Source organism: Phenylobacterium sp. (genome assembly GCF_004799515.1).
Classification (GTDB): Bacteria; Pseudomonadota; Alphaproteobacteria; order Caulobacterales; family Caulobacteraceae; genus Phenylobacterium.
This window is the reverse complement of sequence record NZ_SSMX01000002.1, coordinates 55,443-110,802: the sequence shown is the minus strand read 5'-3', so window position 1 is coordinate 110,802 and position 55,360 is coordinate 55,443. Positions and strand designations below refer to the sequence as shown.

Annotated in this window: 51 protein-coding genes (1 of these 51 running past the window's edge); 28 read left to right on the top strand and 23 right to left on the bottom strand. The window is 70.5% G+C overall.

The window, feature by feature from the left end; translation table 11 throughout:
- Nucleotides 1-15 precede the first annotated feature (15 nt).
- Nucleotides 16-951 (top strand): hypothetical protein, encoded by a 936-nt coding sequence (locus E8A49_RS00635; protein ID WP_293375270.1) that lies wholly within the window; start codon nt 16-18, stop codon nt 949-951.
- 113 nt (nt 952-1,064) lie between these two features.
- Here the strand turns inward: E8A49_RS00635 and E8A49_RS00630 are convergent, their stop codons facing one another.
- Nucleotides 1,065-1,622 (bottom strand): hypothetical protein, encoded by a 558-nt coding sequence (locus tag E8A49_RS00630; RefSeq protein ID WP_293375267.1) that lies wholly within the window; start codon nt 1,620-1,622, stop codon nt 1,065-1,067.
- A 102-nt stretch (nt 1,623-1,724) separates the two neighbouring features.
- Between E8A49_RS00630 and E8A49_RS00625 the strand changes: the two genes are divergently transcribed.
- Nucleotides 1,725-2,582 carry an MBL fold metallo-hydrolase gene (locus E8A49_RS00625; protein WP_293375264.1) on the top strand — a complete coding sequence of 286 codons (858 nt, stop codon included), beginning with the start codon at nt 1,725-1,727 and terminating at the stop codon, nt 2,580-2,582.
- Between the two features lie 291 nt (nt 2,583-2,873).
- Here the strand turns inward: E8A49_RS00625 and E8A49_RS00620 are convergent, their stop codons facing one another.
- Together E8A49_RS00620 and parC are read right to left on the bottom strand one after the other, a co-directional pair.
- On the bottom strand, nt 2,874-3,671 hold the full coding sequence (locus tag E8A49_RS00620) for a PEPxxWA-CTERM sorting domain-containing protein (protein WP_293375261.1): 798 nt from the start codon (nt 3,669-3,671) through the stop codon (nt 2,874-2,876).
- A gap of 427 nt (nt 3,672-4,098) precedes the next feature.
- The gene (parC, locus tag E8A49_RS00615; RefSeq protein ID WP_293375258.1) at nt 4,099-6,342 is read right to left on the bottom strand and encodes a DNA topoisomerase IV subunit A; all 2,244 of its coding nucleotides are present in this window, start codon (nt 6,340-6,342) and stop codon (nt 4,099-4,101) included.
- Nucleotides 6,343-6,598: 256 nt separating this feature from the next.
- Between parC and E8A49_RS00610 the strand changes: the two genes are divergently transcribed.
- From E8A49_RS00610 to E8A49_RS00595, 4 genes are read left to right on the top strand one after another with little or no spacing between them, the layout of a single operon-like run.
- Nucleotides 6,599-6,961 carry a BlaI/MecI/CopY family transcriptional regulator gene (locus E8A49_RS00610; RefSeq protein ID WP_293375255.1) on the top strand — a complete coding sequence of 121 codons (363 nt, stop codon included), beginning with the start codon at nt 6,599-6,601 and terminating at the stop codon, nt 6,959-6,961.
- Nucleotides 6,958-8,829 carry a TonB family protein gene (locus E8A49_RS00605; RefSeq protein WP_293375252.1) on the top strand — a complete coding sequence of 624 codons (1,872 nt, stop codon included), beginning with the start codon at nt 6,958-6,960 and terminating at the stop codon, nt 8,827-8,829. Before E8A49_RS00610 ends, E8A49_RS00605 begins: the two co-directional genes overlap by 4 nt.
- Nucleotides 8,830-8,836: 7 nt before the next feature.
- Nucleotides 8,837-9,370, top strand: coding sequence for a hypothetical protein (locus E8A49_RS00600; protein ID WP_293375249.1), 534 nt, complete (start codon nt 8,837-8,839; stop codon nt 9,368-9,370).
- Nucleotides 9,367-11,571: a TonB-dependent receptor gene (locus E8A49_RS00595; protein ID WP_293375246.1), complete on the top strand. Its 2,205-nt coding sequence runs from the start codon at nt 9,367-9,369 to the stop codon at nt 11,569-11,571. Before E8A49_RS00600 ends, E8A49_RS00595 begins: the two co-directional genes overlap by 4 nt.
- 9 nt (nt 11,572-11,580) lie before the next feature.
- Here E8A49_RS00595 and recO read toward each other — a convergent pair whose 3' ends face one another.
- Complete coding sequence (recO, locus tag E8A49_RS00590) at nt 11,581-12,312, bottom strand: DNA repair protein RecO (protein ID WP_293375243.1); 732 nt, start codon at nt 12,310-12,312, stop codon at nt 11,581-11,583.
- Nucleotides 12,313-12,513: 201 nt separating this feature from the next.
- Here recO and E8A49_RS00585 point away from each other — a divergent pair, with 201 nt between their 5' ends.
- Complete coding sequence (locus E8A49_RS00585; protein WP_293375240.1) at nt 12,514-14,133, top strand: M20/M25/M40 family metallo-hydrolase; 1,620 nt, start codon at nt 12,514-12,516, stop codon at nt 14,131-14,133.
- A 127-nt stretch (nt 14,134-14,260) separates the two neighbouring features.
- On the opposite strand, the gene era is transcribed toward E8A49_RS00585, so the two are convergent.
- From era to lepB, 3 genes are read right to left on the bottom strand one after another with little or no spacing between them, the layout of a single operon-like run.
- Complete coding sequence (gene era, locus E8A49_RS00580) at nt 14,261-15,193, bottom strand: GTPase Era (protein ID WP_293375237.1); 933 nt, start codon at nt 15,191-15,193, stop codon at nt 14,261-14,263.
- Nucleotides 15,190-15,936 (bottom strand): ribonuclease III, encoded by a 747-nt coding sequence (gene rnc / locus E8A49_RS00575; RefSeq protein ID WP_293375235.1) that lies wholly within the window; start codon nt 15,934-15,936, stop codon nt 15,190-15,192. Before rnc ends, era begins: the two co-directional genes overlap by 4 nt.
- Nucleotides 15,936-16,718, bottom strand: coding sequence for a signal peptidase I (gene lepB, locus E8A49_RS00570; protein WP_293375232.1), 783 nt, complete (start codon nt 16,716-16,718; stop codon nt 15,936-15,938). Before lepB ends, rnc begins: the two co-directional genes overlap by 1 nt.
- A 150-nt stretch (nt 16,719-16,868) precedes the next feature.
- Between lepB and E8A49_RS00565 the strand changes: the two genes are divergently transcribed.
- On the top strand, nt 16,869-18,401 hold the full coding sequence (locus tag E8A49_RS00565) for a tetratricopeptide repeat protein (protein ID WP_293375230.1): 1,533 nt from the start codon (nt 16,869-16,871) through the stop codon (nt 18,399-18,401).
- A gap of 258 nt (nt 18,402-18,659) precedes the next feature.
- A complete protein-coding gene (locus tag E8A49_RS00560; RefSeq protein WP_293375227.1) occupies nt 18,660-18,974 on the top strand; it encodes a hypothetical protein in 315 nt (104 codons plus the stop codon).
- Nucleotides 18,975-18,998: 24 nt separating this feature from the next.
- Here E8A49_RS00560 and acpS read toward each other — a convergent pair whose 3' ends face one another.
- The 3 genes from acpS to pyrE all read right to left on the bottom strand — a co-directional run bounded on the left by acpS (nt 18,999) and on the right by pyrE (nt 20,894).
- Nucleotides 18,999-19,397 (bottom strand): holo-ACP synthase, encoded by a 399-nt coding sequence (acpS, locus tag E8A49_RS00555; RefSeq protein ID WP_293375224.1) that lies wholly within the window; start codon nt 19,395-19,397, stop codon nt 18,999-19,001.
- Nucleotides 19,394-20,152 (bottom strand): pyridoxine 5'-phosphate synthase, encoded by a 759-nt coding sequence (locus E8A49_RS00550; RefSeq protein ID WP_293375221.1) that lies wholly within the window; start codon nt 20,150-20,152, stop codon nt 19,394-19,396. Before E8A49_RS00550 ends, acpS begins: the two co-directional genes overlap by 4 nt.
- Nucleotides 20,153-20,309: 157 nt before the next feature.
- The gene (gene pyrE, locus E8A49_RS00545) at nt 20,310-20,894 is read right to left on the bottom strand and encodes an orotate phosphoribosyltransferase (RefSeq protein WP_293375218.1); all 585 of its coding nucleotides are present in this window, start codon (nt 20,892-20,894) and stop codon (nt 20,310-20,312) included.
- Between the two features lie 102 nt (nt 20,895-20,996).
- On the opposite strand from pyrE, the gene E8A49_RS00540 reads away from it, so the two are divergent.
- From E8A49_RS00540 to E8A49_RS00520, 5 genes are all read left to right on the top strand, one after another.
- A complete protein-coding gene (locus E8A49_RS00540; RefSeq protein ID WP_293375215.1) occupies nt 20,997-21,965 on the top strand; it encodes an alpha/beta hydrolase in 969 nt (322 codons plus the stop codon).
- 129 nt (nt 21,966-22,094) lie between these two features.
- On the top strand, nt 22,095-23,792 hold the full coding sequence (locus tag E8A49_RS00535; protein WP_293375212.1) for a hypothetical protein: 1,698 nt from the start codon (nt 22,095-22,097) through the stop codon (nt 23,790-23,792).
- A 58-nt stretch (nt 23,793-23,850) separates the two neighbouring features.
- The gene (locus tag E8A49_RS00530) at nt 23,851-25,254 is read left to right on the top strand and encodes a peptide MFS transporter (RefSeq protein WP_293375209.1); all 1,404 of its coding nucleotides are present in this window, start codon (nt 23,851-23,853) and stop codon (nt 25,252-25,254) included.
- A gap of 215 nt (nt 25,255-25,469) precedes the next feature.
- Entirely contained in the window at nt 25,470-26,390 is a 921-nt protein-coding gene (locus tag E8A49_RS00525) for a hypothetical protein (RefSeq protein WP_293375206.1), read from the top strand.
- Nucleotides 26,391-26,593: 203 nt separating this feature from the next.
- Nucleotides 26,594-27,295, top strand: coding sequence for a glutathione S-transferase family protein (locus E8A49_RS00520; protein ID WP_293375203.1), 702 nt, complete (start codon nt 26,594-26,596; stop codon nt 27,293-27,295).
- A gap of 24 nt (nt 27,296-27,319) precedes the next feature.
- Here E8A49_RS00520 and E8A49_RS00515 read toward each other — a convergent pair whose 3' ends face one another.
- From E8A49_RS00515 to rpoZ, 3 genes are all read right to left on the bottom strand, one after another.
- Entirely contained in the window at nt 27,320-27,745 is a 426-nt protein-coding gene (locus E8A49_RS00515) for a YciI family protein (RefSeq protein ID WP_293375200.1), read from the bottom strand.
- A gap of 108 nt (nt 27,746-27,853) precedes the next feature.
- Nucleotides 27,854-30,022, bottom strand: a complete 2,169-nt coding sequence (locus tag E8A49_RS00510) for a bifunctional (p)ppGpp synthetase/guanosine-3',5'-bis(diphosphate) 3'-pyrophosphohydrolase (RefSeq protein ID WP_293375313.1) — start codon at nt 30,020-30,022, stop codon at nt 27,854-27,856.
- A gap of 152 nt (nt 30,023-30,174) precedes the next feature.
- On the bottom strand, nt 30,175-30,534 hold the full coding sequence (gene rpoZ / locus E8A49_RS00505) for a DNA-directed RNA polymerase subunit omega (protein WP_293375197.1): 360 nt from the start codon (nt 30,532-30,534) through the stop codon (nt 30,175-30,177).
- A 164-nt stretch (nt 30,535-30,698) separates the two neighbouring features.
- Here rpoZ and E8A49_RS00500 point away from each other — a divergent pair, with 164 nt between their 5' ends.
- Nucleotides 30,699-31,508, top strand: coding sequence for a hypothetical protein (locus tag E8A49_RS00500; RefSeq protein ID WP_293375194.1), 810 nt, complete (start codon nt 30,699-30,701; stop codon nt 31,506-31,508).
- Between the two features lie 32 nt (nt 31,509-31,540).
- Nucleotides 31,541-31,843: a hypothetical protein gene (locus E8A49_RS00495; RefSeq protein ID WP_293375191.1), complete on the top strand. Its 303-nt coding sequence runs from the start codon at nt 31,541-31,543 to the stop codon at nt 31,841-31,843.
- A gap of 78 nt (nt 31,844-31,921) precedes the next feature.
- On the opposite strand, the gene folK is transcribed toward E8A49_RS00495, so the two are convergent.
- On the bottom strand, nt 31,922-32,509 hold the full coding sequence (gene folK, locus E8A49_RS00490; RefSeq protein WP_293375188.1) for a 2-amino-4-hydroxy-6-hydroxymethyldihydropteridine diphosphokinase: 588 nt from the start codon (nt 32,507-32,509) through the stop codon (nt 31,922-31,924).
- A 16-nt stretch (nt 32,510-32,525) separates the two neighbouring features.
- Between folK and E8A49_RS00485 the strand changes: the two genes are divergently transcribed.
- Entirely contained in the window at nt 32,526-33,131 is a 606-nt protein-coding gene (locus E8A49_RS00485) for an NYN domain-containing protein (protein ID WP_293375185.1), read from the top strand.
- A 37-nt stretch (nt 33,132-33,168) separates the two neighbouring features.
- Complete coding sequence (locus E8A49_RS00480) at nt 33,169-33,807, top strand: uracil-DNA glycosylase (protein WP_293375311.1); 639 nt, start codon at nt 33,169-33,171, stop codon at nt 33,805-33,807.
- Here E8A49_RS00480 and E8A49_RS00475 read toward each other — a convergent pair.
- Nucleotides 33,804-34,511, bottom strand: coding sequence for a PEPxxWA-CTERM sorting domain-containing protein (locus E8A49_RS00475; protein WP_293375182.1), 708 nt, complete (start codon nt 34,509-34,511; stop codon nt 33,804-33,806). The genes E8A49_RS00480 and E8A49_RS00475 overlap by 4 nt on opposite strands.
- A gap of 183 nt (nt 34,512-34,694) precedes the next feature.
- Between E8A49_RS00475 and E8A49_RS00470 the strand changes: the two genes are divergently transcribed.
- Nucleotides 34,695-35,723: an MBL fold metallo-hydrolase gene (locus tag E8A49_RS00470; protein WP_293375179.1), complete on the top strand. Its 1,029-nt coding sequence runs from the start codon at nt 34,695-34,697 to the stop codon at nt 35,721-35,723.
- Here E8A49_RS00470 and E8A49_RS00465 read toward each other — a convergent pair.
- Nucleotides 35,720-35,974 (bottom strand): GlsB/YeaQ/YmgE family stress response membrane protein, encoded by a 255-nt coding sequence (locus E8A49_RS00465; RefSeq protein WP_293375176.1) that lies wholly within the window; start codon nt 35,972-35,974, stop codon nt 35,720-35,722. The genes E8A49_RS00470 and E8A49_RS00465 overlap by 4 nt on opposite strands.
- A 171-nt stretch (nt 35,975-36,145) precedes the next feature.
- Between E8A49_RS00465 and E8A49_RS00460 the strand changes: the two genes are divergently transcribed.
- A complete protein-coding gene (locus tag E8A49_RS00460; protein WP_293375173.1) occupies nt 36,146-37,543 on the top strand; it encodes a M20/M25/M40 family metallo-hydrolase in 1,398 nt (465 codons plus the stop codon).
- Here the strand turns inward: E8A49_RS00460 and E8A49_RS00455 are convergent, their stop codons facing one another.
- Genes E8A49_RS00455 through dapA form a run of 3 tightly spaced genes read right to left on the bottom strand, consistent with a single transcriptional unit; the run spans nt 37,544 to nt 39,630 of the window.
- Complete coding sequence (locus E8A49_RS00455) at nt 37,544-38,269, bottom strand: GNAT family N-acetyltransferase (protein ID WP_293375170.1); 726 nt, start codon at nt 38,267-38,269, stop codon at nt 37,544-37,546.
- Between the two features lies 1 nt (nt 38,270).
- Nucleotides 38,271-38,744 carry an SsrA-binding protein SmpB gene (smpB, locus tag E8A49_RS00450; RefSeq protein WP_293375167.1) on the bottom strand — a complete coding sequence of 158 codons (474 nt, stop codon included), beginning with the start codon at nt 38,742-38,744 and terminating at the stop codon, nt 38,271-38,273.
- A gap of 1 nt (nt 38,745) precedes the next feature.
- A complete protein-coding gene (gene dapA, locus E8A49_RS00445) occupies nt 38,746-39,630 on the bottom strand; it encodes a 4-hydroxy-tetrahydrodipicolinate synthase (RefSeq protein WP_293375164.1) in 885 nt (294 codons plus the stop codon).
- 128 nt (nt 39,631-39,758) lie between these two features.
- On the opposite strand from dapA, the gene E8A49_RS00440 reads away from it, so the two are divergent.
- On the top strand, nt 39,759-41,876 hold the full coding sequence (locus E8A49_RS00440; protein WP_293375161.1) for a lytic transglycosylase domain-containing protein: 2,118 nt from the start codon (nt 39,759-39,761) through the stop codon (nt 41,874-41,876).
- A gap of 3 nt (nt 41,877-41,879) precedes the next feature.
- On the opposite strand, the gene E8A49_RS00435 is transcribed toward E8A49_RS00440, so the two are convergent.
- A complete protein-coding gene (locus E8A49_RS00435) occupies nt 41,880-42,509 on the bottom strand; it encodes a TetR/AcrR family transcriptional regulator (RefSeq protein ID WP_293375158.1) in 630 nt (209 codons plus the stop codon).
- Between the two features lie 143 nt (nt 42,510-42,652).
- Between E8A49_RS00435 and E8A49_RS00430 the strand changes: the two genes are divergently transcribed.
- From E8A49_RS00430 to E8A49_RS00420, 3 genes are read left to right on the top strand one after another with little or no spacing between them, the layout of a single operon-like run.
- Complete coding sequence (locus E8A49_RS00430; protein WP_293375155.1) at nt 42,653-43,582, top strand: class I SAM-dependent methyltransferase; 930 nt, start codon at nt 42,653-42,655, stop codon at nt 43,580-43,582.
- Nucleotides 43,579-44,367 carry an RNA methyltransferase gene (locus E8A49_RS00425; RefSeq protein ID WP_293375152.1) on the top strand — a complete coding sequence of 263 codons (789 nt, stop codon included), beginning with the start codon at nt 43,579-43,581 and terminating at the stop codon, nt 44,365-44,367. The genes E8A49_RS00430 and E8A49_RS00425 overlap by 4 nt, the downstream gene beginning before the upstream one ends.
- Before the next feature lie 57 nt (nt 44,368-44,424).
- Nucleotides 44,425-45,309 carry an undecaprenyl-diphosphate phosphatase gene (locus E8A49_RS00420; protein ID WP_293375149.1) on the top strand — a complete coding sequence of 295 codons (885 nt, stop codon included), beginning with the start codon at nt 44,425-44,427 and terminating at the stop codon, nt 45,307-45,309.
- Here E8A49_RS00420 and E8A49_RS00415 read toward each other — a convergent pair.
- The 3 genes from E8A49_RS00415 to hrpB form a co-directional block, all read right to left on the bottom strand.
- On the bottom strand, nt 45,306-47,780 hold the full coding sequence (locus tag E8A49_RS00415) for an ATP-binding protein (protein ID WP_293375146.1): 2,475 nt from the start codon (nt 47,778-47,780) through the stop codon (nt 45,306-45,308). The genes E8A49_RS00420 and E8A49_RS00415 overlap by 4 nt on opposite strands.
- A 111-nt stretch (nt 47,781-47,891) precedes the next feature.
- Nucleotides 47,892-48,965: a TauD/TfdA family dioxygenase gene (locus E8A49_RS00410; RefSeq protein WP_293375143.1), complete on the bottom strand. Its 1,074-nt coding sequence runs from the start codon at nt 48,963-48,965 to the stop codon at nt 47,892-47,894.
- Nucleotides 48,965-51,412, bottom strand: coding sequence for an ATP-dependent helicase HrpB (gene hrpB / locus E8A49_RS00405; protein WP_293375139.1), 2,448 nt, complete (start codon nt 51,410-51,412; stop codon nt 48,965-48,967). The genes E8A49_RS00410 and hrpB overlap by 1 nt, the downstream gene beginning before the upstream one ends.
- 127 nt (nt 51,413-51,539) lie before the next feature.
- Here hrpB and E8A49_RS00400 point away from each other — a divergent pair, with 127 nt between their 5' ends.
- From E8A49_RS00400 to E8A49_RS00385, 4 genes are all read left to right on the top strand, one after another.
- On the top strand, nt 51,540-53,108 hold the full coding sequence (locus E8A49_RS00400; RefSeq protein ID WP_293375136.1) for an amino acid permease: 1,569 nt from the start codon (nt 51,540-51,542) through the stop codon (nt 53,106-53,108).
- Nucleotides 53,109-53,194: 86 nt separating this feature from the next.
- Nucleotides 53,195-53,899 (top strand): MBL fold metallo-hydrolase, encoded by a 705-nt coding sequence (locus E8A49_RS00395; RefSeq protein WP_293375132.1) that lies wholly within the window; start codon nt 53,195-53,197, stop codon nt 53,897-53,899.
- Nucleotides 53,900-53,969: 70 nt separating this feature from the next.
- The gene (locus E8A49_RS00390) at nt 53,970-54,707 is read left to right on the top strand and encodes a response regulator (protein WP_293375129.1); all 738 of its coding nucleotides are present in this window, start codon (nt 53,970-53,972) and stop codon (nt 54,705-54,707) included.
- Nucleotides 54,704-55,360: the start of an ATP-binding protein gene (locus E8A49_RS00385; RefSeq protein WP_293375126.1), read on the top strand. It continues 687 nt past the right edge of the window; the window shows 657 of its 1,344 coding nt (coding positions 1-657); it begins with the start codon at nt 54,704-54,706; its stop codon lies off the right edge, out of view. The genes E8A49_RS00390 and E8A49_RS00385 overlap by 4 nt, the downstream gene beginning before the upstream one ends.

The following is a 55,360-nucleotide window of genomic DNA, read 5'->3' as shown; positions in this document are numbered from 1 at the left end:
GCTTAGGTTTACGGCGTGAATCTTCCCTGCCCGACCCTGCCGATCGCCGCCGCTCTCTTCGGGATGGCGCTCGCGAGCCCCGTCCTCGCCGACGACGCGCGCGACCTGACCGGCGTCTGGACCACGGCCTCCTGGACCCAGCTCCAGCGGTCGAAGGACGCGCCGGGCCTGGTGATCACCGAGGCGCAAGGCGCCGCCCTGCACGCCGCGGGCCTGGCCCGGGCCAAGCAGGGCGACGCGCTGGGCCAGATGACCAGCGAGTTCGATGAAGGGGGCGAAGGCTATGCGCGCATCGGCGGCCAGCTCCGCTCGTCGTGGATCGTCGACCCGGCGGACGGCCGGCTGCCCTACCTCGACGCCGTGAAAAAGCCGCTGCAGGCCTATGGCCAGGCCGACGGCCCCGGCGCCTACGACCACGTGGAGAACCGGCCGACCGGCGAACGCTGCCTGACCGCCGAGGGGGCCGGCGCGCCGATCCTCAACTCGCCGGACACCAACCTGATAACCCTGGTGCTGACGCCCGGGACCCTGGCCATCGTCTCGGAGAAGAACCACGACGCGCGGATCGTGCGCCTGGGCGCCCCGCCGCCGGGGCCGGAGGAGCCCGCGAGCTGGATGGGGACCTCCGTCGGCCATTGGGAGGGCGCGACCCTGGTGGTCGAGACCAGCCGCCTGCGCCCCGGCCTGACCCACCTGTCCGACGCCGTGCCGCTGTCGGACAAGGCCCACATCACCGAGCGCTTCACCCGCAACGGCCCCGACGAGATCGCCTACGGCTTCACCGTCGACGACCCCGGCGTCTACGCCCGGCCCTGGCGCGGCGAGATGGTGTTCCGCAAGGCCAAGGGCCTGATGTACGAATTCGCCTGCCACGAGGGAAACTACGCCCTCCCCGGCATCCTGGCCGGGGGCCAGAAGCAGCAGGCGGAAGCGGCGGCGAAGGGAAACTGACCGCGCCTCAGGGGCCGCGGAAGGCGCCATCGGCGCTGCGGTCGCGGACCGGGCTCGGTTTGGGCCCGACCTTCGTCAGGACGAACGGTGGATGGGGATGGGATGCCCCGCCCTTAGCCCGTGTCCGCCATCGCGGGCCTGGTCGACGGCGGCGGGGCGGTGAGGACCAGCTCGCCGGAAAGGCCCATGTCGGCGGCGATGCGGCGGGCGAGGGTCTCGACGGGGGTGTCCTCGAAGCCCTCAGCCTCGGCGGCCTCGTCGAGGCGGGCGGTGAGGTCGTCGAGCAGGACCTCGTATTCGTCGGCGTCGCCCTCGGCCTCGTTCCAGATCAGCCGGTTGAGCAGGTTGCGCACGCGGCCCTTGCGCGCCTCGCAGGGACCGCGCGCCGGGATCAGGGCCGCCAGCCGGCCCTGCCGGGCGTGCTCCGCGGCCGCGGCCGCGTCCTCGCGCGCGGCGCGGGCGGCGTCGCGTTGCAGCTTGAAGTCGAGGGCGAGCGTCAGGCGCACGGTCCGCGAGGTCTTCTGGAAGGCGCCGACCAGGGCGACCTGGGTCTCCGGGTCCTCGGCGGCGCGGGCCTGGGCGGCCAGGTCGCGCGCCAGCATCAGGCCGAGCTCGGCGAGCTCCCCCAGGATGGCCTCGGCGCGAGCCTGTTTGTCAGCGGCGTGCGACATGAACGAAATGAGAACATCGGTCCAGGCCAAAGTCAAATATTTGGGTGGTTCCCTCCTGCGCCGCCTCGCCTAGGATCGCCGCAAAACCCGGAGGAGACGGCGATGCTGAGCTGGCAGGTGGGCGCGGTGAAGGTGACGCGGATCCTGGAGTTGGAGGCGACCGGCGGCACGCGGTTCATCCTGCCGCAGGCGAGCCCGGAGGCGATCCGCGAGATCGGCTGGCTGGCCCCCCACTTCGCCGACGAGAACGGCAAGCTGCGCATGAGCATCCACGCCCTGGTGGTCGAGACGCCCACCGCCCGGATCGTCGTCGACACCTGCATCGGCAACGACAAGCCGCGCAACATCCCCGCCTGGAGCCACCTGCAAACGGGCTTCCTGGCCGACCTGGCCGCCGCCGGCTATCCGCGGGAGAGCATCGACGTGGTGCTCTGCACCCACCTGCACGTGGACCATGTGGGCTGGAACACCATGCTGGAGGGGGACCGATGGGTCCCGACCTTCCCCCAGGCCCGCTACCTCTTGGCGCGCTCGGAATTCGAGTACTGGCGGGCGGAGGAAGAGGTGGAAGCGGACCTGTCGCGCTCGCCCTTCCACGACAGCGTCCGCCCGGTCTGGGAAGCGGGCCTTGTCGACCTGGTGGAGACCACGCACCAGGTCTGCCCGGAGGTGAGCCTGGAGCCGACGCTGGGCCACACCCCCGGCCACGTCAGCGTGCGCATCCGCTCCGAAGGCCAGGACGCCCTGATCACCGGGGACTTCATCCACCACCCCTGCCAACTCCATCACCCCGACTGGGCCACCCCGGCCGACTACGACGGCGAGGCGTCCACCGAGACGCGGCGGCGGATGTTCGGAGCCTTGGCGGAGAGCGGGACCCTGGTGATCGGCACGCACTTCACCGCGCCGACGGCGGGGCATGTGGTGGCGGATGGAAGCGTGTGGCGGTTGGCGGTGTGAGGGGTCTTTGAATCCTTGACGGTAGAGAGACGCCCATCGATCCCATCAATCGAAATCTCAACTACAATCGACCATTCCAGAGGCCCGGGATGTGGGAGACCGACTCCAGAGATTTTGGAGGCCGAGATGACCGCCACGCTGTTCCGCCGCAAACCCCGTCGCGCCGCGCGGAAGCCGGCTGAGGTCGAGGCTCTCCCGATCCATCAGGTCTAGTCTGACGCCCGCGTCGCCGCCAGCGCGCCGGCCGCCCGGCCGTTTGACGGGTCGGAGGCCGGCGCGGGTCACAGGGGCCTAGGCCGGGCTGGGGCCTTGGACCCTGGAGGCTTGGCGGGCGCGGAGCGCGCCGCCCGTGAGGCCGAAGCCCAGGATCATCAGCGCCCAGGAGGCCGGTTCCGGCACACCGCCGCCGACGTTGGCGAAGCCGGTGGTATGGAACTCGGTGATCGCGGCGGAGGTGTCGAGGGCGCCGGTGGCCGAGGCGCCGTCGCTTATGTTCACGATGGAACGGACGCCGTCATTGTTGTCGTTGGCGTTGTCGAAGGTGAGGAAGCCGAAGCCCGACCCGCTGACCGTCGCGGTGCTGGGGATCAGGAAATCCAACAGCAGGTTGCCGGAGGCCGGGTTGTAGGCGAAGGGCGTGGTGAAAGTCAGCGTGTAGTCGAAGGGCTGCGGTCCCGTCCCGGTGGCGGCGGTGGTCAGGGTGGCGGCGCCGGAGAAGACGGTGGTGGCGTTCGCGCCAAGGTTGGCGGCGAAGGTGGTGCTGGGCTGCAGGCCACTGGCCTCGTTGGCCGAGACCGCCGTGGAGGACAGCTGGACGTCGAGGTCGGAGACCGTGACGCTGTTCCCCGTGAAGAAGCCGGGCGCCGAGCCGGGGTAGGCGCGGAAGCTGATCCCGGTGATCTCCGTCGGGCCGGCGAAGAAGGACGAGGCGTAGATCTGCTCCACCTGTCCGCCGCCCGAGCCGTAGTAGCGCAAGGGCGCGGGGCCTTGCGCGTCGCCGGCCCCGCCGGGCGCGACGACCACGGTATCGGCGAACGCCGGCGCGGCGAGCGTGGCCGCTGCGAGTATCAATCCAGACAGTAATCTCATGGGCTCTTCCTGATGCCCCCGACACCTCGGAATAGCGGTCGCCAGGCCTCAGTAGACAAGGGTTTTATTTTTGATCTCAGAAGCAACCGCGAGATCAGACGCATCGTACGCGGTGGCGCTTGCGGGTTATTTGTTGGAGATTTTAGGATGTATTCGCGCGGGACGCGAGAATTTCCCCGGGTGACAACCAGGGCTCAGCTTGTTGTTTTCTTGGCGAGCGTTCACGGCATCTTCGGTTGGGATGAGACGCGCCCCTGGCGACCGTTCGCCGCTCGGCGAGCAATCCGCTGCCGCCGCTTTATGGGGAAATAGGGCGCGGCTAGGACCAAAGACCTAGGGCTTTGGTCCAATATCGCGAGCCCGTTCAATCGCTTACCCTCGGCTCCGCAACGTCCACACGGGAGCACGGGCGATGGATGCGCGGCGGCTATTTCGGCCTGAACCGCTTGCTCGCCGGGAAACCTCTCGGCGCGAGCTTGCCGGCCCCTGCCCGCTTGCCGAGCCACTCCCGCCACTCCGCCCACCCATGCGTGCGCCCGGCGGTGTCGATCCACGAGGCGCCGGCCTCGGCGGCGAAGGCGGTGGCGTCGCGCAGGCCGCCCTCGCGGTAGGACTGCAACTTGACGCCCTTGCCGCGCGGCATTTCCGGGAGTTCCGCAGTTTCGAAGATCAGAATCTTGCCGTTGTCGCCGATGACGGCGAGGCGGTCCTGGCCCTCGCCCAGAGCGAGGCTGACCAGGGCCGTCCCGTTCAGGACCTGCTTGCCGGCCCGGCGGAAGGCGATCGCTTCCTCTTCGGGCAGGATGAAGCCGTAGCCCTCCTTGCTGGCCAGGACGCGCTTGCCGCCGGGGCGGTGCACGAAGACGTCAATTAGACCCACCTTGTCGTCGAGGTCGATCATCAGCCGCAGAGGCTCGCCGTGGCCGCGGGCGCTGGGGAGCTTGTCGCAGGCGAGCGTGAAGAACCGGCCGTCGGAGGCGAAGATCAAGAGCTTGTCGGTGGTCTCGGCCGGGACCAGGAAGGCCAGCTTGTCACCCTCCTTGAACTTCAGCTCCGAGGGATCGTCGACCCGGCCCTTGGCGGCGCGGATCCAGCCGCGGTCGGACAGGATGACGGTGATCGGCTCGCGCACGATCATCGCCTCGATGGCGGCCTCGGCGTCGACCTGCGGGGCCTCGGCGAAGGTCGAGCGGCGCGCGTTGAGCTTGTCACCCAGGTCGGCCTTCACGCCGCGCAGGCCCGCGGCGACCAGCTTCCACTGCGCCTTCTCGTCGGCCAGCATGCCGACGATGCCGTCGCGTTCCTCGGCGAGCTCCGCGTGCTCGCGGCGCAGCTCCATCTCCTCCAGCCGGGCGAGCTGGCGCAGGCGGGTGTTGAGGATGGCCTCGGCCTGCAGTTCGGAGAGGTCGAAGGCCTCGACCAGCTTGGCCTTGGGCTCGTCCTCGTAGCGGACGATGCGGATCACCTCATCGAGGTTGAGGTAGGCGATCAAGAGGCCGTCGAGGATGTGCAGGCGGGCCTCGATCTTGCCCAGGCGATGGCGGGCGCGGCGGACCAGCACCTCGCGCCGGTGGTCGAGGAAGGCGCGCAGCACCTGTTTCAGGCCCATGACGCCGGGCGTGCCGCGGGCGTCGAGCACGTTGAGGTTGACGCTGAAGCGGGTCTCGAGGTCGGAGAGCTTGAAGAGGCTCTCCATCAGGACCTCGGGCTCGACGTTGCGGCTCTTGGGCTCCAGCACCAGGCGCACATCCTCGGCGCTCTCGTCGCGCACGTCGCCCAGCAACGGGGCCTTCTTGTCCTCGATCAGGCCCGCGATCTGTTCGACCAGGTCGGCCTTCTTCACCTGGTAGGGGATCTCGGTGACGACGATCTGGTAGGTCCCGCGGCCGGTCTCCTCCTTGTCCCAGCGCGCGCGCAGGCGAACGCCGCCGCGGCCGGTCGAATAGGTCTCGGCCAGCGACAGCCGCGGTTCCACGATGACGCCGCCGGTGGGGAAGTCCGGGCCCTGCACATGGACCATCAGGTCTTCGGTGGTGGCGGCCGGATTGGCCAGCAGCGCCAGGCAGGCCTCGATCAGCTCGGCGGCGTTGTGCGGCGGGATCGAGGTGGCCATGCCGACCGCGATGCCGGTCGCGCCATTGGCCAGCAGGTTCGGGAAGCCGGTGGGCAGGACGACGGGCTCGGTGTCCTGGCCGTCGTAGGTCGGCTTGAAGTCGACGGCGTCCTCGTCGATGCCCTCCAGCAAGAGGGTCGCCGCCTCGGTCAGCTTCGCCTCGGTGTAGCGCATGGCCGCCGGGTTATCGCCGTCGATGTTGCCGAAGTTGCCCTGGCCGTCGACCAGCGGATAGCGCTGGGCGAAGTGTTGGGCCATGCGCACCAGGGTGTCGTAGATCGACTGGTCGCCGTGCGGGTGGTAGCCGCCCATCACCTCGCCCACCACCTTGGCGCACTTGCGCGCGGCCGAGTCCGGGTTCAGCCGCATCTCGCGCATGGCGTAGAGCACGCGCCGCTGCACGGGTTTCAGCCCGTCGCGCACGTCCGGCAGCGCCCGGTCGGTGATGACGCTGAGCGCATAGGCCAGGTAGCGGCGGCTAAGCGCCTCGGAGAGCGGCTCGTCGATGATCCGGTCGCCTGGAGCGCCGGGCGGCGGGGCGGTAGCGATGTCGTTCATGGGAATCGGTAGTCCATCGGAGGGGACTATCTAAGGATGCCATGCGCGGGCGCCTACCGGGGACGCCTTCTCCTTCGCCATCCCCACAAATCGTCATCACCCGGCTTGTCCGGGTGACCCATGCGCCGGTTCCGGACCGGCTGCTCAGCTTGGGTCCCTCGGATCGCGTCTTCGTGCGACCGGAGGATGACAAGGGTGGGGAGTTGACATCGACGTTTACCGGTGTAATCGATAGCCAACGATTACGGGTGTAAACATGAAGATCAGCACGGCCGAGAGCGTGGTCATGGGGGCGTTATGGGCGCGCGAGCCGCTCAGCGCGGAGGACATCGCCGCCGATGTGGCCGAAGGCCAGGGCTGGTCGGACGCCACGGTGAAGACCCTGATCAACCGCCTGCTCAACAAGGGCGCGATCGCCGCCGAGCGGGACGGGCGACGCTACCTCTACCGGCCGCTGGTGGCCCGCGAGGCCTATGTGGAGGCCGAGAGCCAGGGCCTGCTGGACCGGCTGTTCGACGGCAAGCTGGCGCCCCTGGTCAGCCATTTCTCGCAGACCGGGGCGCTGACGCCCGAGGACATCGCCGAGCTGAAGAAGCTGATCGAGGGGTTCGAGCCATGATCGAAACCATCCTGATGGGTCTCCTGAAAGCCAACCTGGCGGCCGCCGCGGCCGCGGTGCTGGCGCTGGCGCTGCGCAAGGCGGTGCGCGGACGGCTGGGCGCGCGGGCGGCCTACGCCCTGTGGCTCGCGCCGCTGCTGGCGGCGGTCGCGGTCCTGCTGCCGCACCCTGCGGCCAGCGTCGCCGCGGCGCCGGCGCTGGCGCCCGTGGTGGCGGAGGCCGAGACCGTGACGGACGAGTTCGTCGCCGCCGCGACCCCGGCGAGCGGTCCGGATGTCCCGGCCCTGCTGGTGGGGATCTGGATCGCGGGCGCCTTGGCGGCGGCGGGATTGCTGGCGCGGCGGCAGGCGCGGTTCGTGGCCTCGCTTGGGCGATTGGAGCCGCTGTCCGAGCCCGGCCTGTTCCGCGCCGAGCGGATCGGCGTGGGCCCGGCGGTGGTCGGCGTCCTGCGGCCCAAGGTCGTCGCGCCGGCCGACTTCGAGAGCCGCTACGCGCCGGGCGAGCGGGCCCTGATCCTGGCCCATGAGCGGGCGCACCTGCGCGCCCACGACGCCCTTGCCAACGCCGCGGCCTGCGCCGCCCAATGCCTCTGCTGGTTCAACCCGCTGGTCCATCTGGCCGCCCGGCTGGCGCGGGTGGACCAGGAGCTGGCCTGTGACGCGGCGGTGATTGGCCGCTTCCCCGACGCCCGGCGCACCTACGCCGAACTGCTGCTCAAGACCCAGCTCTTCACCCAGCCCCTGCCGCTCGGCTGCCACTGGCCGGCGGGCGCGGAACACCCGCTGAAGGAGCGGATCGCCATGCTGAAATCTCCCCTGCCCGCCCGCGCGGCCCGACGGCTAGGCGCCGCCGTGGCGTTCACCGCCTACGCCGCCGCCGCCGGCCTCGCCTGGGCCAGCCAGCCCGCGCCGAATGCGCCGCAGGCCATCGCGACGGCCGCGGACCTCGCCGCCATCCCCAACAACGGCCACCTCGAGCCAGAGGACGCCCGCAAGCTCTGGCGCCCGGGCCTGTCGTTCCTGTGCAAGCCCGACGAGAACCGCGAGCTGCACAACTGCCGCATGAGCCTCACGTCCTTCGAAGCCTCCTACACCGCCGCCGACGTGCAGCGCGAGTGGCCGACGCAAGCGAAGAAGGCCGGCCTCACCGGCTCGGTCACCCTGCAATGCTCGACGGACCTCGCCAAACAGCGGCTGGACCAGTGCGTCGGCTACCACTTCGAGGGCGCGGCCGAACGGCCCGGGCTGAAGGCCGCCTTCCAGCAGGCCGCCTTGCGGGTGATCGCGCACGTCCGGCTGAAGGCCAACCCGGGCCCGGACGTCACCCCCATGCCGCCGCGCGGCTTCTACATCGTCGAGTTCAGCAAACACCCGGCCATCCCCGGCGGGCCGCCCGCGAACCCGCCGACGACGCGCTTCCCGGACTTCCTGCCTGGCCCGCCGGCGAAGACCTCTATGGCGGCGCCCGCCGGAGCCAAGGTCGCCAGGACGCTGGCGAGCTACGCGCCGGCCGAGGGCCCGGCACGCCGGCCGGTCATCACCAAGCCGGACTGGATCGAGAAGCCGACCGGCGCGGACTTCGCCGAGTTCTATCCGAAGGCCGCGCTCGCCTCGAACACCGAAGGGCGCGCCACGCTCCACTGCAACGTCGTCGCGACCGGCGGTCTCGCGGACTGTGAGGTGAACGGCGAGGCGCCGCTGGGCCAGGGTTTCGGCGATGCGGCCTTGGCCATGGCGGCGAAATTCCAGATGAAGCCGCAGACCAGGGACGGCGCCCCGACATCCGGCGGCGAGATCAACATCCCGATCCGCTTCATACCCTCCAACCCGGAACCCGGTCAGCCGGCGCCTCCGCAGCCGGCCGTCTGAACCCTCCATGATCCAGTCCGACACGCCGCCCGCCCAGGCGGCGACGCCCCCGGCTGCCTCGGTGGTGGTGGTCGCGCGCGTCGACCGCTCCGCCGTTGTCGCCAGCCTCGACCTGCCGCTGACCCTCGCCAAGGGCGCGCGGCGCGAGGCGATGGTGGTGCGCCGCGCCCTGTTCTTCACGTCCTCGGTCGCGGTGGCGCGCCCGGCGGTGAGCGGTGCGGATGGCGCAAGCGACCGCTATCGCTGGACGCTCGCCGGCTATCTGCAGCGGCAATACTGCGTCCAGTCCCTGGCTGGCGTCTTCGCCTGCACCGCGCCCGACGTTGAGGCCCTGCCAGACAAGGCCAGCGGCGAGGCCCCGCTGGCCAAGCCGGACGACTTCCCGCTGGCCCAGGCCGCCGAGCAGCAGCTCACCGACAGCCTGAAGGCCCGCGCCGACGCGGTGTTCGCTGCCGACCGCCAGGCCGCCGTCGATCCCCTGCTCAAGGCCGCGGGCGTGAAGCCGCTGTCCGCGCCCGGCGCCGGCGTGGGCCGCAAATGATCCGGCGAGGTCTGCGGAAACTGCTGCTGGCCTGCCTCGCCGCCGCGGGCCCGGCCTTCGCCGATCCGCCCGTCCCCGGCGCGCCGCCCGCGAACCCTGCGGCGCCGGCTGAGAAGTCGGTGGACGAGGTGGTGGTCACCGCCCAGTCGCCGTCGCAGGACCGCGTGGAGATCGACCGGCGCAGCTACGCGGTCGGCAAGACCATCCAGGCCCAGTCCGGCACCGTCGCGGACCTGCTGCGCACGGTCCCCTCGGTGGGCGTGGACCTGCAGGGCAATGTCAGCCTGAGAGGCGACCAGAACGTCACCATCCTGGTCGACGGCAAGCCGGCCGGCGAGTTCAGCGGGGCCGCCCGGGGGACCGCGGTGCAGAGCCTGCCGGCCGACCGCTATGAGCGCGTGGAGGTGATCACCAACCCCTCGGCGGCCGATCAGGCGCAGGGCGGCGCCGGCATCATCAACCTGATCACCAAGCAGGCTCATAAGGCCGGCTATTCGGGCTCGGCCAAGGTCGGCGTCGGCGAACGGGGCCAGGCGATCGCCGGGATCACCGAGAGCTACAACACCGGCAAGCTCAGCCTGTCCGGCGACCTCAACTACCGCGGGCGCGACCCGGCCTCGGGCAAGATCACCGAGCAGATCGTCTCGCCGCTGGCGGCGGGCGGATCGCAGACGGAGCGTCAGGTCGACAGCTATGACGCGACGGTGAACAGCGTGGTGGCGCGCCTGGCCGCCGACTACGACCTCGACGACCGCACCCGCATCGGCGCGCGGCTGCAAGGCGTCACCGTCCGGCTGGGCCAGACCGGCGATGTGCTGGCGACGCTTTCAGGGGCCAGCGACGGCGCGTCCGACGCCATCCTCCGCCAGCGTTACGACGACCCCGTACGCGTCGACACGCGGCTGGCCGGCGCAAGTTTCCGGCGCAAGCTCGGCGACGACCAGGACCTGACCGTGGACCTGCGCACAACGCGCATGGCCGTTCGCTCCGACGGCGCCTACCAAGATGCGCCGGTCCTGCCGGCCGGGCCCGACAGCTTCGAGCTGTCGGCCAGCGCCCAGACCACCGACACGACGGAGATCAGGACCGACTACAAGGACCCCTCGTTCGCGGACGGCGAGCTCAAGCTGGGCTACGACGGCGCGATCACCACCGCCGACCTGTCGAAGATCTTCGGCGAGGGGCCGTCGCCCGGCGCCATCGCAGCCGACCCCACGCGCAGCGGCGCCTTCGCCTACCGCCTGGAGCTTAACGCCGCCTACGCCACCCTGCAGGAGCAGTTCGGCGACCTCAGCGTGCTGGCCGGCCTGCGGCTGGAGAACAGCCGCACCACCACCAGCCTCGCCGACGGGAGCGAGCGGCGCGAGAGCGACCTCCTCCAGGCCTTCCCGAGCCTGCACCTGTCCTATCCGCTGGGCGAGGACCGCACGGTCAGCGCCAGCTACAGCCGCCGCATCGACCGGCCCACGCCGGCGCAGCTCAGCCCGCTGATCACCTTCGGCAACCCGCAGGACCTCTACGGCGGCAACCCCGACCTTCGGCCGCAGGAGACCGATTCCTTCGAGGCGGCCTACGACGCGCACAAGGGCGCATCCTCCTTTTCCGCCACCCTGTTCTACCGCGAACTGCACAACGCCTTCACGCCCGTGGTGCTGGATCGGGGCGGCGGCGTCGTGCTGTTCACCGAGGATAATCTTGGCGAGGCTCGCAGGGCTGGGCTTTCTTTGGCGGGCGCCCGTGCGCTCACCTCGACGGTCAGCCTCAACGCCAGCGGCGAGGCCTATTGGATGGAGGTTCCGGCCAGCGCCTTGGGCCTGGGCGCGGCGAGGTCGGGCTATGTCGTGAGCGGGCGCGGGACGCTCAGTTGGTCGCCTACGGCCAGCGACGTCTTCCAGCTGAATGGGAGCCTGTCCGGCCGGACGATCACGCCGCAGGGGTCGCTGGGCGCCATCGGCCTCCTGAACCTCGGCTACCGCCGCAAGCTCACGCCGGCGCTGTTCCTGGTGGTCACGGCGCAGAACCTGCTCGACAGCAACCGCCAGACGATCGAATACGGCCTGCCGACGCTACTGGGTCGCCGCGTCCTGGACGGCGTGGGACGGACGGCGCTCGTCACCTTGACCTACAGCTTCGGTTCGGGCGCCCAGAAGGGCCACGACCCCAGCATCGACTACAGCTCGGGGCCGGCGCCGCCGCGGTAGGCCGAGCGCCTACAGCCGCCCCGCGTCGCTCAGCCTGTCCACCAGCCACAGCCGCGCCGGCGGCAGGGGGCGGTTGAGCGGGTTGAAGATGAAGGCTTCCAGGAAGTGGGCGGTGAGGTCGAGGCCGGCCTTCACGTCGCCGGGTTCGAGGCGCGACTGGGACGACAGGAGGAAGGGCGGCAAGGCCAGCATGCGGTCCTTGTACGGCTCGCCGGCGGCCCGGGAGACGGCGCGGCCGGTCTTGGGGCTGACATAGATCAGGTCGTCGGTGACGCCGGTGGCGGCGCACCGGGAAAGGTCGAGGCCGAAGCCGAGCTCGGCCAGCAAGCCGGCCTCGAAGCGCACGAAGACCGCCGGCCAGTCGTCGGTGAGCTCCAGCGACCGGCTGAGCGCCTCGAAGGCCAGGTAGGCGCCCGGATGCGGCTCGCGCTCCGGCAGCGCGCCGGCGGCGATGGCGGCGGCGGCGGCGAGGCCCGCCAGCGCCAGGGGATCGTCGAACAGGGCGGACGGCCCCTCGCCCACCGGCTCCAGGCTGGCCGAGCCCAGTTGGTCTGAGACCCGGGCGCGGTAGCGCGCGGTGACCGGGGCGCCGGCCTGCAGGAAGGGCTTCATCCGCCGCGACGCCCCGCCGGCCACGTGGGCGGCGTACTTGCCGTGGCTCGCGGTGAGCAGCTCGACAATAGCGCCGGCCTCGCCGTGGGCGCGGGCGGAGAGCACGAAGGCGTCGTCTTCGAATTCCATCACGCCGTCCTACCATCCTCCGACCATCCCGGCGAAAGCCGGGACCCATGCGACGGGTGGTGGCGCATCGGGTTGGAGGACCTGTCTCAGCTTGGATCCCGGCTTTCGCCGGGACGAGCGGGATGAGGGCGGCCGTGTGCGGCTTGTCTGGCGCCGGGGTTCGCCTTAGGCGTGTGGGCCTGGAGTCTTGAGGGGTTGGCGATGGTTCGGGTTCGGTGGGGGGCGCTGGCCCTGGCGGCGGGCGTGGCGGCGTGTGTCGTGGCGGCGGGACCGGCGATGGCGGCGGGCGTGGACGCCGAAACGATCAACAAGATCGCCGACCAGGGCTTCAACCACGGCGAGGTGGGCGACACGCTGGAATACCTCTCCGACCAGATCGGCGGGCGGATGACCAACTCGCCGGCCATGCGCAAGGCCGAGGCCTGGACGCAGGGGCAGTTCAAGGCCTGGGGCCTGAAGGACGTGCGCCTGCAGCCCTTCGAGTTTGGCCGCGGCTGGTGGATCGAGGCCTCCAGCGTGCGGATGACCGCGCCCCGGCCGATCATGCTGCGCGCTATCCCGGTGGCCTGGACGCCGCCGACCGCCGGACCGGTGAGCGCGCCGGTGATCGTGGCCCCGCTGCGCACCGCCCGCGACTTCGCCGCCTGGCGCGGCAAGCTGAAGGGCAAGATCGTGCTGACCTCGCTGCCCACCGCGCCGAAGGACGCGACCGGCGCCCCGTTCGAGCGGCTGACCGACGCCGAACTCGCCAAGCTGAACACCTATCAGCAGCCGAACTTCGATCCCGAAGCCGCCGCCCGCAACGCCGAGCGCCGCCAGTTCCGCACCCAGCTCGACGACTTCCTGGCCGAGGAAGGCGCGGTGGCCTGGGCCTCGATGTCGCGCAGCGACGACGGGACGGTCCATGGCGAGGGCTCCGGCTACAAGGTGGGCCAGACCCCGAAGCTGCCCGGCGTCGAGATCGCCGCCGAGGACTACCGCCGCCTGGCGCGCCTGGCCAAGACCGGCGAAGTGCGGCTGGAGATCGACTCCAAGGTCAACTTCGAGGACGCCGACACCAAGGCCAACAACATCCTGGCCGACATCCCGGGCTCCGATCCCAAGGCCGGCTACGTCATGGCCGGCGCCCACCTGGACAGCTGGGTGGCCGGCGACGGGGCGACCGACAACGGCGCGGGCTCGGCGGTGGTGATGGAGGCCGCGCGAATCCTGGCGGCCCTGCACGTGAAGCCCAAGCGCGGCATCCGCTTCGCCCTTTGGGCCGGCGAGGAAGAGGGCCTCCTGGGCTCCTACGCCTACGTCGACCAGGTCCTGGCGCACCGGCCGGTCGATCCGAAGTACGCCAACCTCGGTCCCTATTACACCTCCGACAGCTATCCGATCACCACCCTGCCCGGCTTCAACGACCTGCAGGGCTACTTCAACATCGACAACGGGTCGGGGAAGATCCGCGGCGTGTTCGCCGAGGGCAATTTCGCCGCCGCCCCGATGCTGAAGGAGTGGCTGGCGCCCTTCGCGAGCCTGGGCGCCACGACCGTCGTGGCCGAACCCACCGGGTCCACCGACCACGTCTTCATGGTCAAGCTGGGACTGCCGGCGTTCCAGTTCATCCAGGACCCGCTGGACTACGAATCGACCACCCACCACACCAACCTGGACACCTTCGACCACGTGCGCACCGAAGACCTGCGCCAGGCGGCGGTGATCCTGGCCAGCCTGCTGCTGGACGCGGCCGACAGCGACAAGCCGCTGCCGCGCAACGTGCTGCCGACCCAGCCGAAGGCGACGGACGCATTCAAGTACGCGGAGCCGAATCCCTAAGCATCGTCATCCTTCGGTCACGCGAAGACGCGATCCGGGGACCCAAGCGGCCTCGCCGCTTCTTGCAACTCAGCTCGGTCCCCCGGATCAGCCTGTGGCTGACCGGAGGATGACGGATTGGGGTGGGCTACGCGTCGAAGTCCAGGCCGACGTCGCCGTAGAACTCGCGCTTGTCGGCCCAGCGTTCGTCGACCTTGACGGTCAGGAACAGGTGGACCTTGCGGTCGAGGAGTTCGGTGAGCTCCTCGCGGGCCTTCTGGCCGATCCATTTCAGGGTCTGGCCGCCCTTGCCGAGCAGGATCGGGCGCTGGCTTTCACGTTCGACGTAGATGGTCTGCTCGATGCGGGCCGAGCCGTCGGCGCGTTCCTCGAAGGCGGTGGTCTCCACGGCGGCGGCGTAGGGAAGCTCCTCGTGGACCCGCAGGTAGAGCTTCTCGCGGGTGATCTCGGCGGCCAGGAGGCGCGCGGGGATGTCGGCGGTCTGCTCGGCGGGATAGAACCAGGGGTTCTCCGGCATCAGCTCGGCCAAGCGCCGCTTCAGGTCGTCGACGCCCGAGCCGTCGGCGGCGGAGATCATGAAGACTTCCGAATAGACCCCTGTGTCGTAAAGCCTTTTCGACAGGCCGAGCAGGGTGTCGCGCTTCATGCCGTCGATCTTGTTCAGCGCCAGGATCGCCTGTTTGCCGCTGGTCTTCAGGCCCTCGACAATGGACTCCACGTCCACAGCGGCGCGGCGGTCGGCGGCCTTGGCGCCCTCGCCCGCGGCGGCCAGTTCGGCCACGGAATCCACCAGATGGACGATGACGTCGGCATCCTGCGCTCCGCCCCAGGCGGCGCGGATCATGGCGCGGTCGAGCTTGCGGCGCGGCTGGAAGATGCCGGGCGTGTCGACCAGCACGATCTGCGCCTCGCCCTCCATGGCGACGCCGCGCACCGGGAAGCGGGTGGTCTGCACCTTCTGGGTGACGATGGAGACCTTGGCCCCGACCAGCCGGTTGGTGAGCGTAGACTTGCCCGCGTTGGGGGCGCCGATCACGGCGGCGAATCCTGCGCGGGTCATAGGCGGGTGTCCGAAGGTTGGGCGTCTGAGGTTGCGATGGCGGCGGGTTCCGGGTTGTCGTGTTTCGCGAGCATAAGTTGGGCGGCGGCCTTCTCGGCGTCCTGGCGCGAGCGGCCCTGGCCGCGTTCGGCCGGATAGCCCTCGACGGCGACGGCGACGGTGAAGCGCGGCGCATGGTCCGGCCCGTCGCGGGCCACCAGCTCATAGGCCGGCAGCGGCAGGCCGCGGCCTTGCGCCCATTCCTGCAGCTGGGTCTTGGGGTCCTTGGCGCGCGGCTCGTCCAGGTGGGCGAACTCGTCGGCCCAGAACTTGAGGAAGAAGCCCCGCGCCGTCTCCAGCCCGCCGTCGATGTAGAGGGCCGCGATCAGCGCCTCGCAGGCGTCGCCCAGCACCGCGTCGGACTCCCGCGCGCCGACCTTGGTGGCGCTGGCGGAGAGGCGCAGGGCGTCCGGCAGGCCGCAGGCCCGGGCGGCGCGGGAGCAGGCGTGGTAGTTCACCAGCCCCGCCATGCGGCGCGACATCTCCCCTTCCCGCGCGTCGGGATCGAGCGCCATCAGACGCTCGGCCGCGCAGAGGTTCAGCACCCGGTCGCCGAGGAACTCCAGCCGCTCGTTGTGGCGCACGGCCTTGGCCCCGTCGCCGACGCTGGCGTGGGTCAGCGCCCGCTCCAGGAGATCGCGGTCGGCGAAGGTGTGGCCTATGCGGCGTTCCAGTTCAGCGATCGCGGCTGTGCGCGTGTTCATCACTGCAGCAGGTTGAAGAACCGCTTGGGCTGCAGGTTCATGACCCAGGTCCAGGGCTTGAAGATCGAGGCGCCCTTGGACCAGGACAGAAGGATGATCTGCGCCTTGCCCTCGAGGTTCTCCGCCGGGACGTAGCCCACCCCGCCGGCCTCGGGCGAGACGCGGCTGTCGGAGGAGTTGTCGCGGTTGTCGCCCATCATGAAGTAGTGGCCCTCGGGGACCAGGTACTCGTCGGTGTTATCGAGGTCGCCGTCGGGACCGAAGTCGTTGGTCATGAAGGTCTTCCCGCCCGGAAGCGTCTCCTGGTAGCGGGTGACGTCGTGCATGAAGCCGTAGCCGCTGTCCTCGCGGAAGGTGCCCTTGGCCACGCGCGGCACCTGCACCCCGTTCAGGTAGAGCAGGCCGTGCTTCATCTGGATGCGGTCGCCGGGGATGCCGATGATGCGCTTGATGTAGTCCACGTGCGGGTCGTGCGGCAGGGCGAAGACCACGATGTCGCCGCGGTGCGCCTTCTGCTCCAGCAGCCGGCCATGGAACAGCGGCGGGGCGAACGGGATCGAGTACTTCGAATAGCCGTAGGTCCACTTGGACACGATGATGTAGTCGCCCTCGTAGAGGTTGGGCTCCATCGACGCCGAGGGGATGGTGTAGGGCTGGAAGAACAGGACGCGCAGGAAGAGCGCGATCAGCAGGGCGTAGACGACCGTCTTCACGATCTCGACGATCTCGGCCATCGCGCCGGATTTCTCGGGGGGCGCGCTCGCCTGGGTGCTGTCGCTCATAGAGGGTCCTTGGTGTCTCGCCCGCCGTCGCGGACGGGCCGTTGCTACGCGTTGCGCCGCCCGCGAGCAAGTTCCGTGCCCTGCCGAGCCGCGCGGGAAGTGTCGCAGGCCGGGGCAGACGCGACTCTGCGGCGTCGGTAGATAGGAGCGATGCCGTCCGCACCCTCCGCGCGCGTCGAAGCCGCCCTGGCTGAGGGCCGGGCCCTGGAGCAGGCCGGCGACCTGGCCGGGGCGATCGGCGCCTATGAGACGGCGCTGGGCGCGGCGCCGGACGATGCGGAGCTGCTGGCGGCGCTGGCCGGCCTGGCGGGGCGGATGGGCTCGCACGCGGCGGCGGCGGGCCTCTGGGCGAAGGTGGCGGCGCTGGAGCCCGGGCGGCTGGAGGCGGTGGACGGCCGCGCCCGCGCCCTGCGCGAACTGGGCCAGTTCGACGAGGCGGTGGGCCTGCTGCGCCAGGCCCTGTTGGCCAATCCCGGCGAGGCCCGGCTGTGGAACAGCCTTGGCGTGGCCCTGACCCAGGACAGCCAGGCGGCGCTGGCCATCACCTTCCTGGACGAGGCGATCCGGCTGGACCCGCGCCACGCCACGGCGCTCTACAACCGCGGCAACGCCCGCTTCGACCTGGGCGAGCTGGCGGCGGCGGCCGCGGACTTCGCGGCGGCCGCGCGCTGGGCCGTGAAGCCCTCGGACGCGGCGATGATCGCGTTCGCGCGGGCGACGCTCTTGCTGGCGCAGGGCGACTTGGCCTTAGGCTGGGACGCCTATGAGGCCCGCCTCTCCCCCGACCTGGCCGATCCCCTGACCTTCGAGGTCCCCGGCGCGCGCTGGACGCCGGAGGCGGCGCTGGAGGGCAAGCGTCTGCTGGTGGTCGCCGAGCAGGGCCTGGGCGACGAGCTGATGTTCGCCAATGTCCTGCCCGACGTGGCGGCCGCGCTCGGGCCGCAGGGCCGCCTCAGCCTGGCGGTCGAGCCCAGGCTGGTCAGCCTGTTCCAGCGCAGTTTCCCGGATGCGCAGGTCAGCGCCTACGCCACCGAGCGTCGGCCGGCGGGACCGCTGCGCCGCGCCCCCAGCGTCGCGGGGCCGATCGACCTCTGGGCGCCGATGGGCTCGCTGTTGCGCCGGTTCCGGCGGCGGCTGGCGGACTTCCCGTCCACGTCCGGCTATCTGATGCCGGACCCGGCGCGGGTCGCGCATTGGCGCGGCTGGCTGGGCGACGGCGCGCCGGCGATCGGGATCAGTTGGCGCAGCGGCAAGGCCACGGGCGACCGGCGCCGGTTTTATCCGCCGGCGGAGCTGTGGGTCCCGCTGCTGGCGACGCCAGGGATGCGGTTCGTGAACCTGCAGTACGGGGACTGCGCCGCGGAGCTGGCGGCGTTCCGGGCCGCCGGCGCCACGATCCTGGAGCCGCCGGGGATCGACCTGAAGCAGGACATCGACGATCTGGCGGCGCTTTGCGCGGCGCTGGACCTGGCGGTCAGCGTGGGCAACGCCACCGCCGCCCTGGCCGGCGCGAGCGGCGCCGAACTGGCGCTGATCGGCGCGCCGGCGAGCTGGCCACGGCTGGGAACCGATGACTATCCGTGGGCGCCGCAGGTCCAGGTGTTGATCGCCCCGGGGTTCGGCGCGTGGGAACCGGTCATGGCGCAGGCCACAGCCCTGGCGGCAGGGCGCGCCCGACCCTGAGGCGCAGCGCGGCGCGCCCGACGCGCCAAGTTTTCTCGATATGTTCTCGAGTCAATAATCGCGATGTGACAATTTTTGCGCGGCAACTGAGAGTCTTCATTCATTACAATTCGCTCGAATATTTTCTGTCGAAAATAACAAGCTCTACCATATGCCGATTTCGTGACGGACCTGCGAAATAAATATTGGAACTCGACTCGAAGACGTGGGTTGGAGATTCGCCGGGGATTGCGGCTATCTGCGTCGGAGGGACACAAAATGCTCAAAATGATGCTTGTGGCCAGCGTGGCCGGGCTGTTGCTGGCCGGGTCGGCGAGCGCCCAGAAGCTCGACGCCAACGGGCGTTGCCATGACGCCAAGGGCCAGTTCGCCAAGGCTGAAGTCTGCGGCGGCGCTTCGGCCAAGGCCGCGCCCACCAAGTCGGCGATGGCCAAGGCCCCCGCCAAGGGCGCGGCGTCGGCCACTGCGGCGGCCGCGCCGGCTTCGGCCGTCGCCAAGGCCAAGTCCGGGAAGTGCAAGGACGCCAAGGGAAAATTCGCCAAATGCGACGCGCCGGGAGCCCATCCGGCCTGACGCGAACCCTCGCTTAGACGGCGATCACTCCGGCAGGGCCTCGATGATCACGAAGGCCTGGGCGTAGGGGTGGTCGTCGGTGAGGCTCAGGTGGATCGCCGGGCGGCAGCCGGGCGGCATGATCTCCAGCAGGCGGGCCTGGGCGCCGCCGGTCAGCGCCATGGTCGGCTGTCCCGAGCGCAGGTTGACCACCCCCATGTCGCGCCAGAAGACGCCGCGGCGCATGCCGGTGCCCAGCGCCTTGGCGCAGGCCTCCTTGGCGGCGAAGCGCTTGGCATAGGAGGCAGCGCGGTCGGCCTTGCGCTCGGAACGGACGCGCTCCAGCTCGGTGAAAATGCGGTTCGTGAAGCGCTCGCCGTGGCGCTCCAGGGTCTTCTCGATCCGGCGGATGTCGGAGAGGTCGGAGCCGATGCCGACGATCATGCGGCCCGCACGGACCGGGCTTCGTCCATCAGGGCGCGCATCCGCTGGATCGCAGGACCGAGGCCGATGAAGATCGCCTCGCCGATCAGGAAGTGGCCGATGTTGAGCTCCATCAGTTCCGGGATGGCGGCGACGGGCCCGACCGTCTCGTAGTCGATGCCGTGGCCGGCGTGGACCTCCAGACCCAGGCGGTGGGCCTCGGCGGCGGCCCGGCGCAGGCCATCGAGCAGATGGTCGGCCTCGGGGCGGCGTTCGCGCACCGCCTGGCAGTAGGCGCCGGTGTGCAGCTCCACCACCTGGGCCCCGGCGGACTTCGACGCGGCCACCTGGGCGAGGTCGGCGTCGATGAAGCAGGAGACGCGGATGCCGGCGTCGACGAGCTTTTGCACCACGGGGGCGATCGAGTTGTGGCCCTTGACCACGTCGAGGCCGCCCTCGGTGGTGACCTCCTCGCGCCGCTCCGGCACCAGGCAGGCGGCGTGCGGCCGGTGGGCGAGCGCAATGGCCTCCATCTCCGGCGTCACCGCCATCTCGAGGTTCAGCGGCCGGCCGCGGCGGCGGCAGATGACGGCCAGCGAATCGATGTCGGCGTCGGAGATGTGGCGGCGGTCCTCGCGCAGGTGGGCGGTGATCCCATCGGCCCCGGCGGCCAGCGCCATTTCCGCGGCCCGCACCGGGTCGGGATAGCCCTCGCCGCGGGCGTTCCGCACCGTGGCCACGTGGTCGATGTTCACGCCGAGCCTGAGCTTGCTCATAACCAACACCCCTTGGTGTCATCCCGGAAAGCGCGGCAGCGCTTGTCCGGGACCCATAGACTCAAATCCAAATGGGTTCGCAAGACGGCGCTGCAACCGGAAACGCCGCGCGTCTGGGTCCCGGACAGCCGCTGCGCGGCTTCCGGGATGACGAGAGCTAGGCCTTCAACCGCTTCGAGCCCGGCTCCTCCGCCGGGATGGCGGCCAGTTCCGGGGGGATTTCGTCAGGGGCGTAGGAGGGGACGTCGACGGTGGCGAGCGCCACCAGGGGGAAGCCCACATCCGCCTTGCCGCCGGAACGGTCGACGATGCAGGCGCAGCAGAGCACTTCGCCGCCGGCCTCGGCGATCGGCTGGACCGCCTCGCGGAACGAGCCGCCGGTGGTGATGACATCCTCGATCACGACGACCTTGGCGCCCTTCTCGATCTTGAAGGCGCGGCGCAGGCGGAAGGCGCCGTCCTCACGCTCCACATAGAGCGCCGGCACGCCCAGCCAGCGGGCGGTCTCATAGCCCGGGATGATCGCGCCCACCGCCGGCGAGACGATGACGTCGGGCTTGCCAACCGCCGCCTCGATCTTCTCGGCCAGGGCCTTGCAGAGCCGCGCGGTGCGCTCGGGGAACTGGAAGACCAGGTTCTTCTGCAGGAACATGGGCGAATGCCGGCCCGAAGCTAGGATGAAGTGGCCTTCGCGCAAGGCGCCGGCGCCGCGGAATTCGTCGAGGACCTGTTCGGTGTTCATGGCCGCTGGATAGCCCGGTTTCGCGGACTTGCGAAGATGGCGGCGGAGGCGCGCGACGGGGCGCGGTTGCAGCTGTGCGAATCACGGCCTTAGGTGGGGCCCATGCGCAGGGTTTTGATCCGGATGCTGCTCGCCGTTGTCCTCGCCGTCGCCGCCTGGATCGCCGCCGGCGCGGTGATCGCGGCTGTAGCCGGACCGTTCAAGCCGGCCGGGACCTATGTGGACATCGGCGGGCGAAGGCTGCGGCTGGTCTGCGCCGGGCCGCCAGCCGGTCCTACGCCCACCGTCTGGTTTGAACCGGGCGCGTTCGGCCTGGCGGCCGACTTCGCGGCGATCCAGGAGAAGCTGACCGCCAAGGGCCTGCGCTCTTGCGCCTACGACCGCGCCGGCATGGGCTGGTCCGACCCGGGCCCGCATCCGCGTGATGCGCAGACCATCACCGAGGACCTGGAGAAGCTGATCGCCGCCTCGGGCGAGCGTGGGCCGTTCATCCTGGTGGGCCACTCAATGGCCGGGCTCTATGTGCGGATGTTCGCCGGGCGCAATCCGGACAAGGTGGCGGGCCTGGTCCTGATCGAGGCCACCACGCCCGAGCAGATCGACAGTCCAGGGACCGAGAAATTCATCGGCGCCTTCACCACGCTGTCGAAGGTGGCGGCGGTGTCGGCGAGCGTGGGCGCCACCCTGCCCCTCTACTGGCCGGCCGGCGACCGCATCGGCCTGCCGCCGCAGGGCAGCGCGGAGAAACGCCATGCCTATGTCTCGGGCCACCACGCCCGCACCGCCGCCGAGGAGGTGGAGAACTGGGGCCGCAGCGCCCATGAGGCCGAAGCCGTCGCCCCCTACGACCCCAACTGGCCCGTCTCCGTAATCGTTGTCGACCGTGGCGAGGGCGACAATCCCGCCGACCCGCGCCGCGCGCCCGAACGGGCCGCCAAGTTCGGGACCTTCGAGGCGGTCAAGGGCGCCTCGCACACCACCATCCTGGGCGAGACCTATGGGGACAGCGCCGTACGCGGCGTCGAGTTCGTCCTGGCCCACCTGCCCGCCCCCGCCGCGACGGGGCGCTGAGTCGCCCTACGGGTCCCGATCGACAACCATTGATATCTTTCCGCGCGCAGCGATTGTGACTGTTGTGATTGTGTCTCGATTGTCGTGATAGTCTCCGGAGTGTTTCACCAGACGCCTAGCGGGCATCGCGTGTCTATCCAGCGTATCGGACTTATCGCCGCCGCCGCGGTGACCCTGGCGATCCTTGGCTTCTACGCCAGCCGGCTAGCCATGCCCCAGCCGATCTTCGCCGGCGACGAGGCGACCTATCTGATCCGAGCGATGTATGCGCCAGCCCAGGTGGCGCGCTACCCGGCGGTGGCGGCGGTGAGCAACGGTCTCGATTTCAGCGTGATCCGGGCGCTCTACTACCTGGGCGCGCCGCTGGTGGTCGGCGACCGGATGGTCAACGCTGCGGCCTATCTGGCGGGCCTGCTACTGGTCTGGCAGGCGAGCGTGCGAGGACTGCCGCGCCGCGACCAGGCGACGATGGCCCTGATTGCGCTCGCCTTCCCCTACTACCGCTTCGCCTTTTCCGACCTGGCCGAGGGGCTGTTCGTGGGCGTGCTGGCGCTCTTCTGCCTGGCGACCGGGCGCTGGATGCGCAGCCGGCCCATGGTCCATGCCGCCGTGGCCGGGGCGATCGGCGCGGCGCTGGTGCTTGTCAAGCCGACCGGGATCGCCGAAGTGGGCGCGCTCGCGACGGTGATGATCCTCGACACCGCGGTCCTCGACCCGCGTGACGCCACCGCGTGGCGGCGGCTGCCCTTGCGGCTGGCGTTGTTCGCCACGGCCTTCTTCACCGTTGGCAACCTCATCCAGTGGGCCGCCGAGGAGCACAGCGCCAGCGCCTGGACATTCTTTGTCGGCGCCTTCTACGGCGCGGCGCTTGGCCAGGCGCGGGCGTCGGAGGGCTGGGCCATGGCGGCGTTCGGCCTGGCGGCGATGGTCTCGTCGGTGGCCCTGCTGGCCGGCGCCCCCCTGACGATCGGCCTCGCGGAGGTCTGGAGCGGCTGGCGCGCCCAGTCCGGGCGGTTCAAGCCCGACGGGCGGCAACTGGTGTTCCTGATGCTGGCGCTGTCCATGGCCGCAACCCTGGCGATGACCGCGCTCTTCGTGCGCGAGGTCACCGGCGATCCGCACGAGATCCAGCACCTGTTCGGCCGCTACTTCGAATTCCTGATTCCGCTGCTGTGGCTGGCCGCCGCGCCGCCGCTGGTCCGGCCGCTGGGAGGGCGCCTGGCGTTTGCCTGCGCCGGGGTGATGCTGGCGGGGCTGGCGGGCCTGCTGGCCTGCTTCCGCGCCGGGGAAACGGTCTTTCCCTGGGACGCCGCCAGTCTGCTGGCCTTCTTCCACCCCGATCCGGTGCGGGCCAACCTGGGGACGAGCATCCCCTATCAGGCGCTGGCGGCGGCGGCTGGCGTCGCGGCGGCGGCTATCGTGGCGCTGCGGCGGCGCGTAGCGGCGGCGGGGCTCGGCCTCTTCCTGGCGCTCGGCGTACTGTCGACCTATCTGGACCACAGCTGGCTGGGCCCGCTGGTGGCGGAGCGCGCCGCCTTGGACCGCGACCTGCATGAGATCCACGCCGCCCTGCCGCCGCAGGGCGACATCCTGCTGCTGGCCAAGGAGGTCAATGAGGCCCACCTGGTCTTCCTGGGCCTGGAGGCGCGGCCTTGGGTGGAATTCGGCCCGTCCGGCCCGGCGGCGGCCTATGCGCTGGCCACCTCGGCCGCGGTGGTGGTGACCGGCCCCGAAACGCCCCCCGGCGGCCCCTGGCGGCGCACCGTCAAGGGCGAGCGGCTGTCGCTGTTCCGCCGCGCCGATTCCGCGGGCAGCACGGCGCCTTAGGGCGCGCCTCCGAGGATCGCCTCTTGCGGCGAAGGTTGCGGCCTGAAAGCCTGCGGCCATGGCGCTCGCCGAAACCGAGATCCCCCTCGCGCCGGAGGCCGCCCCGCCGGCCGCCGGGGACCGCGGCTTCGCGGGCCACCCGCCGGGCCTGGCCTATCTCAGCTTCATGGAGGCCTTCGAGCGGTTCTCCTTCTACGGCATGCAGGCGCTCCTGGTGCTCTACATGACCAGCCAGCTGCTCACGCCCGGGCATGTGGAGCATGTGGCCGGATTCGGCGCCTTCCACGCCCTCTTGCAGACGGTGTTCGGGCCGATGAGCCCGCAGGCCACGGCCTCGGAGGTGTTCGGCCTCTACGCCGGGCTCTGCTCGCTGACCCCGGTATTCGGTGGCCTGATCGGCGACCAGGTGCTGGGCCAGAAGCGATCAGTGCTGGTCGGCGGGACGATGATGGCGGCCGGCCACTTCCTGATGGCCTTCGAGGGGCCGTTCCTGCTGGCGCTCGCCCTGCTGATCCTCGGCTGCGGCCTCTTGAAGGGGAACATCTCCGCGCAGGTCGGCAACCTCTACCGCGGCGCGGACCGCAGACGCGCCGACGCCTTCCAGCTCTTCTACATGGCCGCCAACGTGGGCGTGTTCTCCGCGCCTCTGGTGTGCGGCACCCTGGGCGAGGTCGTGGGCTGGCACTGGGGCTTCGGCGCGGCCGGGGTCGGCATGCTGATCAGCCTGGGAATCTACCTGGCCGGCTACAGCCGCCTGCCCCCCGACACCCTGCCGCCGAAGGGCGCGCCCCGCCGCGCCGAGGCCGCGCGGCTGACGGCTCAGGACCTACCGGTGCTGGCGGCCATGGGCGTGCTCCTGGCGGTGATCGCCCTGTTCTGGATCGCCAACGGCGAGGTGCTGAACGCCTACATGATCTGGGCCAGGAGCCACCTCGACCGGCGGATCGGCGGCTTCGTCCTGCCGATCACCTGGCTGCAGTCTGTGAGCGCCATCGTCGGCATCACGCTCGCGCCCGTGTTGATCGGCCTGTGGAGCGTCCAGGCCCGGCGCGGGGCCGAGCCCTCGGCGCTCGGCAAGATGGCCACCGGCTGCGGCCTGGCGGTGAGCGCCTACGCCCTTCTGGCCCTGGCCTGCGCGGTGAGCGGACCCACGAAGGTGGCGCTGGTCTGGGTGCTGGGCTTCCACCTGATGATCCAGACGGCCTACCTGTTCGTCTATCCGATCGGCATGGCGCTGTTCTCGCGGGCCGCGCCGCCGGCGATCAATTCGTTGATGATTGGCGTCTATTTCCTGTCGGTGTTCGCTGGCTCCCTGCTGGTGGGCTGGGTCGGCCAGTTCTACGAACGGATGCGTCCAGAAGCCTTCTGGCTGCTGCACTGCGCCGCAGCCGGCCTGGGTGGGCTGATCATCCTGGCGCTCTGGAAGCCCCTCAGCCGGGCTTTCGTGGTCAAAATTATTTAACCGTCGATCTTAACTGGTCCGAAGACACCATCGTTTACAGCCTAAGCCGTCGACGTTGGACGCCACGGGCCGGTTGGGAAGCCCGACGCCCGGCTCCGGCGTCGTGCGGCCGCTCCCTTCGGCCGCTGGCTTCTAAGGAACGAGACCGTCACGTGACGCCGCCAAACGAGAGGAAGGCCTTCCCCGCAGACCTCCCCGAGGGCTTGAAGCCCCGTTTGCGGCTGTTCCTCAGCGTCGACCTGGTGGGCTCGACGGCGTTCAAGCAGTCGCGCCAGGCCTGGCTACCGGCGATCCTCAATTTCTACCGCGACTTCGACTACATCGTTCATCAGCAGTACCGGGCCTTCCGTCAGCGCAGCAACGCGCTCATCGCCCCGCCCGAATTCTGGAAATCCAACGGCGACGAGCTGCTCTACACCTGCGACCTGACCACGCGGGCCCAGGCGGTCGACGCGATCCACATCTGGCTGGCGGCGCTTTCCGCCTACCGCTGCGACCTGGCGACGCTCTCCGAGGACATGGACGTCAAGTCGACAGCCTGGATCGCGCTGTTCCCGTCGCCCAATTCCGAGGTCTTCTTCCGCCGCAACGGGGTGCAGTTCCGCGGCGACGGCAAGGACGACGCCATCCTGGTCCAGGCCGAGATGCGCGAGCAGTGGTACGAGGGCAAGAACCGCGGCGACATCATCCGCGACTTCGTGGGGCCTTCCATCGACACCGGCTTCCGTCTGTCCGGCTGGTCGACCCCGCGCCGGATGGTCATCTCGGCGGACCTGGCCTTCCTGCTCACCAGTTCCTACGGCCAGTCCGACGAGCCGCTGCCGCTGCACTTCTCCGGCGCCCAGAAGCTGCGGGGCGTGGTGGACAACCAGCCCTATCCGATGATCTGGCTGCCGGTGGGCGCGGGCGCGCGGACCGAGGCGCGCGATGACAGCATCGGCCGCCACCTGACCGACCCGGAGCTCTTGCGTTCGTTCTGCGAGGCGATCATCGAGCAGAACTACAAGGTGTTCACGCCGCTGTTCCTGGCCGACGACCCCGATGCCGACGGCGACTTCGGCTGGACCCCGCCCTACATCATCAACCGCATCATCAGCGACTGGCAGGCCGAGAAGCGCCACAAGCTGGCGGCTTAGATCAGATTCCTCCTCCACTTGTGGGAGGAGGTGGCGGCCGAAGGCTGACGGAGGTGGCGTCGCGCTCCCCTCTCCGCGCGAAACCTGAACATCGGACTCCGCCGAGAGGCCGAGGGACCCCACCTCCGACCTGCTTCGCAGGCCACCTCCTCCCACAAGGGGAGGACGCGTAAGGTTGAGGCTTCGGGCAAGGGATCACCGCCATGAAACTCTACCAGACCTACGCCTCGCCGTTCCCGACGCGGGTGCGGCTCCTGATCTACGCGAAGGGCCTTGAGGTCGAGATCATCGAGCCGCCGGGTTTCCACGCCTCGACGGAGGCCAAGGGCGACTACCTGCAGATCAATCCGATCGGCCGGGTGCCGGCGCTGGTGCTGGACGACGGCCGCACCCTGCCGGAGTCCGAGGTGATCTGCGAGTACCTGGAGGACGCCTATCCGGAGCCCGCCCTGCGCCCCGCCGACCCCTGGGGCCGCGCGCGGATGCGGCTGCTCAGCCGAATCTGCGACGTCTACGTGGTGATGGCCATGGTCCCGCTGTTCAACCTGTCCGGCCGCTCGCGTCGGCACTGGGACCCGGCGGTCATTGAGGCGGCGGTGGGCAAGGTGGCCGAGGCCCTGGGCTATCTGGAAGGCTACATCGGTGAGGACGGCTATGCCGTGGGCGGTGGGCTCACCCAGGCCGACGGCGCCATCGTCCCGCAACTGGTGCTGGCGGCGGAGTGGATCCCCGGCCTATTCGGGACGCCCGATCCCCTGCCCGGCCTGCCGAAGCTGTCGGCCTATTGGCGCGCGGTCCAGTCGGACCCCATCGCCGCGCGACTGATCGCCGAGACCCGTGACGCCGTCGCGGGCGTCGCGGCCCAGGCGGCGGCCCAGGCCAAGGCCGCGGCGGCCTCAGCCTAGGCCCGCCGCCGCAGGCCCACGGCGTCAGGCGACGCCGAGCTGCGCGCGCTCGCCCGTGCGGGGCGAGGCCAGGTCTTCGGGCGTCAGGTATTCGGCGATGTCCGCCACCTCGAAGAACGGCCGGATCACCATCCGGCTCTGGCCCGACGTAGGATTGGGGCTGCGCTTCGCCCAGGCGACGGCCTCGTCCATGTCCCTGACCTCCCAGATCGAGAAGCCGGCGACCACCTCCTTGGCCTCGGCGAAAGGCCCATCGACGACCATGATCTCGTCGCCGTCGAAGAGGAGTTCCTTGCCCTCCGAAGTGGGCTTGAGCCCCGCAGCCGCCACGAGGACGCCGGCCTCGGCCAGATCCTCCATGAAGCGGTCCATCGCCGCCCAAGCCTCGGCGGTGGGCGGCTCGCCCTTTTCGACGCCCTCCGTGGCCATTCCGAACACCATGACCCGCATCGTCTCTCTCCCTGTTCGAGCCGCCCCTCTTGGCGGTCTCATCGGAACGACGAACGAGGTTGGCCGAATCCGACATCCCCGTGCAGATTTTCTCCGAATTCCGAGGCCCTAGGCCTTCCGCCGTTCCACGGTCTCTACGCTGGGGTTGGCGCGCAGGGCGGCGGCGATGTGGGTCAGGTGGCGGGCGTCGTTGACGTCGACGTCGATGTCCACATCGAAGAAGTCGGCCTGGCGGTGGTGCATGCGCAGCTGGACGATGTTGCCGCCGGCCTCGCCGATGATGGTGCAGACCTGGCCCAGCACGCCGGGCGCATTGCGAATGGTGGCGATCAGCTTGGCGCGGGCGACGGCGTTGCGTTCGGCTTCCGGGGTCCACTGCAGGTCGCGCCAGACGTCCTCCTGGTCCTCGAAGGCGGCCAGACGCTCGCAGTCGATGGTGTGGACGGTGAGGCCCTTGCTGTCCGGCTCCAGGATACCGACGATCCGGTCGCCCGGCAGCGGCGAACAGCCCTCGTCGAAGTGGATGCTGACGCCGGGCGTCAGGCCGCCGCCCCGGACGTAGAGCCGAGCCGCGCGGCCGTCCTCAATGCGGTGGCGAGCGGACGCGGCCTTCTTCTCCTCGGCCTTGAGGCCCGGGAACAGGGCCTCCAGCACCTGGGCGGGCGCGACGCGGCCGCGGCCGACAGCGTCGAACAGCTCGTCCTCGGTGGCCACGGCGAAGCGGTCGAAGGCGGGGCGGAGCGAGACGTCCTTCCGCGAGCGGCCGGCGGCGGCGAAGGTCTGGTCGACGGTGGCGCGGCCGAGCCTCGTGAACTCCTCCTTCTCCGTCTGGCGGATATGGCGGCGGATCGCCGAGCGGGCGCGGCCGGTGACGGTGATCGAACGCCAGTCCGGCGGCACCACGGGCTTGCCGCCGCGGATCACCTCCACCACGTCGCCGTTCTGGAGGACCGTGCGCAAAGGCTTCAGCTCGCCGTTGATCTTCACCCCGATGCAGGTGTCGCCGATGTCGGTGTGCAGGGCGTAGGCGAAGTCCAGCGGCATGGCGCCGGTGGGCAGGCTGACCAGGCGGCCCTTGGGCGTGAAGACGAAGGCCTGGTCGAGGAACATCTCGAGCTTGGCGTGCTCCATCAGCTCCTCGGGGTCGCCCCCGTGCTCCAGCACCTGGACCAGGTGGCGCAGGTTCACCAGCGGATCGCGACCGCCGGCGGCCTGCTGGTGCTCCAGGTCGAAGCCGTAGGACTCGTCCTTGTAGCGCCAGTGGGCGGCGACGCCCTCCTCGGCCACCCGGTCCATGGCCTCGGTGCGGATCTGCATCTCGATGCGCATGCCGCGCGGCCCGACCACGGTGGTGTGCAGCGAGCGGTAGTTGTTGCGCTTGGGCGTGGAGATGAAGTCCTTGAACCGCTCGGGGATCGAGGGCCAGGCGCGGTGGATGACGCCGAGCGCGCGGTAGCAGTCCTCCTCCGTGTCGGTGATCACCCGGAAGGCGTAGATATCGGAGAGCTGGGAGAAGCCGATCGACTTGCGCTGCAGCTTCCGCCAGATCGAATAGGGGTTCTTCTCGCGCCCGAAGACCCGGGCCGGCACGCCGGCGGTGTCGAGCCGGGCGGAAATCTCCTGGCTGACCAGGCTGACCGCCCCGCCCTGCTCGCGGCGCAGGGTGTCGAGCCGGCGGCCGATGGCGTCGCGGGCCACCGGGTTCAGGTGCTCGAAGGCCAGCTCCTCGAGCTCGGTGGTGATGCGGTGCACGCCGATGGAGCGGGCGAGCGGCGCGTAGATGTCCAGTGTCTCGCGGGCGATCCGCTCGCGCTTGGCGGGGCTGGAGATGTACTGCAGCGTGCGCATGTTGTGCAGCCGGTCGGCGAGCTTGACCATCAGGACGCGCACGTCGCGGCTGATCGCCAGGATGAACTTCCGCAGGTTCTCCGCCTGGCGCAGGTGCTCGGAGGAGAGCTCCAGCTTGGAGAGCTTGGTCACGCCTTCCACCAGCTCGCCGATCTCCGCCCCGAACAGTTCGTCGATCTCGGCGCGGGTGACCGGGGTGTCCTCGATCACGTCGTGCAGCAGGGCCGTGACGATGGTCGCGGTGTCGAGGCGGTAATCGGTGAGGATGCCCGCCACCTCGATGGGGTGGGCGAAGTAGGGATCGCCGGACGCCCGCTTCTGCGCCCCGTGCATGCGCATCGCATAGACATAGGCGCGGTTCAGCAGCGCCTCGTCAGCGGTCGGGTCGTAGGAGCGGACCTTCTCGATCAGCTCGAACTGCCGCAGCATCTTGGGACGTTTGGCGGCGGCCGGCGTCTTGGACGCCGGCTTGGCCGAGGCTGTGTCGGAGGCCTCAGGCGTCCCGGACATGGGGGCGTCTTTCAGCGGGGCGGCGGGGTCGGGCGCCGCCTGGATTGGGAGGGGTTCTGCGCCTTCCGGGCTCAGTACCGCTCCTCCTGGCCGCCGTCGCGGTCGCTCTGCAGGGCGCGCACCAGTTCGAGCTCGCTCATCTGCATGTGGGTGGGATCGGCCAGCAGGGCCAGGGTCTCGGCCTCTTCCTCGGCTTCCGAACGCTCGTCGACGCGTTGCAGGGTGCCGATCAGGGCCTCGCGCAATTCCTCGGCGTCGACCACGTCGTCGGCGATCTCGCGCAGGGAGACGACCGGGTTCTTGTCGTTGTCGCGATCGACCAGGATCTGGGCGCCGGCCGAGATAGCCCGGGCCCGGTGCGCCGCCAGGAGCACGAGGTTGAAGCGGTTCGGAACCTTTTCGATGCAGTCTTCGACAGTGACGCGAGCCATGAAATCCTCGGGACGGGGAGAGAACCTGGGAAAATAGAGCTTCGCGGCCCATTGTGCAACGCCGCAAAGGCCGCAGGCGCCTTACCCGACGTTCACCACGTGCGGTTGCAAAGGCTCAACGGTTGGTGGGCTAGGCTTCAGGCCTCGATCGGCCGGAGTCCGCGATGCCGCCTGCGCCAGTGCAACGCCAGGAGCGCTTCCCCTGGGAGCCGGAGTCCGTCACCCGGGCGAACCTGGCGACCTCGGCGGTGCGCCAGCTCCTGCTGCGCAAGATCCCCGCCACGGGCGCGCACGCCCAGAGCCTGCTGACCGCGGCCGGCGCCCTGGTGGGCTTCGCCGCCCAGAACTCGGCCCTGGAGCAGGGCGAACTGCTCACCGCGCGGCGCGACCTGGTGGCGCCGGAGAGCCTGATGCTGCGGCAGGACAAGGAGAGCCGCCGCTTCCTGGCCGGCCGCTGGATCAACGCGCCCCTGCTTCTGGGCTTCGGCCACGGCTTTCCGCTGCAGCGTTTCGTGGTGCAGGCCGCCGCGGCGGCGGGGGTCAAGCGTACGGAGTTCCCCGACTACTGGGAGCTCGAGCGGCGGATCGCCAAGACGGCGGCGGAGGGCCAGCTTGGCCGGCTCTCGCCCGCCAAGGGCCGCGAGGGCGTGGCCCGGCCGCAGGACCTGCTGCGCGTGCTGTGGCCGGCCGTACGGCGGATCGTCACCGCCCCCATGCCGCTTGAGATGGCCGACGAGCCGGGGCTGAACGAGGCGCATTGGCCGATCGCGCTGTCGGTCGTGGCCGCGCGGCTGATGGCTCAGACGGTGGACGTCGTGCCGCCAAGGATCGGCGCGGACCTGGTGATGGAGGCCGCCACCATCGCCTCCAAGCTCGACCCTGACCTTGTGGAGGCCGGCCGCTGGACGCTCGCGCCCGGGCCAAGGGGGTTGCAGATCGCGCGTGACGACCGGCGCCGGCGGGCGATAGCCTAGGCTGCGCGGGCCAGGTCCCGACGGACCCGCCCATGGCCTTCATCTTCCTCGTTCCGGCCTGGCTGCTGGCGCTCGCCGCCGCGGTGGGGATGCTGCGCCGACCGGCGAGCCGGGTTTCCGGAATCTATCTCGCCCTGGCCGCCACCGGCGCACTGGCCGGGTCGTTCCTGCTGCCGACAGCCCTGTTGCTGGCGGTCTCGAACCGCGCCTTGCCGCACTGGGCGGGGTTCGCCGCGCTGGTGGGCTACGTGGCGGCCCTTGTGGTGGGCGGCTTGCTGGGCGCGGCGGGCGGACTGTGGGTGGCGCAGGGCGTGGTGCGGAGGCTTAGGCCTTAGATACCCAAAATCCCGTCATCCTCCGGTCGCCCGAAGAGACGATCCGGGAGACCCAAGCAACCTCGCCCATTCCGCCCCTCAGCTTGGGTCCCCCGGATCAGCCTGCGGGTGACCGGAGGATGACGGGGAAGGTGTGGGCCGCGCATCCACGCCCACAGTTGCAGAAGCCGCCAATTCCGTCGCGGTCCGGCCCAGCGCCGGATGGCGCCACTCCGGCGCGATCTCGGCCAAGGGCCCCATGACGAACAGGCGCTCGGCGGCCCTCGGGTGCGGCAGGATGAGGCCGGGCTCAGCGCTCACCTGGCGGCCGTGGGCGATCAGGTCGAGGTCGAGGGTGCGCGGCGCGTTGGGCAGGCCGCGCGTTCGCCCAAACTGCCGCTCGATGGCAAAAAGCGCCTCCAGAACCGCGTGCGGAGGGTCGACCGTCTCGACAATCGCGACGCCGTTGCGATATTCCTTTCCCCTTGGGTCAGGCCAGGCGGCAGAGCTCCACCAGCCAGACCGGGCCAGCACGGGCAATCCTGCCTGGGGGAAGGACGCCAAGGCCGCCTCGAGCAGGTCTTCGCACGTCGGGTGATCGCCGGGCCTATTTGAGCCCAGGGCCACGATCACCGCCGCGTCGAGGGCTTCGGGTGCGGGGGTCCAGCGTCCGGCCTCCCTGGTCATTTGGACATTTGAGCTGATGACCTTTTATCCCACCGACCGCCTGGCGCTGTTCATCGACGGATCCAACCTCTACTCCGCGGCCAAGGGCCTGGGCTTCGACATCGACTACCGCAAGCTCCTGGAAGAGTTCCGCAAGCGCGGCGTCCTGGTGCGCGCCTACTACTACACCGCCCTCGTCGAGGACGAGGAGTACTCGCCGATCCGGCCGCTGGTCGATTGGCTGGACTACAACGGCTATTCCCTCGTCACCAAGGCGGCGCGGCAATACACCGACAGCCAGGGGCGCAAGCGCTGGCGCGGCGACATGGACGTGGAGATCGCCGTCGACATGATGGAGATGGCCGCGGCCTCGGCCGACCACCTGGTGCTGTTCTCGGGCGACGGGGACTTCAAGGCCCTGGTGGCGGCGGTGCAGCGGCGCGGGGCGCGGGTGACCGTGGTCTCCACCGTCAAGTCGCAGCCGCCGATGGCCTCGGACGATCTGCGCCGCCAGGCCGACAATTTCGTGGACCTCGCCGACCTGGCCGACATCATCGGCCGGCCCTCGCGCCTGCCCCGCTTCATCCAGGAAAGCCGCACCGAACAGCGCCGCCACGAGGACGACGCCGAGGCGGACGCCTGAACCTTCGCGACTCGGCTAAGGACGAGGCGTGGAAAAGCTGACCCCTCAGGCCGAGCCGCCGCGCGATTGTCCCCTGTGTCCCAGGCTGGTGGCCTATCGGGCGAAGAACGCCGCGGAGCACCCCGACTGGTGGAACGGCCCGGCGCCCTCCTTCGGCGATCCGGCGGCGCGGCTCTTGGTGGCGGGACTGGCGCCCGGGCGGACGGGGGCGAACCGCACGGGGCGGCCGTTCACCGGCGACCATGCCGGGATCCTGCTCTACGGCACCCTGAGGAAGACGGGCTTCGCGACCGGGAGCTACGACCCGAACGGCCGGGACGGCCTGAAGCTGGTCGACTGCATGATCTCCAACGCCGTGCGCTGCGCCCCGCCGGGCAACAAGCCGGAGACAAGCGAGGAGGCGACCTGCCGGCCGTTCCTGGCCGCGCGGATCGCCGCCCTGCCCCGCTTGAAGGTGATCGTCACCCTGGGCGACGTCTCACGCCGCAACGTCTTGAAGGCGCTGGGGCTGAGGGCCTCGGCGGGCCTGCCGGGCCATGGGACGGAGTTCCAGGCCGGGCCCTATGTGGTGCTGAACAGCTACCACTGCTCACGGCTCAACACGAACACCGGGCGGCTGACGCCCGCGATGTTCGAAGCGGTGTTCGAACGCGCGCGGGCGCTGCTGGAAGCCTAGATCCGGGCGAAGGCCGGGGTGCGGCGGCGGCGGAGCGCCGCGCCGGTCAGGCCGAAGCCGACGATCATCAGGGCCCAGGCGGCGGGTTCGGGCACGCCGGCGACCTTCGGATCGGTGATAGTGGTCGAGAAGAAGGCCTCGCCCGACGGGTCGCTCTGCGACCAGATCCATTGCGCCGAGGCGCTGACGCCGGCGATCGGGCCGCCGATCGCCGAGTCCCAGATATTGGAGCCGCCGTTGACGCCCCAGCTGGTGGGCGCGTCGGTCGGCGCGGTCCAGCTCAGCGGACCGCCGAGGTCCTGAACCGTGGCGTTCGGATCGGCGCGCCAGTCGGCGGTGTCGGTGCCAAGGGTCTGCTGGCCGTTGGCGAACTGGAAGCCGCCCGTGACCGCGAAGCTGCCCAGAAGGGCGTCGGGGTTGCCGCCGGCCATGTCGCCCGGGCCGTACCAGTTGTTGGCGATCACATGCAGGTAGTAGGTCTGCCCCGGGACCAAGGCCGCGGAGAAGGTCTGGGCGCTCTGCCAGTTGGCGCCGGAGGTCAGGAGCGTCCCCAGCGTGTTGTCGGAGGTCGACAGGAAGGCGGCGTATTCGTTGTCGGCGGTGATGGCGCCGCTCAACATCGGGACAGCGGCTTGCGCGCTCGTCCCCGCGCACAACCCGGCAAGGGCGATGGCGGAGATCAGAATCTGGTTGGATAAACGCATGGAAGTCACTGTCCTTTTTATACAATTCTTATTTCATCTAACAGTGTTACGTTAGGTGGGCCGCTCTGGGTGTCAAACCGGGACAACCTGCGGGGGAAGCTGCAAGACCGGGGCCGTCGGGTAGCCCTTGCCAGGTCCGGGCGGCGGCGCTTAGGTCGGCCAGCCGACGCTTCGGGGGGAGCCATGATCTTCGAACAGGTCGCCACGGGCGGCTGCCAATCGTACCTGCTGGGCTGCGAGGCCACCCAGGCCGCGGTGCTGATCGACCCGGAGCTCAGCCGCATCGACCACTATCGGGGCCTGCTCGCCCGGCACGGGCTCGCCGTGAAATATGTGATCGACACCCACACCCACGCCGACCACTTCTCAGCCAGCAAGGAACTCGCTCGCGCGCTGGAGTCGCCAGTGGTGATGCACCGCCTCTCGCCGGCGCCGCACGCGCAGATGCGGCTGGACGACGGGGAGATGCTGATCGCCGGCGGCCTGAAGCTGCGGGCGATGCACACGCCGGGACACACCCGCGATTCCATGAGCCTGGTCATGGACGACCGGGTGTTCACCGGTGACACCCTGCTGATCGGCGGCACGGGCCGGACCGACCTGCCGACCGGCGATCCGCACGACCTCTACGACAGCCTGTTCGAAGGGCTCCTGAAGCTGCCGGCGGAAACGCTGGTCTTTCCGGCCCACGACTACAAAGGCCGCTCGCACTCCACCATCGGTGCGGAGATCGCCGACAACCCGCGCCTGCAGAAGACCGACCGGGCCGAGTTCGTGGCCATGATGCAGGCGCTGGACCTGGCCGCGCCGACCCATCTGACCGAGGCCTTGCGGACCAACATGAGCGGCGGCAAGACGGTCGCGCAGTTGCTCGCCGAGGCCGCCGCCAAGGTGCCGTTCATGTCGATGGCCGAGGCCGCCGGGCGGCTCGGCGGCAACCGGCGCGATCTGGTCATCCTGGACCTGCGCGAGAAGGAGGCCTTCGAGGCCGGCCATGTGCCGGGCGCCCACCACCTGCCGCGCGGCCAGCTGGAGCTGCGGGTCAACGCCGAGCTGCCGGACCCGACGGTGCGTATCCTGACCTGCTGCGAGTTCGGCAAGATCTCGACGCTCGCCGCCGCCACCCTGCGCGAGCTGGGCTATGGCCGGGCGGCGGCGCTGGACGGGGGCATGAAGGCCTGGCGCGAGGCCGGCCTGCCCCTGGAGAGCTAGGCTCGACGCACCGCGCGCAACAGGATCAGGAGGAGGATCGCGCCGACCGCGGCGGTGATGATCGAGGAGATCCAGCCGCTGCCGATGTGGATGTGCAGGACGCCGGCCAGCCAGCCGCCGATGAAGGCGCCGATGATCCCCACCACGATGTCGCCGAGCAGGCCGAAACCGCCGCCCTTGACGAACGAGCCCGCAAGCCATCCGGCGACCGCGCCGATGATGAGCCAGGCGATGAGGCTGTGAGGTTCCATGGGTTCGTTTCCCCGCGCGTCCAGAGCTCCGCCGAAATCGGCGTGCCGGTTCGCCCGTGCAAACCTAAGCTTGGCCGCAGGAAAAGGTTCCGGGCCGCCATGACCCTCGCCACCCGGTTCCGGCCCCGCTAGGGTCGCCGCCACCCTCACCCTTCGATGGATTCCCCGACCTTGACGAAGAGCCTGCTCGCCGCCTGCGCCGCCCTGTCCGCTATCCTGGCCGCCGCGCCCGCCCTCGCCCAGGCCCCGAAGGTCGATCCCGCCCTGCATGACCAGGCGCTGGAGCTCCTGAAGAAGGGCGTCTCGTTCCACACCGTCATCCCCGGCGACCAGGTGAAGCCCTACGCCGAGTACCTGAAGGGCGTGCTGGTCGCCCACGGCTACAAGCCGGACGAGGTGCGCATCGAGGCGGCGGCCGGCAGCTCCATCCTGATCGCCCGCTATCCCGGGACGGACCCGTCGAAGAAGCCGATCGTGGTCATCGACCACATGGACGTCGTCGAGGCCAAGCCCGCCGACTGGACGCGCGACCCGTTCACCCCGGTGGTGGAGAACGGCTACGTCTTCGGCCGCGGCGCCATCGACGACAAGTTCGACGTCTCCATGGTGGTGACGGTGCTGGGCAAGCTGCGCCAGTCCGGCTGGAAGCCCGGGCGCGACGTCATCCTGGCGCTCTCCGGCGACGAGGAGACCGCCCAGCAGACCGCGCGCAAGTTCGCCGCCGAGCTCCAGGGCGCCGAACTGGTGCTGAACGGCGACGCCGGCGGCGGCCTGGTCGGCGAGGACGGCAAGCCGGTCTATTACGGCCTGCAGGCGGCGGAGAAGACCTACGCGGACTTCCAGATCACCGTCACCAATCCGGGCGGCCACTCCAGCCGGCCGGGCAAGGTCAACGCCATCAACGAGATGGGCCAGGACCTGGCGCGGATCGCCGCCTACCGCTTCCCGGTGATGCACAGCGACATCACGCTGGCCGGCTTCAAGGCCGCCGCCGCCCAGACGCCCGGCGCGGTGGGCGAGGCCCTGCGCCACTACATCGCCAACCCGAACGACCAGGCCGCGCTCGACGTGCTGTCGGCCGATCCGGACTTCGTGGGCCAGCTGCGCACCACCTGCGTGGCGACCATGATCGAGGGCGGCCACGCCACCAACGCCCTGCCGCAGAAGGTCACCGCCAACGTCAACTGCCGCATCTTCCCGGGCACGCCGTCCGAGCAGGTGCGCCAGGCGCTGATCCGGGCGATGGACGACCCCACCGCGACGATCACCCGCGCCGCCGACGGCGCCATCGACGCCGGCGCCTCGCCGCTCCGGCCCGACGTCCTGGCGGCGGTGACCAAGGCGGTGCAGGCGCGCTATCCCGGCCTGGCGGTCGTGCCGGAGATGTCGGCGGGCGCCACCGACAGCATGTTCTTCCGCGCGCTCGGCGTGCCGGCCTACGGGGTCTCCGGCGCCTTCATGAAGGCCTCCGACGACTTCGCCCACGGCCTGAACGAGCGCGTCCCGGTCGACACCATCGACGGGGCCCTGTTCCAGTGGGAGAGCATCCTGCGGGACCTGGCGAAGTAGCTAGCGCCAGTACCTGTAGGTCCAGATCTCCGAGAAGCCGGCCGCGCGGTAGATGCGGCGGGCCGGGTTGGGCTCTTCGACCTGCAGCAGGACGCGTTCGACGCCGCGGGCCCGGGCCTCGCGGGCCAGGGCGCCGAGGATGGCGCTGGCGTGGCCTTTGCCGCGGTGGGCTGGGGCGGTGCGCATGCCGTGGACGCCGGCCCATCTCGCGCCGAAGCTCATGACGCCGACGGCGTGGGTCGCCCCGCCCTCGCCGGCGGCGCCGTAGAGGGCGCCCGGCGAGCGGCTGAGCACGGCGACGCGATGGGCGCCGTCGGCCGGATCGAAGCCCTCGCCCAGGAAGACCCCGGCCCAGGCGTCGTCCGGCCGTTGGAGGAGGCGCGCCGGCGCGTCCGAAAAGGCGGCGAGTGTCGCGACCGATCCGGTCTTGAAGACCGTCGGCTGTTCGGGCGTGAAGCCGCGGCGGGCGAGCTCGGCGCGCACGGCGTCCAGGCCCGGCGCTTCGGCGATGCGGAAGCCGGGTTTCAGGCCCCGGTCGCGGTAGGCGGCCTCGATCTCGCCGAGGGCCTCAGGGCCCAGGTCGTGGCGCAGGGGCACGGCGCTCTTGGCCCGTCCGATGGTTCCGTTGTCCAGCGGGACCAGCCAGCCGCCGATCTCCAGGAGGCCCGGCGGGGCGACGGCGGCGACCGTGTCGCGCTCGATCGCCTCGATCTCGCCTGCGTCCACCTCAGCCCTTGTCCCGCATCAGCCGGGCCTTGTCGCGCTGCCAGTCGCGCGCGGCGGTGGCCTCGCGCTTGTCATGGGCCTTCTTGCCGGTGGCGACAGCGACCTCGAGCTTGGCGAGGCCCTTGTCGCTCCAGAACAGCTTGGTCGGGATCAGGGTGCGGCCGTCGCGCTGCACCGCGCCGATCAGCCGGTCGATCTCCTTGCGCTTCAGCAGCAGCTTCCGGTGGCGGCGCGGCTCGTGGTTGAAGTGCGGGCCGGCCTGGGCGTAGGGCGGGATGTCGGCGTTGATCAGCACGATCTCGTCGCCCTCCACCGCCGCATAGCTCTCGGCGATGTTGGCCCGGCCGTTGCGCAGGGACTTCACCTCCGAGCCGGTGAGCGCCAGGCCCGCCTCGTAGGTCTGCTCCAGGAAGTAGTCGAACCGCGCGCGGCGGTTCTCCGCGATCAGCTTGCGCGGCGTATCCGAGGCGGCCATCTCAGATCACCCCGGCGTCCCGCATGGCGGCGAGGACTTCCTTCCGCGAGGCTTCGGACGCCGGGACGAGCGGCAGGCGCATATCCTCGGCGCAGAGGCCGAGGCGGGCGAGCGCGAACTTGGTGGGCGACGGCGAGGCGTCGGTGAACAGCGCCTTGTGCAGGCGGATCAGCCGATCCTGGCCGTAGAGCGCGCCCTGCCACTGGCCGTTCAGCGCGTCGTTGTAGAAGGCCGAGACCTGCTCGGGCGCGACGTTGGCGGTGACCGAGATGCAGCCGTGGCCGCCGTGGGCCATGTAGCCGAGGGCCGAGGGATCGTCGCCGGAGAGCATGGTCCAGCCCTCGCCGCAGGCCAGCCGCTGCTGGCTGGCGCGGCCCAGGTCGCCGGTGGCGTCCTTGACGCCCACGATGTTCGGCAGCTTGGAGAGGCGGGCGAGCGTGTCGTTGGAGATGTCGACGCCGGTGCGGCTGGGCACGTTGTAGACCAGGATCGGCAGTTGCACCGCCTCGGCGATCGCCGCGTAGTGGGCGTACATGCCCTCCTGGCTTGGGCGGTTGTAGTAGGGCGTGACGATCAGGGCCGCGTCGGCGCCGATGGCCTTGGCGTGCTGGGTGAGCTCGATCGCCTCTTCGGTGCAGTTGGAGCCCGTGCCGGCGATCACTGGCACGCGGCCGGCCGCGGTCTTCACGCACAGCTCCGTGACCTCGCGGTGCTCATCGTGACGTAGCGTCGCACTCTCGCCCGTGGTGCCGACGGCCACGAGGCCGTGCACGCCGCCGGCGATCTGGCGTTCCACGAGGGCGACGAAGGCTTTTTCGTCCACCTCCCCGTCCCGGAACGGCGTGACGAGGGCGGGGAAGACGCCCTTGAACATAGGGTCAGGCATGGAGAGCAAATTGCCGTGATTGGACGCCTGGAAAGGCGTCGTTCAGATTCGTCGCGACAATATGGTGAGGTGGGCAGAGCCCGCAATGACGTATTGATTCGCTTTAGAGTTCCTTCGGGGGCGTCCGGTTGCACAAGATCGCACGCAAGGCCTTCCTGATCGCAGGTGTCTCCCTGATGGTGGGGCTGGGCGCGCGCGCCCAGACCACCGACCCGCTGGGCGACCTGCTGGAAAGCGTCACCAAGCCGTCGGCCCTGGGCGATGCGCCCCTGCAGCCGGCCAACGCCTCGCACCGCCTCAGCGACCGCGACGCGGGCCTGCTGCGCCAGGCCATCGAGGCCGCGCGGCGGGCGAATGTGAACGGCGCGCGCGACGCCATCGCCCAGATCGGCGATCCCTTGGCGCGCAAGACCGCGACCTGGGTGCTGGTGGACTGCGACGCCGACGCCGTGGGCTTCTACGAGGTGGACAAGGCCCGCACGGAGCTGGCCGGCTGGCCCCGCGCGCCGCGCCGCCAGGCCGCCGCCGAACGGCTGATCGAGACCTCCGGCAAGACGCCGCAACAGACGCTGGACTGGTTCGCCGGCTCCGAGCCCGCCACGGCCCAAGGCGCGATGGCTCTGGCCGCCGCCTACCGGGGCCTGGGCCGCACCGCCGACGCCACGGCGCTGATCAAGCATTGGTGGCGCGACAAGAGCTTCGAGGCCGACACCCAGCGCACCATGCTGGCCCGCTTCGGCGACGCGCTGACCGCCGACGACCACGCCCACCGCGCCGACGTCCTGCTCTATGGCTCGCAAGGTCCCGCGGCGCGGGAGATGATCCCGCTGCTCGCCGCCGACCAGCAGGAGGCGGCCCGCGCGCGCCTGGCCCTGCGCGCCGAGGCCCGCGACGCCAGCGAGCTGACCGCCGCCTTGCCGTCCGAGCTGGCGCAGTCGCCGGGCGTCGCCTTCGAGCGCGCCGCCTTCATGCGCCGCAAGGGCATGGACGTCCTGGCGCTCGGCCAGCTGCCCTACTTCCCGCACGAGGTGACCTCGGCCGACCAGGGCGACCGCATCTGGGACGAGCGCAAGCACCTGATGCTGGCGGCGATCCACGACGGCGACGCCCGCGCCGCCTACATGGCCGTCGCCGACACCGGCCTGACCTCCGGCTCCAGCGGCGCCGATGCGGAGTTCGCCGCCGGCTGGATCGCGCTCTGCAAGCTGCACGAGCCGGCCAAGGCCGCCCAGCACTTCGCCGCCCTGGAGAAGATCGGCACCTCGCCGGTCACCCGCGGCCGGGCGTTCTACTGGGAGGGCCGCGCCGCCGACGCCCGCGGCGACAAGGCCGCCGCCGACGCCTTCTACGGCCAGGCCGCGCAGTACAGCACCACCTTCTACGGCATGCTGGCGTCGGAGAAGATCGGGCGGCGGCTGACCCTGGCTTCCGATCCGATCATCACCCCGCAGGCGCGCTCGGCCTTCGAGGACAGCGATCCGATCGCCGCCACTCGCCTGCTCTACGACTACGGCGAACGCGACCTCTACAAGGTGTTCGTACTGAACCTCGACGACATCCAGACCACGGTCGAGGATGAAGCCCAACTCGTCGACCTGGCGCGCGGCTACGGCGACATGGAGCTGTCCATGAAGGTCGCCCGGGCGGCGGCGCAGCACGGCTTCATCCTGCCGCAACGGGCCTATCCGATGCGCGAGGCGCCCGATGGCGGCGCGGCGGAGCCCGCCCTGGTGCTGGCCATCACCCGCCAGGAAAGCAGCTTCGACCCCAACGTCCGCTCCGGCGTGGGCGCACGCGGCATGATGCAGCTGATGCCCTCGACGGCGAAGATCCTCGCCAAGCGGATCGGGGTCTCCTACTCGCCCTCGCAGCTGGACGAGCCGGAGTACAACATGCGCCTGGGCGCGAGCTTCCTGGGCCAGCTAGTGAGCCAGTTCTCCGGCTCCTACGTCATGGCCGCGGCGGGCTACAACGCCGGGCCCGGGCGGCCGACCCAGTGGACCCAGTTCTGCGGCGACCCGCGCGGCGGCTCGACCGATCCGGTGGACTACATCGAGTGCATCCCGTTCTCGGAGACCCGCAACTACGTCATGCGGGTGATGGAGAACATGCAGGTCTACCGCGCCAAGCTGGCCGGCGGCTCGATCCCGATCACGCTCAGTTCCGACCTGAAGCGCGGCGCCTATGGCGCGCCGATCACCGCCCAGCCCACCCTGGCCGACAGCGGCAGCCCGGTGGGACGCTAGGCCCTAGTCCGTCACCAGGCCGTTCAGCAGGGCTTCCAGGGTGACGGCGATCAGCTCGTCCGGTTCGGCCCAGCCGAAGTTGGGGCGCGAGGCGTAGAGGGCGACGACGCCGTGGCAGCTCATCCACAGCGCCTGGGCGGCCGAGTCCGCCGAGCCGGTGCGCAGGCGGCCGTTGGCGGCGATCTCTCGCACCACGTCGCGGAAGATGTCGTAGCACTGGGCGCCCATGTCCGATGTGCCTTCCGGCCACGGGGCGGCGGCCGGCGCGCCGGAGAACACCAACTGGTAGGCGTTGGGATGCTGCAGGCCCCAGCGCATGTAGGCCTCGAGCATCATCTGCGTGCGCACCACCGGATCGAGCGGCCGGGCGGCCAGTTCGCGGTTGCGCTCCAGCAGCAGCTTCAGGGTCGCCTCGCAGATCTCCAGCAGGATCGCGCCCTTGTCCTGGAAGTGCATGTAGAGGGCGGTGGACGAGACGCCCACCTCATCGGCGATCTTGCGGATGGTGGCGCCCTCGTAGCCCTCGGCGACGAAGATGCGCTCGGCGGCCTCGAGGATTTCGGCGCGGCGGAGATAGCCGTCGCCCTTGGCCTTGCGGGCCGAACGGCGCGGCGGAGTGATGACGACCGACAAACTGACGCTTTCTCTGGTTGCCCTTCCGCTACGGGACCCCAATTCCGCCAATGTGACAAGTGCGGCGCCTCAGCGCCCTGTGGACAGTCCAGGCGGCGCCTTGCGGCTGGACGGGGCGGGCCGCGACCGCGTAATCGCGAGGCATGAGCGGTTCGAAGCCCAAGGTCGCCGACCTGCCCAGCGTGATGCGCACGCGGGGTTGGGCCGGCTACGCCCTGCTGGACAGCGGGAACGGGCGCAAGCTGGAGCGCTACGGACGCTTCACGGTGGTGCGGCCGGAGCCGCAGTGCCTGTGGTCGCCCGCCCTGCCCGCGTCGGCCTGGGCGGCCGCCGACGCGGTGTTCGACCCCGCCGACGACGAGGACGCAGGGCGCTGGAAGCTGAAAGGCCAGGCGGCGGCGCTTGGTGACGGGGCGGCCTGGCCGCTCAGCTGGGGCGACGTGAAGTTCCACGGCCGCTTCACCAGCTTCCGCCACCTGGCCTTCTTCCCGGAGCAGGCGGCCAACTGGGCCTGGCTCGACACGGCGGTGCGCGGGGCGAAGGCGGCTGAAGGCCCGCCGAAGGTGCTGAACCTGTTCGGTTACACCGGGGTCGCCAGCTTGGTGATGGCGGCGGCGGGCGCGGCGGTGACCCACGTGGACGCGTCCAAGCGCGCGGTGGCCTGGGCGCGGGAGAACGCCGAGCTATCGGGCCTGGCCGAGCGGCCGATCCGCTGGATCACCGAGGACGCGCGCAAGTACGTCCAGCGCGAGGTGCGGCGCGGCTCGACCTACGAGGGGATCATCCTCGACCCGCCGAAGTATGGCCGCGGGCCGGGCGGCGAAGTCTGGCGGCTGTTCGAGGACTTGCCCGAGCTGGCGGGGCTTTGCGCGCAGCTCCTGGCGCCGGGCGCTAGCTTCCTGGTGCTGAACGCCTATGCCGAGCGGATCAGCGGGGCGGCGCTCTCGGGCCTCTTGGCCGACAAGCTCGCCGGGCGCGGCGGGCGCATCGAATGGGGCGAACTGGCGCTCTCGCAGGAGGACGGCGAGCGCGAGATCGGCATGAGCTTCTTCGCCCGCTGGCAGGCGCCGTGAGCCAGCGCGCGGTCACCTCGCTGACCAACCCGACGGTCAAGGCCGTCCGCGCGCTGCACCTGCGCAAGGAGCGCGACGAGACCGGCCTCTTCGTCGCCGAGGGGCTGAAGGCGGTTATCGAGGGGATCGAGACCGGCCACGCCCCGGCGATCCTGATGCATGGCCCCGACGCCACGGTCCATCCGCTGGCCAAGACGGCGGTGGCCGCGACCCTTTCGGCCAACGGCGAGGTGATCGAAGTCACCCAGGAAATCCTCGCCAAGGTCAGCCGCCGGGACAATCCGCAGGCCGTGGTAGGCGTCTTCCGCCAGGCGTTCAGGCCGCTCTCGGCTCTGGAGCCTGCCGCCTCGCCCTGCTGGGTGGCGCTGCACCGGGTGCGCGACCCCGGCAACCTCGGGACCATCATCCGCACCGCCGACGCCGCCGGCTGCGGCGGGGTGATCCTGGTGGGCGAATGCTGCGATCCCTATTCGGTGGAGGCGGTGCGGGCCACCATGGGCTCGATCTTCGCCGTGCCGCTGAGCCAGGCCAGCGAGGCGGAGTTCGCCGCCTGGCGCGACGGCTGGCCGGGCTCGGTGGTGGGCACCCTGCTCTCCGCCGAGGTCGACCACCGCGAGGCCGCCTACGCCAAGCCCGCCCTGATCCTGATGGGGAACGAGCAGCAAGGGCTGCCGCCCGACATGGCGGCCCTCTGCGATGTCAATGTGAAGATCCCCATGCGCGGCCGGGCCGACAGCCTGAACCTGTCGGTGGCCACGGGGATCATGATCTACGCGGCCACGTGACCGCTTCCGCTTGCGCGGCGTTGCGGCCATAAGGGCCGCCTTCCCGGAGAGATGGACGTGGCCGATTCCTGCCAGGGTTTGGACGTGGGTTTCATGGGCCTTGGCTACGCCAAGGTCGCGGTGCTGGGAGTGGTCCAGGGGATCACCGAGCTCCTGCCGATCTCGTCCACGGCGCACATGCGGGTGGTCCCGGCGCTCCTGGGCTGGCCGGACCCCGGCGCGGCCTTCTCGGCGACCATGCAGGCCGCGGCCCTGGTCGCCGTGGTCAGCTACTTCTGGCGCGACATCGCGGCGATCTGCGGCGGCTCTGTGCGGGCCGTGGCCAGCGGCCGCTGGTACGATCCGGACCTGCGGCTGGGCCTGCTGGTGATCCTGGCGACCATCCCGATCGGCATCGCGGGCCTCTTGCTGGCGCCGCTGCTGAACGCCTGCAACTCGCCCCTGCGCACCCTGCCGGCGGTGGGCGTGGCCTGCCTGGTCATGGCCGCCCTGTTGGCGTTGGCTGAGATCCTGGCGCGCCATCGCCGCCGGGTGGAGAACGCCACCATCGTCGACGCCCTGCTGGTGGGCCTGGCGCAGGTCGGCGCCCTGATCCCCGGCGTCTCGCGCTCCGGGTCGACGCTTACCGCCGGCCTGGCGCTGGGCTTCCGGCGCGAGGAGGCCGCGCGGCTGTCGTTCCTGTTGGGGACGCCCGCCATCGCGCTGGCGGGCCTGAAGGAGATTTGGGAGCTGCATAAGGCCCACCTGCCCGCGCACGGCTGGGCGATCCTGGGAGTTGGCCTAGCGGTGGCGGCGGTGTCGTCCTTCGCCGCCATCTGGGGCCTGATGCGCTTCCTCGAGCGCTTCTCCACCTGGCCGTTCATCATCTACCGCGCCCTCTTGGGCGCCTTGATCCTGGGCGGCGTGGCGGCCGGCTGGTTCGCGGCGGCCAGCGCAGGCTAGGCGGCGCGGGCGTCCAGGATCGCCAACGCGGTCGAGAGGACGGCGATCAGCTCTTCGGGACGGATCGGCTTGGCGAGGTGGCTGTCCATGCCGGCCGACCGGGCCTCGGCGATGTGTTCCGGCAGGGCGTTGGCGGAGAGCGCCACGATCCGCACCGGGGCGCGGCCGGCGTCGGCCTCGGCGGCGCGGATCTCACGTGTGGCGCTGAGACCATCCAGCACCGGCATCTGCAGGTCCATCAGGATCAGGTCGAAGGCCTCGCGCACGGCGGCCTCCACCGCCTGGCGGCCGTCCTCGACCATGGTGAGGTCAACGCCCAGGGGCTCCAGGATCAGCTCCACCACCTTGCGGTTGGTGGGATGGTCCTCGGCCACCAGCACCTTCAGGCCGGCGATATCGCCGGCCTCGGCCTCTTCGGCCACGTCGGCCGGCTCCGGCGCGGCGGCGGCCGGCAGCGGCAGGGTGAGTGTGAACACCGAGCCCTTCCCGAGTTCGGAACGGGCTTCGACCTTGCCGCCCATCATGGCCGCCAGCGAGGCCGAGATCGCCAGGCCCAGGCCCGAACCGCCGAAGCGGCGGGTGATCGAACCGTCGGCCTGCTCGAAGCGGCTGAACAGGCGCTCGCGGAATTCGTCGGAGAAGCCGACGCCGGTGTCGGTGACCGCCACGGTGACCGCCTCGCCCTCGCAGGCGACGTCCATGGAGACGCCGCCGACGGTCGTGAACTTCACCGCGTTGGAGAGCAGGTTGGAGAGGATCTGCGTCACGCGAACGTCGTCGCCGAGCCGCCAGCCGTGCGCCTCCGGCGCCAGGGTGACCCGGAAGTCGAGGCCCTTGGCCTCGGCGCTGGCCCGGTGCAGAGCGGCGATGGTGGCGATGCAGTCGGCGAGCTCGAAGGGCGCCAGGTTGACCGGAAGCTGACCGGCTTCGATGCGGGTGAGGTCCAGGATGTCGGTGAGCACCTGTTGCAGCAGGCGCCCCGAGGCCACCACCAAGTCGGCGGTCTGGCGCCCGCGCTCAGTGGTCTGTTCCTTCGCGAGCAGACTGGAAAGCGCGATGACGCCGTTCAATGGCGTACGCAGCTCGTGGCTCATGTTGGCCAGGAAGTCGGTCTTGGCGGCATTGGCCTGCTCCAGCTCGGCGGTGCGCGCGCGCACCCGCTCCTCCAGGCCCGCCAGGATCTCGTCGCCGCGCTCGCGTTCGTCGCGCAGGGTGCGGGCGAGCTGGCCGATCTCGTCGTCGCGCGCGGCCAGGACTTCGATGTCGTCCGATTGCGGCTGACCCAGCGCCTGCAGGGGCGAGATCACAAGCCCGCGGACCATCGCGAACAGGATCGCCGCGCCAATGGCGATGATCAGGAACTTGCCGGCGACATTGGGCGCCATCGCCGCCCATGGATTGCCCTGCGCCAGCGCTTTCGGAAAGGCCACCAGCAGCAGCCAGCCCGGACCGTCCAGGCGCCCGTAGGCCACCAGCATCTTGCCGTCGGCGCTGTCGATGACGCCGCTGGGTTTGCCCTGAGCGTGGATGCGCGCCACCAGGGCCGGCACGCCGTAGGCCTTCTCCAGGGCCGCGACCGAGTTGCGGTTCAGCGCCTGCGGGCGGGTGAAGCCCGGGAACGCCACCAGCTCGCCACGGTCCGAAGCGATCAGACTGGTGGCCCCGGCCGGGGTGTTGTGCAGCACCTGGGTCAGGTAGGAGCCCGCCATCAAGGTGGTGCCCCAGGCGCCGACATAACGGCCATCCACATAGACCGGGCTGACGCAGCCGGTGATCAGGGTTCGCCCGGTCTTGTCCTGCAGCAGCGGCGACAGCGGCGTGCAGCGCATCCGCCCGGAAGGATCGTTCTGCGGCAGGGCGAAGCTGCCCTGGTCGGTGCGGTCGAAGTTGACCCCGCCCGGCGCGGTCTTGCGGAAGAAGGACAGCCGCTCCTCGCGATGCGGCGCGAACAGGATCAGGCGATCCTGCGGGGCCAGGAAGAAGAAGTTCTCGAACTTGGCGAGGTCGGACTCGCCGATCCGGTTCACCACCAGGGTGGCCGCGGTCATCACCCGCTTCTGCTCGGGGGTGATCTGGTCGGCGTGGCCGATATAGGCTCCGACGCCGTAGAGCGCATCGCCGTCGGCGGTCTGTTCGCCGTCGTAGAGGCTGTCGCGGCTGCGGCGGGTGCCGTCGCCCTTCTCCGGGAACCATGCGTCGAACTGGCGGTCCACCTCCGGACCCGAGCGCATCAGGCTGAGGCGGCGATGCAGCGCCTCGGTGGCGGCGGTCTGGCGCGTCCGCAGGGTCTCGAACAGGTCTTCCTCAGTGCGGGTGCGCTCCTGCACATAGAGGGCCAGGTCGTGAATCCGGTGCTTCTCGACCTGGGCGCGATAGGACCAGTAGGTCACCACGGTGTCGGCGAGCAGCAGCACGGTCATGGCGGCGATCAGGCCGGCCAGGAGCTTGGTGCTGATCGAACGGAAACGCATGCGCCGGCCAGGGTCCTCGTCTTGAGGCTTCGCCGTAGCAGGAAATGCTTTCGGAACCCTTCTTCGGGGACCCTCGATTGGCGACTTTCCGCCGCATGGCGGCGTGGCGGCTCAGGCCTCCAGCGGCGCGACCCAGCGGTCCGGCGAGACCGTGACCCCGCCGCGCGCGCCCGGCGCCGCCGTTCCGAAACGCTCGGCGAAGACCGGCGGCAGGGCCTGCGCGTCGGGAGGGGCCAGCCACAGGCGCAGCAGGTGACGTCGCCGCTCGGGCTCGGGCCAGTCCTCGAAGGCGGTGCGGTCGTGGAAGAGGACGTGGTTGTTGACCAGCTGGATGTCGCCGGGCTGGAAATCGATCTCCAGATGCAGCGCCGGATCCTCGGCGAGCGCGTCCAGCAAATCGAGGGCGGCGACCTGTGTCTCCGTCAGCGGCGGGACCTCGGAGAAGCGGCGGGCGCTTTCGATGTACTGACGCTGGTACATGCCGGCGAAACAGCCTTCGAACCAGTTGAACACCGGGATGTTGAACCAGGGCAGCTCGCCGGCGGCGACCTCGCCCCGGCGGTCGGTCTCGATGGGCTGGAACAGCGCCGCGGCCAGCTCCGGCGCCCGGCGGCGCATTTCGTTGTAGAGGGTGACCGAGCTCACCAGACTGGAGCGGCCGCCGGCCTTGGCCGGCTTCAGGCAGTAGAGCCCGACCACGTCACAGCTGTCGGTGTGGTAGGTCTGCCGCTCGTGGGTCTGGTAGAGCCGCGCGTTGGGGTCGTCGCCGGAGCGGCCCAGGTCCTTCACATGCCCCAGGATGTGGCCCGCGGCGTTCTGCGGGCGGAAGGCGCCCAGGTGAGCGCCGATCCCGAGGAACAGCGCCCCGTTCTCGCGCCGGCTGAAGGCCTGAGGATCGAGGCCGCGGATCACCGCGAAGCCCCGGCCCTCCAGCACCTCGCCCCGATGCAGCGCCGCCAGGCGCGGACCGAAGGCCGGCAGCGGGAAGTCCGCGGCGGTGACCGTCGCCAGGTCGAGGTCTCGGGCGGCCAGGGCGCGGGCGGCGGCGGCGATCTCGGCGGCCTCGGCGACGCTGAGGACATGCGCCCATTCGCCCGGCGCCAGGTCGGCCGAGCGCCAGGCGGCGGGGGTGTCGAGATATCCGGGCGGCATCGGCGGCGTCTGGGTCATGGTCGTGGTTCTCATCAGGTCCCGCGCGGCTTGGCCCGCGCGGTGGGCTCGGCGATGGAGGGGTCTTCGGGCCAGAGGTGCTTGGGATAGCGGCCGCGCATGTCGTTGCGGACGTCCTTCCACGAGCCCTTCCAGAAACCCGGCAGGTCCTTCGTGGTCTGAATCGGCCGATGGCCCGGTGACAGCAGCGAAAAGGTCAGCGGCTGGCCGCCGACGGCGGGGTGACTGGTCAGGCCATAGACCTCCTGCACCCGGACATCGACGCGTGGACCGGCCTCGGCGGTGTAGTCGATGGCGAAGGCGTTGCCCGTGGGCGCCGTCCAGCGGGCCGGCGCCTCGGCGTCCAGGCGGCGCTGCAGCTCCCAAGGGATCAAGGCGCGCAGGGCGCCCTCCAGCACGTCGGGCCTGAGGGCCGAGAGCGCGCGCAGGCCGCCGAGCAGCGGCGTCAACCAGTCGTCCAGGCGTTCGGCCAGGGCGGCGTCGGAAAGGTCGGGCCAGGCGGGGTCGCGGGCCCTCAGGAACCCCACGCGCTGGCGCAGGCCCTGCGCCGCCACGCCCCAGGGCAGAACGCCGACGCCCTCGGCGCGGATGCGGGCCGCGAGCGCCGCGGCGATCAGCGCCGGATCGGGGTTGTCATCGATGGTCTCGCGCAAGGTCAGGCGGCCGAGGCGCGTCAGCCGCTTGGCGCGCAGCCGGCCGCCGCCGCTTTCCTCCAGCCGATCCTCGACGGTGATCTGGCTCTCGAAGGCGGCCTCGATCTCCTCGGCGGTCAGGGGCGCGGCCAGGAGGATGCGGTCGCGCCGCTCGCCGCCGCCGAGCTCGGCTACCGCCAGCCAGGTCTCGCGGGCCAGCGCGTCGGTGGCCTCCAGGAAGGCGCCGCGGCCGGTGGCGAGCTGGAACTCGCCCAGCGGCCCGCGGGCGCGGGCGACGCGCTCCGGATAGGCGAAGGCGAGCAAGAGGCCGTCGGAGAGCGGCTCGCCCCGCCCCTGTTTCCCTGCCTGGCCCGCCCAACGCTCCGCCAGGGCCTTGGCGTCGCGGGCGCGGGGGCCGCGGTCGCGCTCCAAACCGTCAAGGCGGTGGCGCAGGTCAACGTCGCGGCCGCCGAGGTTGCGCTCGACGATCACGGCGGCGATGCGCGCGGCGCGGGCGGCCTGGCCCGTCGCCGCCGCCTTCAGCACCATGTGCGCCAGGCGTGGGCTGAGCGGCATGTCGCTGAGCGCGCGGCCGTGGGCGGTCAGCACGCCGTCGCCATCCAGGGCCTCCAGGCGGACCAGCAGGCTGCGCGCCTCGGCGAAGGCGGCGGCCGGCGGCGGGTCGAGGAAGGCCAGGTCTGCGGGGTCCTTGGCGCCCCAGCGGGCGAGGTCGAGGGCCAGGCCCGAGAGGTCGGCGTCGAGGATCTCCGGATCGGCGTAGGCCGGCAGGGCGCGGGTCTCGGCCTCGTCCCACAGGCGGTAGCAGACCCCGGGCTCGGTGCGTCCGGCCCGGCCGCGGCGCTGATCTGCGGCGGCGCGGGAGACGCGTACGGTGGCGAGGCGGGTGAGGCCGCTGGCCGGATCGAAGCGCGGGACGCGGGCGACGCCTGCGTCGATCACCACGCGCACGCCCTGGATGGTCAGGCTGGTCTCGGCGATGGAGGTCGCCAGCACCACCTTGCGGGTTCCGGCCGGCGCGGGCCCGATGGCGCGGTCCTGGTCGCGCGGGTCGAGGGCGCCATAGAGCGGCGCGATCTCGACATGGGGTATTCCTGCTTTGGAAGGGGCGCGTTCGGCCAGACGCTCAGCGGTGCGCAGGATTTCGCCCTGCCCCGGCAGGAAGACCAGGAGGGAGCCGGTCTCCTGTGTCAGCGCACGCTCCACGGCGCGCGCCGCGCGGTCCTCCAGGCGCAGGCGTTCGTCCCGGCCGAGGTAGTGGGTCTCCACGGGAAAGGCGCGGCCGAGGCTCTCCACCACCGGCGCGTCCGCCAAGAGGCGCGCCACCGCCGCCCCGTCGAGGGTCGCCGACATGACAAGGATGCGCAGGTCCTCGCGCAGCAGGCCCTGGGCGTCGCAGGCCAGCGCCAGGCCGAGGTCGGCGTCGAGGCTGCGTTCATGGAACTCGTCGAAGATCACGCAGGCGACGCCGGCCAACTCCGGATCGCCCAGGACCATGCGGGTGAAGACCCCCTCGGTGACCACCTCGATGCGGGTCGCGGCGGAGACCTTCGAGGCCATCCGCACGCGGTAGCCGACGGTCTGGCCCACCGGCTCGCCCAGGGTGGCGGCCATGCGCTCGGCGGCGGCGCGGGCGGCCAGGCGGCGCGGTTCCAGGAGGATGATCTTGCCGCCCGCCATCCAGGGCTCGGCCAGCAGCTCCAGCGGGACCACCGTGGTCTTGCCGGCCCCCGGCGGCGCCACCAGCACCGCGGCGTTCCGGGCCGCCAGCGCCGCCTTCAGGGCCGGCAGAGCCTCGTGGATGGGGAACATTCGTGCGCTCTAACCGCGACTTGCCGCAACGCCAAGCCTTGGTGCTTGACCGGCGAGGCACAACCACGTCACGGTCCCGTCAAATTTCATCGGCGGACCCCGGGGGGCGCCGCTGTTCGGAGGCAAAATGTGGCGCGTTAAATCGCTCGACGCCATCCTGGCGACGGCGGAGAAGAAATCGCTGCACCGCTCGCTGGGGCCGGTGCAGCTCACGATGTTGGGCATCGGCGCGGTCATCGGGACCGGCATCTTCGTGCTCACCGCGACCGCCGCCCAGAAGGCCGGTCCGGGGATGATGATCTCCTTCATGATCGCCGGTGCGGTCTGCGCCGTGGCGGCGCTCTGCTACTCCGAGCTGGCCTCGATGGTGCCGGTGGCGGGGTCGGCCTACACCTATTCCTACGCCGTGATGGGCGAGCTGGTGGCCTGGCTGGTGGGCTGGGCGCTGATCCTGGAATACGCCCTGGGCGCCAGCGCCGTGGCGGTAGGCTGGTCCGGCCACATCGTCGGCCTGTTCGACGCCATAGGCTGGCACATACCGCACGCGTTGACCGTCGGCCCCAAGGTCACCATCGGCTCCTTCCTGGAAGGCGGCGAGGTCGGCGGCATCATCAACCTGCCGGCAGTCATTATCACCGGCTTGGTGACCCTGCTGCTGATCATCGGCACCAAGGAAAGCGCCACGGTCAACGCGGTGCTCGTGGCCATCAAGGTCGCCGCCCTCAGCCTGTTCGTGATCCTGACCGTTCCGATGATCACGGGTCATATGGCGAACTTCCAGCCCTTCACACCGCGCGGCTGGGGCAATCCCCTGGGGTCGTCCGGCACAGGGGTCCTGGGCGCTGCGGCCTCGATCTTCTTCGCCTATGTGGGCTTTGACGCGGTCTCCACCGCCGCCGAGGAAACCAAGAACCCGCAACGCAACGTACCCATCGGCCTGATCGGCTCGCTGCTGATCTGCACCCTCTTCTACCTGCTGGCCGCAAGTGGCGCGATTGGCGCCTATGGGGCCCAGCCGCTGACGGGACCGAACGGGGTGGCCTACGATCCGGGTTCGCCGGAGTTCTCGGCCGCCTGCACCGCCATCGGAGCGCACGCGCCGCTGGTCTGCTCGAAGGAAGCGCTGGCCTACGTCCTGCGCGAGGTCGGTCATCCCCTGTTCGGCAATATCGTCGCCCTGGCGGCGACCATCGCCCTGCCTTCCGTGGTGCTGCTGATGATGTATGGCCAGACCCGGATCTTCTTCGTGATGGCCCGCGACGGCCTGCTGCCGCCGGTGCTCTCCACCGTGCACAAGCGGTTCAAGACGCCGTGGATCATCACGCTCGTGACCGGCGTCGTGGTGGCGGTGTTCGCGGCCTTCCTGCCGGTCGGCCAGCTCGCCGACTACTCCAATTCCGGCACCCTGTTCGCTTTCGCAGCGGTATCCCTGGGCGTGATGATCCTGCGCTTCACCGATCCCAGCCGGGCGCGGCCGTTCAGGACGCCCCTGCTATTCATCGTGGCGCCGGCCTCGATCCTCGGATGCGCAGTGCTGTTTATGAGCCTGGACGGCAAGTCCAAGGGGCTGTTCATCACCTGGACCGCCATCGGGCTGCTCTTCTACTTCTGCTACGGCTTCTGGAAGTCGAACGTGCGGCGGGGCGTCGTCGACTCCGACGCCCTGACCGAGGGTCCGGGCGGCACGCCGATGTAGGGCGCAGCCCCTATCGATACGCGACCAAAGGCCCGGGTTTGCGCCCGGGCCTTTTCTTATCGGCGGGAAAGCCCGATCTTGTCGTAATGAACGCGCCGACCCCACCGCCCCAAAATCCGCAAGCCCGCGAGCAACTGGCGATCCGGGCGCTGATCGCGCCGGTGACGCCATTGCAGCAGAACTGCACCATCGTCTGGTGCGCCAAGACCCTGAAGGCGGCGATCATCGATCCCGGCGGCGAGGTGGACCGGCTGATGGCTGCGATCGAGAGCCAGGGCCTGACCCTGGAGAAGATTTGGATCACCCACGGCCACCTGGACCACGCCGGCGGGACGGCGGCGATCAAGGAACGGACCGGCGTCCCCATCGAGGGGCCGCATCCCGACGACGCCTTCTGGATCGACCAGATCGAGGCCTCGGGCGCCAAGTGGGGCATGCCGGAGGCGCGCGGCTTCACGCCGGACCGCTGGCTGCAGGACGGCGACGTGGTCACGCTGGGGGAGACCGAGTTCGAGGTCTATCATTGCCCCGGCCACACGCCGGGCCATGTGATCTTCTTCCACCGCCAGGCCCGCTTCGCACAGGTGGGCGACGTGCTGTTCCAGGGCTCCATCGGCCGCACCGATTTCCCGCGCGGCAATCACGCCCAGCTGATCGCTGCGATCACCGGCAAGCTCTGGCCCTTGGGCGACGATGTGCGCTTCGTGCCGGGGCACGGGCCGATGTCCACCTTCGGCCAGGAACGGCGGACCAATCCGTTCGTGGCCGACGACATCTTGTCGCCCTCGTGATTTCAGTCGCCGCCTTGGTGATTGCAGACGCGAAATCGCCGCGTCACCCCGCGACGGCAAGTTCGCGGCCATGGAGCAGATCCTCGACATGAACACTGCGGGCGCCCGCATCCTGATGGTCGACGACGACCCCGGCATCCGGGATGTCGTGTCCGACTTCCTGGGGAAGCACGGCTACAAGGTCGACACCGCCGGTGACGCCACCGAGATGGAAGCTGCGCTGGAGCGCGGGCCCGTCGACCTGATCGTCCTGGACGTCATGCTGCCGGGCGAGGATGGCCTGGCGATCTGCCGCCGGCTGGCCAATGGCGAGGGCGGCGCGCCGATCATCATGCTGTCGGCCATGGGCGAGGACACCGACCGGATCGTGGGCCTCGAGCTGGGCGCCGACGACTACCTGGCCAAGCCCTGCAACCCGCGCGAGCTGCTGGCGCGGGTGCGCGCGGTTCTGCGCCGGGCCGAGCAGCGCTCCAACGCCGGCGGCGTGGGCGCGGGCTGCGAGTTCGCCGGCTGGCGCCTGGACCTGGTGCGCCGCGAGCTGCGCTCCCCGGCCGGGGTGGTGGTGAACCTGTCCTCGGGCGAGTTCTCCCTGCTGCGCGCCTTCGTGGAGCGTCCGCAACGGGTCCTGACCCGCGACCAGCTGCTGGAGTTCGCCCGCGGGCCGGACTCCGACGCCTTCGACCGGGCCATCGACGTGCAGATCAGCCGCCTGCGCCGCAAGCTCGACGACGGCGGCGGCAGCCATGAGCTGATCCGCACCATCCGCAACGAAGGCTATATGTTCACCGCCAAGGTCAAGCGCACATGAGCTGGACCCGTCGCGGGCGGCCGACGGCCTCGCTGTTCGTCCAGCTCGCGACCCTGGTGGGCCTGGCCCTGGTCCTGGCCGAGGCGATCAACCTCTTCCTGCTGTTCTACGTCCCGCCGCCGACCCCGGACTTCTATCGGCTGTCGGAGATCGAGCAGAGCTTCCGCGGCCCCTCGCCGGTGTTCACCGAGCGGCGGCCGCTTCAGGTGATCAGCGTGGCCAAGGCGCCGGGACCGCCAATGGAGGGCGACACCGCCGAGCGCATCCGCGACCAGCTCGCCAAGGACCTCAGGACCCCCACCAGCCAGGTGGTCATCGCCGCCAATCGCGGGCCGTTCGCTGACCGCCGGGTCGGCCGTATCATCCGCGACCGCATCGCCCGCGAGGGGGTCAGCGAGGAGCACTTCCTGGTGGCGCCCTTCGATGTCGCCATCCATCAGGCGGACGGCCGCTGGCGGGTCGTGCGCCCGCAGCCGGCCTTCGGGCTCGACCCCTGGCAGATGCGGATCGCCCTGTGGTTCCTGGTCTCGGCGATCGCCATGGCGCCGATCTCCTACGTCTTCGCCCGCCGGCTCTCGCGGCCGATCAAGCAGTTCGCCGACGCCGCCGAGCGGCTGGGCCGCGACCCGCGCGCCGAACCCTTAGCCATCAAG

Bases quoted from the DNA above. Each gene is read 5' to 3' on its own strand.
- E8A49_RS00430 (WP_293375155.1), top strand. From the start codon at position 42,653: ATGAGCGGTTCGAAGCCCAAGGTCGCCGACCTGCCCAGCGTGATGCGC.
- E8A49_RS00625 (WP_293375264.1), top strand. From the start codon at position 1,725: ATGCTGAGCTGGCAGGTGGGCGCGGTGAAGGTGACGCGGATCCTGGAG.
- dapA (WP_293375164.1), bottom strand. From the start codon at position 39,630: ATGCCTGACCCTATGTTCAAGGGCGTCTTCCCCGCCCTCGTCACGCCG.
- E8A49_RS00515 (WP_293375200.1), bottom strand. From the start codon at position 27,745: ATGCGGGTCATGGTGTTCGGAATGGCCACGGAGGGCGTCGAAAAGGGC.
- E8A49_RS00585 (WP_293375240.1), top strand. From the start codon at position 12,514: ATGGTTCGGGTTCGGTGGGGGGCGCTGGCCCTGGCGGCGGGCGTGGCG.
- E8A49_RS00540 (WP_293375215.1), top strand. From the start codon at position 20,997: ATGCGCAGGGTTTTGATCCGGATGCTGCTCGCCGTTGTCCTCGCCGTC.
- hrpB (WP_293375139.1), bottom strand. From the start codon at position 51,412: ATGTTCCCCATCCACGAGGCTCTGCCGGCCCTGAAGGCGGCGCTGGCG.
- E8A49_RS00395 (WP_293375132.1), top strand. From the start codon at position 53,195: ATGAACGCGCCGACCCCACCGCCCCAAAATCCGCAAGCCCGCGAGCAA.
- E8A49_RS00500 (WP_293375194.1), top strand. From the start codon at position 30,699: ATGCCGCCTGCGCCAGTGCAACGCCAGGAGCGCTTCCCCTGGGAGCCG.
- recO (WP_293375243.1), bottom strand. From the start codon at position 12,312: ATGGAATTCGAAGACGACGCCTTCGTGCTCTCCGCCCGCGCCCACGGC.
- E8A49_RS00465 (WP_293375176.1), bottom strand. From the start codon at position 35,974: ATGGAACCTCACAGCCTCATCGCCTGGCTCATCATCGGCGCGGTCGCC.
- era (WP_293375237.1), bottom strand. From the start codon at position 15,193: ATGACCCGCGCAGGATTCGCCGCCGTGATCGGCGCCCCCAACGCGGGC.
- E8A49_RS00610 (WP_293375255.1), top strand. From the start codon at position 6,599: ATGAAGATCAGCACGGCCGAGAGCGTGGTCATGGGGGCGTTATGGGCG.
- E8A49_RS00560 (WP_293375227.1), top strand. From the start codon at position 18,660: ATGCTCAAAATGATGCTTGTGGCCAGCGTGGCCGGGCTGTTGCTGGCC.
- E8A49_RS00390 (WP_293375129.1), top strand. From the start codon at position 53,970: ATGGAGCAGATCCTCGACATGAACACTGCGGGCGCCCGCATCCTGATG.
- E8A49_RS00630 (WP_293375267.1), bottom strand. From the start codon at position 1,622: ATGTCGCACGCCGCTGACAAACAGGCTCGCGCCGAGGCCATCCTGGGG.
- E8A49_RS00485 (WP_293375185.1), top strand. From the start codon at position 32,526: ATGACCTTTTATCCCACCGACCGCCTGGCGCTGTTCATCGACGGATCC.
- parC (WP_293375258.1), bottom strand. From the start codon at position 6,342: ATGAACGACATCGCTACCGCCCCGCCGCCCGGCGCTCCAGGCGACCGG.
- lepB (WP_293375232.1), bottom strand. From the start codon at position 16,718: ATGAGCGACAGCACCCAGGCGAGCGCGCCCCCCGAGAAATCCGGCGCG.
- E8A49_RS00600 (WP_293375249.1), top strand. From the start codon at position 8,837: ATGATCCAGTCCGACACGCCGCCCGCCCAGGCGGCGACGCCCCCGGCT.
- acpS (WP_293375224.1), bottom strand. From the start codon at position 19,397: ATGATCGTCGGCATCGGCTCCGACCTCTCCGACATCCGCCGGATCGAG.
- smpB (WP_293375167.1), bottom strand. From the start codon at position 38,744: ATGGCCGCCTCGGATACGCCGCGCAAGCTGATCGCGGAGAACCGCCGC.
- E8A49_RS00530 (WP_293375209.1), top strand. From the start codon at position 23,851: ATGGCGCTCGCCGAAACCGAGATCCCCCTCGCGCCGGAGGCCGCCCCG.
- folK (WP_293375188.1), bottom strand. From the start codon at position 32,509: ATGACCAGGGAGGCCGGACGCTGGACCCCCGCACCCGAAGCCCTCGAC.
- E8A49_RS00510 (WP_293375313.1), bottom strand. From the start codon at position 30,022: ATGCTGCGGCAGTTCGAGCTGATCGAGAAGGTCCGCTCCTACGACCCG.
- E8A49_RS00550 (WP_293375221.1), bottom strand. From the start codon at position 20,152: ATGAGCAAGCTCAGGCTCGGCGTGAACATCGACCACGTGGCCACGGTG.
- E8A49_RS00595 (WP_293375246.1), top strand. From the start codon at position 9,367: ATGATCCGGCGAGGTCTGCGGAAACTGCTGCTGGCCTGCCTCGCCGCC.
- E8A49_RS00410 (WP_293375143.1), bottom strand. From the start codon at position 48,965: ATGAGAACCACGACCATGACCCAGACGCCGCCGATGCCGCCCGGATAT.
- pyrE (WP_293375218.1), bottom strand. From the start codon at position 20,894: ATGAACACCGAACAGGTCCTCGACGAATTCCGCGGCGCCGGCGCCTTG.
- rpoZ (WP_293375197.1), bottom strand. From the start codon at position 30,534: ATGGCTCGCGTCACTGTCGAAGACTGCATCGAAAAGGTTCCGAACCGC.
- E8A49_RS00605 (WP_293375252.1), top strand. From the start codon at position 6,958: ATGATCGAAACCATCCTGATGGGTCTCCTGAAAGCCAACCTGGCGGCC.
- E8A49_RS00495 (WP_293375191.1), top strand. From the start codon at position 31,541: ATGGCCTTCATCTTCCTCGTTCCGGCCTGGCTGCTGGCGCTCGCCGCC.
- E8A49_RS00475 (WP_293375182.1), bottom strand. From the start codon at position 34,511: ATGCGTTTATCCAACCAGATTCTGATCTCCGCCATCGCCCTTGCCGGG.
- E8A49_RS00520 (WP_293375203.1), top strand. From the start codon at position 26,594: ATGAAACTCTACCAGACCTACGCCTCGCCGTTCCCGACGCGGGTGCGG.
- E8A49_RS00470 (WP_293375179.1), top strand. From the start codon at position 34,695: ATGATCTTCGAACAGGTCGCCACGGGCGGCTGCCAATCGTACCTGCTG.
- E8A49_RS00400 (WP_293375136.1), top strand. From the start codon at position 51,540: ATGTGGCGCGTTAAATCGCTCGACGCCATCCTGGCGACGGCGGAGAAG.
- E8A49_RS00565 (WP_293375230.1), top strand. From the start codon at position 16,869: ATGCCGTCCGCACCCTCCGCGCGCGTCGAAGCCGCCCTGGCTGAGGGC.
- E8A49_RS00415 (WP_293375146.1), bottom strand. From the start codon at position 47,780: ATGCGTTTCCGTTCGATCAGCACCAAGCTCCTGGCCGGCCTGATCGCC.
- E8A49_RS00620 (WP_293375261.1), bottom strand. From the start codon at position 3,671: ATGAGATTACTGTCTGGATTGATACTCGCAGCGGCCACGCTCGCCGCG.
- rnc (WP_293375235.1), bottom strand. From the start codon at position 15,936: ATGAACACGCGCACAGCCGCGATCGCTGAACTGGAACGCCGCATAGGC.